General features: G+C 57.0%; 50 protein-coding genes and 1 riboswitch (2 of these 51 running past the window's edge). Of the genes, 31 read left to right on the plus strand and 19 right to left on the minus strand.

Translation table 11 applies throughout. The features are described 5' to 3' along the window. Positions 1-768 carry the 5' portion of a hypothetical protein gene (locus ACFO5Q_RS14720; protein ID WP_068143930.1) on the minus strand. 84 nt of this gene lie to the left of the window's left edge, so only the first 768 of its 852 coding nucleotides appear in the window; it begins with the start codon at positions 766-768; its stop codon lies beyond the left edge, outside the window. A gap of 309 nt (positions 769-1,077) precedes the next feature. Here ACFO5Q_RS14720 and ACFO5Q_RS14725 point away from each other — a divergent pair, with 309 nt between their 5' ends. Together ACFO5Q_RS14725 and ACFO5Q_RS14730 are read left to right on the plus strand one after the other, a co-directional pair. Next, positions 1,078-2,187, plus strand: a complete 1,110-nt coding sequence (locus ACFO5Q_RS14725) for a c-type cytochrome (protein WP_068143934.1) — start codon at positions 1,078-1,080, stop codon at positions 2,185-2,187. A 174-nt stretch (positions 2,188-2,361) separates the two neighbouring features. Next, positions 2,362-3,141 carry a sterol desaturase family protein gene (locus tag ACFO5Q_RS14730; RefSeq protein WP_082719679.1) on the plus strand — a complete coding sequence of 260 codons (780 nt, stop codon included), beginning with the start codon at positions 2,362-2,364 and terminating at the stop codon, positions 3,139-3,141. On the opposite strand, the gene ACFO5Q_RS14735 is transcribed toward ACFO5Q_RS14730, so the two are convergent. Continuing rightward, on the minus strand, positions 3,138-4,175 hold the full coding sequence (locus ACFO5Q_RS14735) for a GlxA family transcriptional regulator (RefSeq protein ID WP_068143936.1): 1,038 nt from the start codon (positions 4,173-4,175) through the stop codon (positions 3,138-3,140). The genes ACFO5Q_RS14730 and ACFO5Q_RS14735 overlap by 4 nt on opposite strands. 356 nt (positions 4,176-4,531) lie before the next feature. On the opposite strand from ACFO5Q_RS14735, the gene ACFO5Q_RS14740 reads away from it, so the two are divergent. Next, positions 4,532-4,951, plus strand: coding sequence for a heavy metal-responsive transcriptional regulator (locus ACFO5Q_RS14740; protein WP_068143937.1), 420 nt, complete (start codon positions 4,532-4,534; stop codon positions 4,949-4,951). 9 nt (positions 4,952-4,960) lie between these two features. On the opposite strand, the gene ACFO5Q_RS14745 is transcribed toward ACFO5Q_RS14740, so the two are convergent. Beyond that, positions 4,961-5,521 carry a hypothetical protein gene (locus ACFO5Q_RS14745; protein WP_068143939.1) on the minus strand — a complete coding sequence of 187 codons (561 nt, stop codon included), beginning with the start codon at positions 5,519-5,521 and terminating at the stop codon, positions 4,961-4,963. 89 nt (positions 5,522-5,610) lie between these two features. Here ACFO5Q_RS14745 and ACFO5Q_RS14750 point away from each other — a divergent pair, with 89 nt between their 5' ends. Further along, positions 5,611-6,084 carry a S26 family signal peptidase gene (locus tag ACFO5Q_RS14750; protein ID WP_068143940.1) on the plus strand — a complete coding sequence of 158 codons (474 nt, stop codon included), beginning with the start codon at positions 5,611-5,613 and terminating at the stop codon, positions 6,082-6,084. On the opposite strand, the gene ACFO5Q_RS14755 is transcribed toward ACFO5Q_RS14750, so the two are convergent. Further along, the gene (locus ACFO5Q_RS14755; protein WP_068143943.1) at positions 6,081-6,974 is read right to left on the minus strand and encodes a LytR/AlgR family response regulator transcription factor; all 894 of its coding nucleotides are present in this window, start codon (positions 6,972-6,974) and stop codon (positions 6,081-6,083) included. The two genes, ACFO5Q_RS14750 and ACFO5Q_RS14755, sit on opposite strands and share 4 nt — an antisense overlap. Positions 6,975-7,157: 183 nt before the next feature. On the opposite strand from ACFO5Q_RS14755, the gene ACFO5Q_RS14760 reads away from it, so the two are divergent. Then, positions 7,158-8,336: an acyltransferase family protein gene (locus ACFO5Q_RS14760; RefSeq protein WP_068143944.1), complete on the plus strand. Its 1,179-nt coding sequence runs from the start codon at positions 7,158-7,160 to the stop codon at positions 8,334-8,336. A 64-nt stretch (positions 8,337-8,400) separates the two neighbouring features. On the opposite strand, the gene ACFO5Q_RS14765 is transcribed toward ACFO5Q_RS14760, so the two are convergent. Continuing rightward, the gene (locus ACFO5Q_RS14765) at positions 8,401-8,682 is read right to left on the minus strand and encodes a hypothetical protein (protein WP_156431859.1); all 282 of its coding nucleotides are present in this window, start codon (positions 8,680-8,682) and stop codon (positions 8,401-8,403) included. A 180-nt stretch (positions 8,683-8,862) separates the two neighbouring features. On the opposite strand from ACFO5Q_RS14765, the gene ACFO5Q_RS14770 reads away from it, so the two are divergent. Next, positions 8,863-9,336, plus strand: coding sequence for an Lrp/AsnC family transcriptional regulator (locus tag ACFO5Q_RS14770; RefSeq protein WP_068143949.1), 474 nt, complete (start codon positions 8,863-8,865; stop codon positions 9,334-9,336). Here ACFO5Q_RS14770 and ACFO5Q_RS14775 read toward each other — a convergent pair. Next, a complete protein-coding gene (locus ACFO5Q_RS14775; RefSeq protein WP_068143950.1) occupies positions 9,333-9,959 on the minus strand; it encodes a TetR/AcrR family transcriptional regulator in 627 nt (208 codons plus the stop codon). The genes ACFO5Q_RS14770 and ACFO5Q_RS14775 overlap by 4 nt on opposite strands. A gap of 148 nt (positions 9,960-10,107) precedes the next feature. Here ACFO5Q_RS14775 and ACFO5Q_RS14780 point away from each other — a divergent pair, with 148 nt between their 5' ends. From ACFO5Q_RS14780 to ACFO5Q_RS14805, 6 genes are all read left to right on the plus strand, one after another. Next, positions 10,108-11,061, plus strand: a complete 954-nt coding sequence (locus ACFO5Q_RS14780) for a homocysteine S-methyltransferase family protein (RefSeq protein ID WP_068143952.1) — start codon at positions 10,108-10,110, stop codon at positions 11,059-11,061. Between the two features lie 66 nt (positions 11,062-11,127). Further along, positions 11,128-11,346, plus strand: a riboswitch (cobalamin riboswitch). A 136-nt stretch (positions 11,347-11,482) separates the two neighbouring features. Further along, on the plus strand, positions 11,483-12,370 hold the full coding sequence (locus tag ACFO5Q_RS14785) for an ABC transporter substrate-binding protein (RefSeq protein WP_068143953.1): 888 nt from the start codon (positions 11,483-11,485) through the stop codon (positions 12,368-12,370). Beyond that, positions 12,367-13,374: a FecCD family ABC transporter permease gene (locus ACFO5Q_RS14790; protein ID WP_068143955.1), complete on the plus strand. Its 1,008-nt coding sequence runs from the start codon at positions 12,367-12,369 to the stop codon at positions 13,372-13,374. The genes ACFO5Q_RS14785 and ACFO5Q_RS14790 overlap by 4 nt, the downstream gene beginning before the upstream one ends. Further along, on the plus strand, positions 13,371-14,150 hold the full coding sequence (locus tag ACFO5Q_RS14795; RefSeq protein WP_068143957.1) for an ABC transporter ATP-binding protein: 780 nt from the start codon (positions 13,371-13,373) through the stop codon (positions 14,148-14,150). Before ACFO5Q_RS14790 ends, ACFO5Q_RS14795 begins: the two co-directional genes overlap by 4 nt. 3 nt (positions 14,151-14,153) lie before the next feature. Further along, positions 14,154-15,611: a cobyric acid synthase gene (locus ACFO5Q_RS14800; protein ID WP_068143960.1), complete on the plus strand. Its 1,458-nt coding sequence runs from the start codon at positions 14,154-14,156 to the stop codon at positions 15,609-15,611. Between the two features lie 36 nt (positions 15,612-15,647). Then, positions 15,648-16,259: a trimeric intracellular cation channel family protein gene (locus ACFO5Q_RS14805; RefSeq protein WP_068143962.1), complete on the plus strand. Its 612-nt coding sequence runs from the start codon at positions 15,648-15,650 to the stop codon at positions 16,257-16,259. A gap of 6 nt (positions 16,260-16,265) precedes the next feature. Here ACFO5Q_RS14805 and ACFO5Q_RS14810 read toward each other — a convergent pair whose 3' ends face one another. Further along, a complete protein-coding gene (locus ACFO5Q_RS14810; RefSeq protein WP_068143964.1) occupies positions 16,266-17,342 on the minus strand; it encodes a DUF2855 family protein in 1,077 nt (358 codons plus the stop codon). Positions 17,343-17,482: 140 nt separating this feature from the next. On the opposite strand from ACFO5Q_RS14810, the gene ACFO5Q_RS14815 reads away from it, so the two are divergent. The 6 genes from ACFO5Q_RS14815 to ACFO5Q_RS14840 all read left to right on the plus strand — a co-directional run bounded on the left by ACFO5Q_RS14815 (position 17,483) and on the right by ACFO5Q_RS14840 (position 23,354). Then, a complete protein-coding gene (locus ACFO5Q_RS14815) occupies positions 17,483-18,307 on the plus strand; it encodes a mechanosensitive ion channel family protein (RefSeq protein WP_082719680.1) in 825 nt (274 codons plus the stop codon). Between the two features lie 183 nt (positions 18,308-18,490). Beyond that, positions 18,491-20,587 (plus strand): M13 family metallopeptidase, encoded by a 2,097-nt coding sequence (locus ACFO5Q_RS14820; protein ID WP_068143967.1) that lies wholly within the window; start codon positions 18,491-18,493, stop codon positions 20,585-20,587. A 127-nt stretch (positions 20,588-20,714) separates the two neighbouring features. After that, positions 20,715-21,044 carry a hypothetical protein gene (locus ACFO5Q_RS14825; protein ID WP_068143969.1) on the plus strand — a complete coding sequence of 110 codons (330 nt, stop codon included), beginning with the start codon at positions 20,715-20,717 and terminating at the stop codon, positions 21,042-21,044. 121 nt (positions 21,045-21,165) lie between these two features. Further along, a complete protein-coding gene (locus ACFO5Q_RS14830) occupies positions 21,166-21,492 on the plus strand; it encodes an SH3 domain-containing protein (protein WP_156431860.1) in 327 nt (108 codons plus the stop codon). A gap of 203 nt (positions 21,493-21,695) precedes the next feature. Further along, positions 21,696-22,835, plus strand: coding sequence for an MBL fold metallo-hydrolase (locus ACFO5Q_RS14835; RefSeq protein WP_068143973.1), 1,140 nt, complete (start codon positions 21,696-21,698; stop codon positions 22,833-22,835). Between the two features lie 48 nt (positions 22,836-22,883). Further along, positions 22,884-23,354, plus strand: a complete 471-nt coding sequence (locus ACFO5Q_RS14840) for a tetratricopeptide repeat protein (RefSeq protein ID WP_068143976.1) — start codon at positions 22,884-22,886, stop codon at positions 23,352-23,354. Here the strand turns inward: ACFO5Q_RS14840 and ACFO5Q_RS14845 are convergent. Next, positions 23,344-24,222, minus strand: a complete 879-nt coding sequence (locus ACFO5Q_RS14845; RefSeq protein ID WP_068143978.1) for a LysR substrate-binding domain-containing protein — start codon at positions 24,220-24,222, stop codon at positions 23,344-23,346. The two genes, ACFO5Q_RS14840 and ACFO5Q_RS14845, sit on opposite strands and share 11 nt — an antisense overlap. A 128-nt stretch (positions 24,223-24,350) precedes the next feature. Between ACFO5Q_RS14845 and ACFO5Q_RS14850 the strand changes: the two genes are divergently transcribed. Together ACFO5Q_RS14850 and ACFO5Q_RS14855 are read left to right on the plus strand one after the other, a co-directional pair. Further along, complete coding sequence (locus ACFO5Q_RS14850) at positions 24,351-25,526, plus strand: acyl-CoA dehydrogenase (RefSeq protein ID WP_068143980.1); 1,176 nt, start codon at positions 24,351-24,353, stop codon at positions 25,524-25,526. 27 nt (positions 25,527-25,553) lie between these two features. Beyond that, positions 25,554-26,771 carry a CaiB/BaiF CoA transferase family protein gene (locus ACFO5Q_RS14855; RefSeq protein ID WP_068143982.1) on the plus strand — a complete coding sequence of 406 codons (1,218 nt, stop codon included), beginning with the start codon at positions 25,554-25,556 and terminating at the stop codon, positions 26,769-26,771. Here the strand turns inward: ACFO5Q_RS14855 and ACFO5Q_RS14860 are convergent. After that, positions 26,768-27,742 carry a carbon-nitrogen hydrolase family protein gene (locus ACFO5Q_RS14860; RefSeq protein ID WP_068143984.1) on the minus strand — a complete coding sequence of 325 codons (975 nt, stop codon included), beginning with the start codon at positions 27,740-27,742 and terminating at the stop codon, positions 26,768-26,770. The genes ACFO5Q_RS14855 and ACFO5Q_RS14860 overlap by 4 nt on opposite strands. Positions 27,743-27,752: 10 nt before the next feature. Beyond that, positions 27,753-30,125, minus strand: a complete 2,373-nt coding sequence (locus tag ACFO5Q_RS14865) for a S8 family peptidase (protein WP_068143985.1) — start codon at positions 30,123-30,125, stop codon at positions 27,753-27,755. Positions 30,126-30,306: 181 nt separating this feature from the next. On the opposite strand from ACFO5Q_RS14865, the gene ACFO5Q_RS14870 reads away from it, so the two are divergent. Both ACFO5Q_RS14870 and ACFO5Q_RS14875 read left to right on the plus strand, forming a co-directional pair. Then, the gene (locus ACFO5Q_RS14870) at positions 30,307-30,765 is read left to right on the plus strand and encodes a YHS domain-containing (seleno)protein (protein WP_068143986.1); all 459 of its coding nucleotides are present in this window, start codon (positions 30,307-30,309) and stop codon (positions 30,763-30,765) included. Positions 30,766-30,767: 2 nt separating this feature from the next. Further along, entirely contained in the window at positions 30,768-31,262 is a 495-nt protein-coding gene (locus ACFO5Q_RS14875; protein ID WP_082719682.1) for a VOC family protein, read from the plus strand. 3 nt (positions 31,263-31,265) lie between these two features. Here the strand turns inward: ACFO5Q_RS14875 and ACFO5Q_RS14880 are convergent, their stop codons facing one another. Next, on the minus strand, positions 31,266-32,030 hold the full coding sequence (locus tag ACFO5Q_RS14880) for a potassium channel family protein (RefSeq protein ID WP_068143990.1): 765 nt from the start codon (positions 32,028-32,030) through the stop codon (positions 31,266-31,268). A gap of 196 nt (positions 32,031-32,226) precedes the next feature. On the opposite strand from ACFO5Q_RS14880, the gene ggt reads away from it, so the two are divergent. Next, complete coding sequence (ggt, locus tag ACFO5Q_RS14885) at positions 32,227-33,975, plus strand: gamma-glutamyltransferase (RefSeq protein WP_068143992.1); 1,749 nt, start codon at positions 32,227-32,229, stop codon at positions 33,973-33,975. A gap of 70 nt (positions 33,976-34,045) precedes the next feature. Here the strand turns inward: ggt and ACFO5Q_RS14890 are convergent, their stop codons facing one another. After that, on the minus strand, positions 34,046-37,174 hold the full coding sequence (locus ACFO5Q_RS14890; RefSeq protein ID WP_068143994.1) for an efflux RND transporter permease subunit: 3,129 nt from the start codon (positions 37,172-37,174) through the stop codon (positions 34,046-34,048). 12 nt (positions 37,175-37,186) lie between these two features. Next, complete coding sequence (locus tag ACFO5Q_RS14895; protein WP_231727089.1) at positions 37,187-38,374, minus strand: efflux RND transporter periplasmic adaptor subunit; 1,188 nt, start codon at positions 38,372-38,374, stop codon at positions 37,187-37,189. Between the two features lie 290 nt (positions 38,375-38,664). On the opposite strand from ACFO5Q_RS14895, the gene ACFO5Q_RS14900 reads away from it, so the two are divergent. The 4 genes from ACFO5Q_RS14900 (at position 38,665) to ACFO5Q_RS14915 (ending at position 44,658) form a co-directional block, all read left to right on the plus strand. Then, positions 38,665-39,342 carry an ABC transporter ATP-binding protein gene (locus ACFO5Q_RS14900; protein ID WP_231727091.1) on the plus strand — a complete coding sequence of 226 codons (678 nt, stop codon included), beginning with the start codon at positions 38,665-38,667 and terminating at the stop codon, positions 39,340-39,342. Beyond that, entirely contained in the window at positions 39,339-41,723 is a 2,385-nt protein-coding gene (locus tag ACFO5Q_RS14905) for an ABC transporter permease (protein ID WP_068143998.1), read from the plus strand. Before ACFO5Q_RS14900 ends, ACFO5Q_RS14905 begins: the two co-directional genes overlap by 4 nt. Positions 41,724-41,753: 30 nt before the next feature. Beyond that, complete coding sequence (locus ACFO5Q_RS14910; RefSeq protein WP_068143999.1) at positions 41,754-42,959, plus strand: efflux RND transporter periplasmic adaptor subunit; 1,206 nt, start codon at positions 41,754-41,756, stop codon at positions 42,957-42,959. Positions 42,960-43,134: 175 nt separating this feature from the next. After that, a complete protein-coding gene (locus tag ACFO5Q_RS14915; protein WP_156431861.1) occupies positions 43,135-44,658 on the plus strand; it encodes a PAS domain-containing sensor histidine kinase in 1,524 nt (507 codons plus the stop codon). Positions 44,659-44,733: 75 nt separating this feature from the next. On the opposite strand, the gene purD is transcribed toward ACFO5Q_RS14915, so the two are convergent. Further along, a complete protein-coding gene (gene purD / locus ACFO5Q_RS14920; RefSeq protein WP_068144001.1) occupies positions 44,734-46,014 on the minus strand; it encodes a phosphoribosylamine--glycine ligase in 1,281 nt (426 codons plus the stop codon). 125 nt (positions 46,015-46,139) lie between these two features. On the opposite strand from purD, the gene xseA reads away from it, so the two are divergent. Genes xseA through ACFO5Q_RS14935 form a run of 3 tightly spaced genes read left to right on the plus strand, consistent with a single transcriptional unit; the run spans position 46,140 to position 49,175 of the window. Further along, positions 46,140-47,612 carry an exodeoxyribonuclease VII large subunit gene (gene xseA, locus ACFO5Q_RS14925; protein ID WP_068144003.1) on the plus strand — a complete coding sequence of 491 codons (1,473 nt, stop codon included), beginning with the start codon at positions 46,140-46,142 and terminating at the stop codon, positions 47,610-47,612. 54 nt (positions 47,613-47,666) lie between these two features. Beyond that, on the plus strand, positions 47,667-48,488 hold the full coding sequence (locus tag ACFO5Q_RS14930) for a M23 family metallopeptidase (RefSeq protein WP_068144005.1): 822 nt from the start codon (positions 47,667-47,669) through the stop codon (positions 48,486-48,488). Positions 48,489-48,491: 3 nt separating this feature from the next. Further along, complete coding sequence (locus ACFO5Q_RS14935) at positions 48,492-49,175, plus strand: TorF family putative porin (protein WP_068144006.1); 684 nt, start codon at positions 48,492-48,494, stop codon at positions 49,173-49,175. A gap of 9 nt (positions 49,176-49,184) precedes the next feature. Here the strand turns inward: ACFO5Q_RS14935 and ACFO5Q_RS14940 are convergent, their stop codons facing one another. The 4 genes from ACFO5Q_RS14940 to ACFO5Q_RS14955 form a co-directional block, all read right to left on the minus strand. Then, positions 49,185-51,329, minus strand: a complete 2,145-nt coding sequence (locus ACFO5Q_RS14940; RefSeq protein WP_068144008.1) for an ATP-binding protein — start codon at positions 51,327-51,329, stop codon at positions 49,185-49,187. A 95-nt stretch (positions 51,330-51,424) separates the two neighbouring features. Then, positions 51,425-52,279 carry a 3'(2'),5'-bisphosphate nucleotidase CysQ gene (locus tag ACFO5Q_RS14945; RefSeq protein ID WP_068144011.1) on the minus strand — a complete coding sequence of 285 codons (855 nt, stop codon included), beginning with the start codon at positions 52,277-52,279 and terminating at the stop codon, positions 51,425-51,427. Positions 52,280-52,308: 29 nt separating this feature from the next. Then, entirely contained in the window at positions 52,309-53,652 is a 1,344-nt protein-coding gene (locus ACFO5Q_RS14950; RefSeq protein ID WP_068144013.1) for a TldD/PmbA family protein, read from the minus strand. 108 nt (positions 53,653-53,760) lie between these two features. After that, a complete protein-coding gene (locus ACFO5Q_RS14955; RefSeq protein ID WP_068144014.1) occupies positions 53,761-54,648 on the minus strand; it encodes a dienelactone hydrolase family protein in 888 nt (295 codons plus the stop codon). A gap of 191 nt (positions 54,649-54,839) precedes the next feature. On the opposite strand from ACFO5Q_RS14955, the gene ACFO5Q_RS14960 reads away from it, so the two are divergent. After that, a complete protein-coding gene (locus ACFO5Q_RS14960) occupies positions 54,840-56,543 on the plus strand; it encodes a U32 family peptidase (RefSeq protein ID WP_068144015.1) in 1,704 nt (567 codons plus the stop codon). A gap of 39 nt (positions 56,544-56,582) precedes the next feature. On the opposite strand, the gene ACFO5Q_RS14965 is transcribed toward ACFO5Q_RS14960, so the two are convergent. Beyond that, positions 56,583-57,671 carry the end of a toll/interleukin-1 receptor domain-containing protein gene (locus tag ACFO5Q_RS14965; protein ID WP_068144016.1) on the minus strand. The gene runs 1,125 nt beyond the window's last position, so the window shows 1,089 of its 2,214 coding nt (coding positions 1,126-2,214); its start codon lies off the right edge, out of view — the gene reads right to left on this strand; the stop codon is at positions 56,583-56,585.

Below are 57,671 nucleotides of genomic sequence, written 5' to 3' on the forward strand. Positions count from 1 at the left end.
AGCCATGGCGTGGGTGTTAAAGGCTGCCAAAAAGGCCCTGTTTTTGGGTGTGTCGTGGCAGGTGACGCGTGCCAGCGTATTGTTCAGCTCATACTCCGGGTTGAACGGGGGCAGGGGTTTCTGCATGGCCTCAAACACAAACTTGGCATCGGGCATTGCAGCTGTCATCAGGTCAACCCTGCCTGACAACAGCATCCTCGCTTTGTCACTTTCGTTGGCGACCGCGATGAAGTCCGCATTGGCGCCGCGAAGGAAAAAGGGCACCCGTGATCCCATGGCATAGGCGACGGATCGGTGATCGACGTCGTGAGCACTGGCCGGTGGGGCGGTTCCTGGCGGGGAGAAAACATAGACCTTTACGTTGAGTATTCCTCTGGTATCGATCAAGCCATCGGCGGAAGAAATTTCACCACCATCCATCAGGAGGTCGATGTTGCTGGGATAGAGGCAACTTTCAGTGTTCCGGTAAAACAAGGCCTTGGCACGCCTGTAGGGCAGGATGTCATACTGTACCGGTGTTTCCAAACCGTCCAGGAACAGCCTGATCAGCTCGTTGTAAAAACCCGACCCATCCTCCGACAGCGTCATTCCCCAGGCGGTCCCATAAATCTGAACACCGCCTTCCGCAACCTCAAAGGGCAGGGGCTTTATGTTCTGAGGCTGTTTGGTCGGGGCGATGATATTTCCGGATTGTCCCTTCAAGAATAGCATGACAGCGGCAGCACCCAGAAGGATGGCTATGGTCCATGTCAGTGATGTCTTTTTCATAGGAGCTCCGGTGCAACTGAAGCGTCAGTATATCAGAGGACAGCGTTCAGGGGGAAGCGCTAGTGTCCTTCGGGCAGGTGAGATACAGGGCGGAGTTATGGCCGTAGCCTTAATAGAGATGGGTAAGGCAGACTTGGGTTGGATTGCCAACTATTTGCCTCCGAATAGGCACAGGTTAGCGCAAGTGCCATTGACCGACGTTCAGCCCTTCTTCTATGTGGATGTATATTAGAATTGGCACAATTGCCCAATCGGCCCAGATAATTATGTCCAGATAACTTTAATGGCATTTTGAGAAGGAAGCGCTGGATGGCGTCTATTGCACGAATGATGGTAGTGAAATCTTTGGGGCTTGCCCTGTTGCTGTCCTTTTGGGACCCGTCATCTTACGCACAGGACCATGAAACGATCCCACCTCCGCGTAAGCTGACAACAGAGCTGAGCGAGCGGGCCGCTGCTAATTATCAACGATACTGCGCCCTTTGCCACGGGGCGAACCGCGAAGGCTATGCCAACGACCATGCGCCCTCCCTAAGAAGTGAAAGCCTGTTCCAGTCAGGCGTGCCGCACGCGGTCCTTAGGCCGCTTTCATATGGGCGCGAAGGCACCGCCATGGGCGGTTACCTTGATGAGGTTGGCGGTCCGCTGACGCTGGATGAAACATGGGATCTGACATATTGGCTTTTTTGGGAATCCGGCGTCGACCGCGTGAAGCTTTCAACCAACCCTGTGCACGGCGACATCCGGCGCGGCAAAGTGGTGTATCAAGAAAACTGTGCCAGCTGCCACGGTGTGAACGGCGAGGGCGTGAATGCCCCGGCGCTTGGGAACCAGTCTGCGCTGGCGCACAATACAGACGAGTTTATCCGATATGCCATCCGCTATGGCCGCAATGGCACCCCAATGCCTGCCTGGGGTGAAACCCTGTCCGACGCGGATATTGATAATGTCACCGCCTTTCTGCGCAGTCGTGCCAGCGGTTGGAGCATGCAGAAACCTGTGCTCAAGGCGATGCCCGCGCCAGATGAATATGTCATCAACCCGGATGGTGAAGACCCGGATTTTGACCTGACAGAGGGGCGGTATGTTTCCGCCACAGACCTGCTTGCAGCAATGCAGGGCAAGAAGCGCATGGTGCTTTTGGATACACGGGTTACGTCCGTGTGGCAGCGAGTGCATCTGGAAGGCTCCATCCCCATCCCCTATTATACCAACTTCGATGAGCTGGCCGACCAACTGCCGAAAGACGTGCAGATTGTGGCTTATTGTTCCTGCCCGCGGGCTGCCGCCGACCATGTGGTCAACAAGCTTAGGCGCCGTGGGTATGAAAACACAGCTGTGCTCTATGAGGGCATTTTCGGATGGATGAATATGGGCTATCCGGTGATGCGCGGAGATTTTGAAGTCGCGGCGGACTAGGGGCGGCACGGCGATTGCGTTAGCAACCAAGATCCTGTCTACCCGTACATTCCCTCAGGGGAGCTGAGTATTATTGGCATATTTGACCCGAAAGTGACATTTTGGACACTTCGCGGTTGAAGGTCTTTCCGGCATTGTCCCGCTGTTTCTAGTAAAGACAGCGAAAGGACAAATATGTTGGAACTAATAATTTTGGGCACCTTTGCCCTCCTGGCGGTGGTCGAGATGGTTCGGCCCCGTCAACACTATGCGGCGTCGCCTTTTTGGCGTACTCGTGGCGCCATCGGGTTCATACTGTATCTGGCCGTCGGTACATTTGCCCCTTTTCTTTGGGATGATGTGCTGGCAAGTCACCGGCTCTTCGACCTGACAACTCTGCCGGTCTGGCAGCAGGCGTTAATCGGTTTTCTGGTTGCGGAACTGGTTGGATACAGCTGGCACCGCAGCATGCACACCTCCAATTTCCTGTGGCGCGCTTTCCACCAGATGCACCATTCAGCAGAGCGGTTTGATATCTGGGGTGCCTTCTATTTCAGCCCGCAGGACATGGTGGGTTTCACATTCTTTGGCAGCCTGGCGCTGGTCGGCATTGTGGGTATCGGCGGTGAGGCAGGACTGGTCGTGAACCTCACGCTCCTGTTCCTGACAGCGTGGCAGCACATGAATATCAAGACGCCTCACTGGATGGGATATATCATCGTGCGGCCGGAATCTCATTCAGTGCATCATGCGCGTGGCGTGCACAAATATAATTATTGCGACGTGCCGCTGATCGACATGCTGTTCGGCACCTTCCGGAACCCGAAAGAGATCATTCCTGAGGCGGGTTTCTATGACGGCGCGTCGCTTGAGGTCCCGAAGATGATCGCGGGCTTCGATGTGTTATCCAGCTACGCGGGGCCGAGCCCGGCGAATACAGCACGCGCAAGCGAAGCGACAGCGGGGCGGGCCTAGGCCAACTGGGCCATAGGTTTCCCCAGATTACGGATGGCTTGGTATTTTTGCCGGTATTTTGCGGGTGAAACCCCGGCCATCCGTTTGAAAAGACGGCGGAAAAAAGCCGAATCCTCATACCCGACAGCCGCGCTGATCTCCTCCACGCTCTGAAGCGTGGTTTCCAACAGTTGCTTGGCTTCCTCTACTCTTACGGTCTGAACATAGGCCACAGGCTTCATGCCAGTGGCGCTGGTGAAGCGGCGTTTGAAAGTGCGTTCGGCCAAACCGGACTTTTCAATCATTCGGGTCACTGGTTGTGGTGCATGGTAATTGTCTGCAATCCAGGACTGGCATTCACTGATGACGGCATCATCATGCTCCCTTTTGGGTGCTGGCCCGGTGAAAGGCAATTGGCCGTCGGCCCTGTCGCCAAGCAGGTAGATTTTCGCTGTTTGGGATGCTGCTTCATAGCCGAAGAAGCGCTTGATCAGATAGAGGCACAGTTCCATCCAGGACGAGGAACCACCTGTTGTTATAATGCTCTCGTCGTCCATCGCGCAGGAGAAGATAAGGTCAGGCTTCAGCTTGACGTTTGGGTATGCTGTTTCGAACAGTGCTGCCCCGGCCCAGTGGGTTGTGGCCACACGGCCATCCAGAAGCCCTGCTTCCGCGAGAAGCGCCGCGCCAGTGCACACCGAACAGATGTTGGCGCCCCGGGCGTGTTGTTCGCCAATCCAGCGTGCGCTTGCTTGCCAGTGCTCGGTATCGCGGAAGTCATCGCCAAGCAGGAAGTCAGGCGCAATGATCACGCTGCCCGGGGGCAGGTCTTCCAGGCCTGCTTCCGGCATGATCGGTATTTTTCCAACACAGGTAAAAACGCCCTTGATAGGCGAGGCGATGCGGACATCGAAGCCGTCAATATGGGTATCCTCTCCTGTCAGGGCTGTCCACATGCTGCCTACGGAATCCAGAATTTCATACAGACAGTAGAGCACCGAGCCCGTGGTTTCGGGTAGCGCAACGATATCTATCCGCGGTTTCACAATAGTCATCTTTTCTTCCTACGTGGCATAAAGGGACCGAAAATGTCATTTGAGACACTTAATTGATTGGCGGCGATTTGGCAAGGTGTCAGGTATTGAGCGACAAGCAGCCCGGCCAGGCATTGCGGGCCGCTTGTCTTTCATGCCTTGCAGCCTCGCAAGCAAGGACGGATCAGTTGGGGGATGTCTTCCTGACTGGTGTCGGGTGATGCTCCTCCCACACTAACCCCACAATCCACCCCGGCTGGTCCGTCCTTTTCAAGGTAGAGTGCACCAGCCCAAGGTTGGGGAAAACAATAGGGCTTGACCTTGTAGTAAGCTTTAAGGTGTATGATTGATGCCGACTCAAGAAAAAGGAGTGCGGCATGGCAGGCATGACCATCGGGGAATTGGCTAAATCGACAGGCATCGGCGCAGAAACCATACGCTACTATGAACGCAGCGGTTTTTTACCGGCGCCGGACCGGATGCCGTCAGGCTATCGGGTGTATGGTGGTGACGCTCAAAAACGTGTGCGCTTCATCAAGGAAGCGCAGGCGCTCGGCTTTACGCTGAATGAGATCAAGGAGCTGTTTTCGCTTACTGACGACCCTGAAGCTGATTGCGCCAGTGTGAACGCCCGCGCCCGCGCCAAGCTTGAGGAGATCAATGAAAAGCTGAGGAAGCTGAAGCTGATGAAAAAGAGCCTGGAGCGGCTCTCTGACTATTGCCCGGCAGATGAGCATCCGCTTACGGAATGCAGCATCATCAACTATCTGTACGGCAAATCAGGCCTCGATGGCTAAATCGCGTCGTCAGCGGCCCAACTGGCGTTTGGCGGTGGCCCTAAGGGCAATGTAATTGTCCTGGTTTTCTTTTGCGATGCTGGCGCAGTAGGCTTGGGTGGTCATGTTCCCTCGTTCTTTCGTTTCCCGCCGCTCGGCAATGGATGTTGCAAATTCGAAGGCGTAGATGTCCTGGCCCAGGTCACTGATGAAGGTCCTGACGTCTTCTGGGCTCATATCGCCAAACTTGGACCATTCGGTCTCCTCATAGTGTGCAATGATGATTTCGCTGAGGTTCTTGAGCGCCAGCTCATTCAGGATCGGCATATTCACGTTCAGTTCGTGGCGCCTGCACATATGCACATAGGAACGGAACCGGGCGGGCCCCAAAGCGTTGTGATACAGCGGATGGTTGGTTTTGCGCACCGCAAGCCATTTATCCAGCGACCAGGTCCTGAGGGCCGCCAGGTCCTCGTTTTCGGCCTCAAAAAGTGGGTCTGGTATCGGGAAGCTTGGTGTGTCTTGCGCTGCCAGCCCCTGGCCGCAGGCCATCAGGAATAGGGCGCAGAGAACGAGCCTGAAATCAAACATGTCTTGTTTCCTTTGTTTGGCCCGATTTTGGCGGTTTTCTTCTTTGGTGCAACCGTTAAGATGCGGCGTGAGAGAGGAAAATTACCACGATGATAGCTGCGTTTATGACACTATGGCTTGCTGCGGCCCCGCCCGCGGACTGTGCTCCTGTTGAAAAAGAGATCCACGGCACGTCCCTTGAAGGGCAGTTGATGCCTGGCCAGAAAGTGATGGCGGTGCCACCTGGCTGCCGGGACATGCAGCGGATGGATTTTGTGATCTTCACTTCAAGCGAGAGTGTCAATCTGGTGATCAAGCAAATCTGGGGTATGCCTGGGGATATACTGTCGGTCGATGACAAAGGCTATGTGTATGTCAATGGCGAGCATGTGCTGACGCCGTTTGATAAGCCCTACCGGTTGAACCCCTATTTCAAGCGCAAGCTGAAGAAGTTTGAGGGCGAACTGCATGACTATCTTTTGATGGGGCATCCGGGCAGCCTTGATAGCGGCAGGGTCGGGCCCATTGCCTATAAGGACATTGTTGGAATCGTGGAAAAGGAAGAAGGCCGCGCGCGGCCTTAAGGATTGATTGCCGAAAGCTGGCTCCGGTACCGTCGGCTGGCCGGCACGATTGAGCCATCACGGAGGCTGATCTCGGCGTCGCCGTCTGACTTGGGCTTCACAGACGTGATGCTTTCGGCATTGACGGCATATGACCGATGCACACGAATGACATTCAGCCCCGCTTCGGAAAGCTGGCTTTCCAGCCGTGCCATGCTCAGGCGCACAAGATGCATGGTGCTGCCTGCATACAGTTCCACATAATTGCCGGCGGCCTTGGCATAGAGGAAATCTGACGGCTTTATCCAGATCAGCTCGCTGCCGCATTTGAAGGCGAGGCGCTTTTCCGGCGTGTGGCTGGTGCCTTCCTTCAGGGCTTGTTCGCGCCGGACCAGTGCCTGTACGAGATACATGAGCGACACGAACAGGATATAGGTCACGACATCCTTGCGGTATTCATAAAGGGCATCCCGCCAAACCACGTCGAGGAAGCTATAGTTTTTCCCAAGCAGGCCCCAGAAGATCAGTTTCCTGAGGAATACCATGCCTGCCACGTGAATAGCAGAAAAGGCAATGCTGAGCCCCAAGTGCGCGAGCACGGCTTTCTTCATGCCGTCTGCATCAAGCGGCAGCCGACGCACAAACCAGCTGACGACAGGAAACAGCAGAATGATGAAAACGGCGCTTGTAGCTTCGGTAATCCAGGGGATGTATGTGTCAAGCTCATCGCCGCGGCGGTCTGCGTCCGTCAGGATCGACAGGGCATTGACTGCCACAATCACCAGCGTGACCAGCGAGACCACGCCCCACAGGAAGCGTTCGTTCCAGCTGGGAAGGCAGTCATTGTAGAATTTCCGAAGCCCTTTCATGCCTGCCACTATATCGCCGCGGGCCATGTCGCGAAACTGCAAAGCAAAGCGTCTTGTCCCGAATATGCCGCCGCTCGTCCCAGGACGGCGGCTACTAGGCCCTTGAGCCGCATAAGAAAGCCGCCGCTCGTCCCACCGGTGCGGTGGTTCGCGTCAGGCCATCTGGCCGTTTCGGAGGTGTCATGATTTTCTGTGCGAACCCGAATAAAACGACGCGAGGAAAAAATGACAAACTCAATAAACACCCGGCGGCACGACCTGGACTGGCTCAGGGTTATCGCCTTCGGCCTGCTGATTTTTTATCATGTGGGCATGTATTATGTAACGTGGGGATGGCACGTAAAAAGCCCCTATGAAAGCGACTTCCTTGAGCCTGCCATGATGCTGCTCAACCCATGGCGTCTGTCGCTCCTGTTTGTGATTTCTGGTATTGCAGTTCGTTTCGCTGCGGACAAGGCAAGTGCGGGCAGCTTCGCCTGGTCGCGCCTGAAACGGCTGACAGTTCCATTCTTTTTCGGTGCTTTCGTGATCGTCGCGCCGCAGACCTATTTTGAATTGCTGCGCGTAGGCGCAATTGAGCCCGGATACTGGGATTTCTACACGGGGTATGTGGATCTTGACCAGCGCTGGCAGGTGTTCACGCCCACCTATAATCATCTTTGGTATGTGCTTTATGTGCTGATCTATACGCTCCTTGTCATTCCGCTGCTGCCCCTGATGCGGGGGCTGAAGGCGGGCGTGCGCCTGCAGCAGCTGATGCAGACACCGCTGGTTCTGGTCGTGCCTGCGCTTTTGTTTGTGCTGTACCGTTTCACAACTGACGTAACCTGGCCGGAAACGCACGATATTCGCGGTGATTGGGGTGCCCATATTCGCTACTTCAGCTATTTTGTCGTGGGTTTGTTGGTTGCCAAAAGTGACGCTTTCTGGACCGGGATTGCCCACCAATGGAAATTGTCGCTTGGGCTTGCTGTTGTCGGTGGCGCGACGCTTTCGCTTGTTTGGGCCAATTGGGATATGCTCGACGTTGATGGTGTCTTCATGCAGTTGGCGCGCGCGGCCCGTATTTTCTATATCTGGTGGGTCATTTGTGCACTCTTTGGTGCCGCACAGCGCTATCTGAACCACCCAAGTCAGACGCTCAGCTATCTCACGGAAGCGGTATTCCCATACTATATCCTGCACCAGACGGTCATCATCGTGATCGGTGTGGCGGTGGCTCCTTACCTGCTCGGCGCCGTGCCTGAGTTTCTTCTTGTCACGTTTGGGACCATCGGCGCATGCATGCTGCTCCATGAGTATGTCATCCGCCGTGTCGGGTTGCTGCGGCCGCTTTTTGGCCTGAAGCCGAAAGCGGCGAGCCCGGTTGGCAGGCCTGCAATGGTCAAGGCCCAGACGATCTGAGGGTTAACGAGAAGCGGCGCAGCCACTATGGCCGCGCCGCTACATAATCGGTGTATCCATGATGTTATGCCGCCAGTTTTTGTGCCCGCAGCACGAGGGTTTCAATTCGTGCGCTTTTCACAGTGATAATCTGACGTACCTTGTTCAGAAGCACGCCGGCTGAATGATCGTCCATGTCCGAGCAATCAAGCTCAATCCACTGGAAGCCTTCTTCCGTCATCCGGGCGGAAACGGTGTCGCAATCCTGACCGCGGATCGAGAAAAGCTCCAGCACGCGCGACAGGGTGTTCGGGTCATATTCCGCCATGACGGAAAAACGGGTTCGGGTATTTCCTCGCAATACCATGACTTGGGTCTCCACTAAAAAACGCCGCCCCCGCCCGACTAATCGGGCCCTTCTGGGGTGCGGCTTTGTGTCTAAGATGTGATTAATTTAGCCCAAGAGGTGCGAGAAAAGGTTCCTATTGTCGCAGGTTTAGCATATAAAGTGAGAAAATTTCTCATTTAATAATGGCAAATCGAAACTATGGCCGACAATATTGACGATCTTGACGCACGTATCCTGAATTTGCTGCAGGAAGACGCGCGAATCCCGCTGGTGGACCTGGCCGAAAAAGTCGCCTCAAGCCGCTCGGCCGTTTGGCGCCGTATCCAGAAAATGGAAGAGGCTGGCGTGATTGCCAGACACACCGTGATCCTGGATGCCGAAAAGGCGGGGCTTGGCGTCTTGGTGTTTGCGCAGGTGAAGATGCATGCCCACAGTCGGGATGTGTTGCCGGATTTCATGGAAAAGGTGCGCGGTTTTCCCGAGGTGATCGAATGCCACACGCTGATGGGGGATATCGATTTTATCCTGAAGGTACGGGTCAGGGACGTTCAGGCCTATGAAGAGTTCTTCTGGAACCACTTGTCGCAGATCGACGGCGTGCGCGAGATCAATAGTTCCATTGCCCTGACGGCCGTGAAAAACACCACCAAGCTGCAGGTGACGGCGAATTAATCGTTTGGTCTGAACACGCGTTCCAGATAGTCGCGGTATAGCGCAACCTGCTGCGGCAGGACCGATTTTTCGCCCAAAGAGCGCGACACAACGATGCCGCCTTCAATGAGCGTGGTCAGGAGGTCGGCCATCACATCCATATCCACCTCGCCTTTTGGCGGGTATTTTTCTGCAATCGCTTCCAGACGGTCCCGGAACAGGTCCCGCCATTCCAGAATGCCCTGTTTGTTCAGGTCATGGATTTCCTTGTTGAACAGCTGATACTGGTAGGTGCAGGAGGCGATCAGGCAGCCGGGGTGTGTTTTCGGCAGGTCACGCAGCATGTCTGTGAGGCCGTCGATCATATGCAGGAACTGCTCAAGCGGGTCGTCGGTGGCCGCGTCTGCGGCTTCAAACAGGTCCGCAAAGGCCTTGTTGTCACGCTCCAGATAGCGAAGATACATATGCTTCGCCAGCTCCGCCTTGTCCTTGAAATGATAAAAGAAGCCGCTTTTGGTGATACCAGCGGCTGCGATCAGTTCATCAATACTGGTGGCGGCGAAGCCTTTTTCCAGGACGGACTGTTCCGCAAGTTCAAGGATCAGGTCTCGTTTTGACTGTTTCTGTTCTGTCACAGGCCCCATTCCGTGTGTCAAAAAACATATAAATCAATGGCTTGGCTTTACTGTACCATAAGTACACTAGCCCGCCCATGACCAAATAAAGATAGTGGCCGCGAACGGGCGCCATGGTTGGACGCCTGAAAACTAAAAACAGACGCGAGGAAAAACCATGACCAATAGCAATCTGCCAAATGCTGGCGAGCTGATTTATCTGACAGACAGCGGGCTTGAAACCACGCTGATTTTCCATGAAGGATGGGATCTGCCGTATTTTGCGGCGTTTGACCTTCTGAAAACAGAAAAGGGCCAAAAGGCGCTTCAGGCTTATTACATGCGCCACGGTGAAATCGCGATCGACCAGGGGCGCGGCTTTTTGATGGAAGGCCCAACCTGGCGCGCGAGCGCTGACTGGGGCGACAAGCTGGACTATTCAGCTGACGCACTGGCTGCCGCCAATCGTGCTTCGATCGATCTGATGAATGACGTGCGCAGGACATTGCAGGCACACGCGGATATCCCTGTGTTGGTCAGCGGCTGCATCGGGCCGCGCGGTGACGGCTATGTGGCCGGCGAGGTGATGTCGGCTGAGGAGGCGCGTACCTACCACCAAGCTCAAGCCGATGCGTTCATGGAGGCCGGGGCGGATATCATCGGTGCCATCACCATGACCAATATTCCGGAAGCAACAGGCGTGGCCCTTGCCGCAAAAGAGGCCGGGATGCCGGTTGCCATCTCCTTCACCGTTGAAACCGACGGTCGGCTGCCAAGCGGTGATGCCCTCAAGGCTGCCATTGCGGCAGTGGATGCGGCAACAGGTGCCTATCCGGCCTATTATATGATCAACTGCGCCCACCCGGAGCATTTTGGCCATGTGCTGGAAGCGGATGCCGCCTGGATGAAGCGCATCGGCGGCCTTCGGGCCAATGCATCGCGCTGCAGTCATGCAGAACTTGATGAAGCCGAAGAGCTGGACGACGGCAACCCCGAAGAATTGGGCCAGCAATATCGGGCGCTTCTTGAAATCTTCCCGCAGATCAAAGTGCTGGGCGGATGCTGTGGCACCGATCACCGTCATATCGCCAGCATCGCGAAGGCGTGTGCGTCTCTTTCAAAGGCAGCATAAAGGCGCGCGCGGCATTCTTGATGTCGCCCCCGGGCAACAAGCGCCTTGCCCGGGGGCGTGCCATGCAGTATAGCGGGAACAGGTGGTGCTGGCCCGGCGTCTGAGGCGTTGGGCAGCTAAGAGGGAACACGGAGGTTGACCTGTCAACCATATGCCGTGGCTGTACCCGCAACTGTGATTGGGGACGCGTTTCAATAAGGCCCACTGGACCGTTGTAAGGTCTGGGAAGGGTGAAACCGCGGATGATCCAAAAGCCAGGAGACCTGCCACCGCGTCGCCCATCTGTCAGCCGGGCTAGCTGATCAGAGCGGTTCTCCCGCAATGGCGACAATCCCGCTGAAACGCGCGGAGATTGTCCCTGTCTTGATAAGGCAAGCTCCCCTTCAGTGGTTTTGTGCAACCAAAGACAACGGGAGCGGGCATGCCGTTTGCCCTGCATTTGAAAAACTGGTTGATCGCAGCATGCTTCGCGCTGTTGCTTCCAACGCGCGTCTCTGCGGGGCCGACTGTGGCGGGGCTGGACTTCTGCGCCGACCAATATGTCCTGGCCTTTGCGAACCGGTCTGACATTGTCGCCGTGTCCCGTGATGCGCAGGGTCCCAGTTCCTATTACCGAAATCGCGCAGTCGGTCTGCCTGTCCTTCAGGGCGGTGCGGAAGAATTGCTGATGCTGAGGCCAGATGTTCTGGTGCGCAGCTGGAGCGGAAGTGCCGCCATGGACCAGCGTTTTGACCGGGTCGGCATTACGGCCTATCAGCCACCTTATGCGCTCAGTTTTGAGGCCAATCTGAAGAATTTCGCCGATGTGGCGGCCCTTCTTGGGCATGAGGCCGAGGGCGAGGCCTTCATGGCGGACTATATGGCCCGCTACCGGGCGCTGCAGCAGGCAGCGCCGATCCCCCTGAAGGCTGTCTACATGACGCCCAGCGGCTTCACTGCAGGTCGCGGTAGTTCGGTGGATGATGTGATCCGCCTGGCAGGGCTCGACCCTATTGCAGAGGATCTCGGCCTCAATGGGTGGGGTCCTCTGCCGCTAGAGCAGTTGGTGATAACGCCGCCTGATGTTGTGATCGGCAGTTTCTTTGAAGAAGGGGCTGTGCATGTCTCGAACTGGAGCGGTGGGCGCCACACAGTGTTCCGCGACCTTGTAGCCGATGTCCCCTCCATCATGGTGCCCAGTGGGATGATGTCCTGTGGGGGCGCCTTCATGGTGGATGCCGCTGAATATATTCGTGCGGAAATCAGGCGTATGGGCCTTGTGCCCACAACAGTGGCGACCGCCTCCAAAGCGCTGGAGGGCCGCCGATGATCAGGGCACTTGGGCAGAATGGAACGCCGCTCAATGTGGCGCTCGTGGCGATTATCCTGATCGTCGCGTTGATGTCAGGAATGTTCGGGCAAGTTGATCTGGATTTGGTGCAAGTGGGGACGGCCGTGTTCGGGCCAGCCGATAGCCCTGAGGCCATCATCGTGCGCGAACTCAGGCTGCCGCGGGTGCTTCTGGCGATCCTGGCCGGTGCATCGCTCGGCTATTCGGGGGCGGCGCTTCAAGGCCTGCTCAGGAACCCGTTGGCGGACCCGGGCGTGATTGGCGTGTCGGCAAGCGCGAGTCTCGGTGCCGTGATTGCGATCTATATGGGGCTCGCGGCCCTGACGCCGGTCGCTATTCCTGTGATGGCCATGGTGGGGGCTTTTGCTTCTACCGCCATCCTGATGCTGCTGGCATCAAGGGACGCCAGCGTGCTGACGCTGATCCTCGCGGGCATCGGGATTTCGAGCCTCGCGACGGCGGCGATCGCGCTTGTTATGAATTTTACATCCAACCCGGTGACCGTGCAGGAAATGGTGATGTGGATGCTGGGCTCGCTTGAGAACCGCACCTTTGATGACCTGACGCTGGCGGGGCCTTTCATCGTGGCCGGTTGGATTGTGATGATGGGCGTGGGGCAGGGCCTGAATGCCCTTAGCCTTGGTGAAGACGCGGCACACACGTTGGGGATTGACTTGAAGCGTTTGCGCTGGCGCGTTGTGCTTGGGACTGCGCTCTCGGTTGGGGCGACGGTATCTGTATGTGGTGCGGTCGGGTTTGTCGGGCTTGTGGTGCCGCATATGGTGCGGGCAGTAATCGGCTATGAGCCGCGCCGCTTGTTGTTGCCCAGTGCCCTGCTGGGTGCAATCCTGATGATGCTGGCTGATATCCTCACACGCCTGCCTATTGGCCACGGCCAATTGCGCCTGGGGGTGGTGATGGCCATTATCGGTGCGCCTGTGTTCCTCTATATCGTGTTCAAGACGCGGGAGAGCATGCGATGAACGGGCTGCATGTCTCGGGCCTCTCCGTCACACTGGGCGGCAACCGTATCCTCAGCGACGTGTCTTTCGATGTTGAGCCCGGCCATGTGGTTGGGCTGATCGGCGCCAATGGGGCGGGAAAAAGCACGGCGCTCAAGGCGGTGCTGGGCATCGTGGCGCCTGAGGCGGGCGACATCCGAGTTGGCGAACAGGATGTGGTGGACCTCAGTCCTCGCGAACGCGCCAAGAAGCTTTCCTATGTGCCACAGGGCGCTCCGGTCCACTGGCCGCTAACGGCGGAACGCCTGGTGGGGCTTGGTCGCACACCACACCTGACACCCTGGCAGGATGTGACGGACGCTGATCAGGCCATGATTCGGTGTGTGATGCAGGAGACCGATTGCTGGCACCTGCGCGACCGCCTTGTGACGACTTTGTCTGGCGGGGAACGCTCGCGTGTGCTTTTGGCGCGCACCATGGCGGTGGGTGCCCCCTTCATGCTGGCGGATGAACCAACATCATCGCTTGATCCGCTACATCAGCTGCAGGTGATGGATATCATGCGTGGCCAGGCTGCTTGTGGCGCCGGTGTGCTGGTGGTGCTGCATGATCTTAGCTTCGCCCTGCGTTACTGCGACCGCCTGGTGCTCTTGCACCAAGGCGGCGTTCTGGCGTCTGGTAGCCCCGCTGAAGTGCTGACCGACGCGAACCTCGAGACCGCTTTCCAGGTGAAGGTCGCCCGATGGACCGAGGGCGGGGAGCAGTTTTTGGCGCCCCACGCCGCAAACGGGGGATAGGCCGTGGCCCGCTCGCTCATGCTGCAGGGCACGGGCTCTGACGTTGGCAAGTCCGTGTTGGTGGCGGGGCTGTGCCGCGCCTTCCACAATCGTGGACTGAAAGTCCGGCCCTTCAAGCCGCAGAATATGTCGAACAATGCCGCCGTCGCCAAAGAGGGTGGCGAGATCGGCCGCGCCCAGTGGCTGCAGGCCCGCGCCGCGCGCGTTCCTCCAAGCGTTCATATGAACCCGGTTCTTCTGAAGCCCGAAAGCGATACAGGTGCGCAGATTGTGCTGCAGGGTCAGGTTTACGGCAGGGCTGAGGCTCATACCTATCAGGAATGCAAGCAGGACCTGTTCGCGCGCGTGATTGAGAGCTATGAGCGCCTGAAGGCGGAAGCCGATCTTGTGCTGGTGGAAGGTGCCGGGAGCCCGGCGGAAGTGAACCTGCGGGCCACGGATATTGCCAATATGGGCTTCGCACTGCCGACCCAAACCCCCGTGGCGCTGGTGGGGGACATTAACCGGGGTGGTGTTATCGCCGCCGTTGTGGGCACGTATGCCCTGCTGCCGCCTGAGGAACGCGCCCTGATCAAGGGTGTGATCATCAACCAGTTCCGGGGCGATGTACGCCTGTTTGATGGCGGCCTCAAAACGATCACGGAAGTTACAGGCTGGCAGGACTTTGGCGTTGTGCCTTTCCTGCGCTGCGTGCGCGACCTTCCGGCGGAGGATGCTGTGGTGCTTGAGGGGGCGAGTGAAAAACGCAAGGGCCATCTGCGCATCGTCGTGCCCATGCTGCCGCGTATTGCCAATTTTGATGATCTGGACCCCTTGCGAGCGGAGCCGGGTGTGGAGGTGATTTTCATACGTCCAGGCACACCGTTGCCGCGTGACGGGGACCTAATTGTGTTGCCTGGAACCAAAGCGACCATCGCTGACCTCAGGTTTCTCAAGGCCGAAGGCTGGGATCTGGACATCAAGGCCCATGTGCGAACCGGTGGACGCGTGCTGGGCATTTGCGGCGGCTATCAGATGCTGGGCATTAGGGTGTCTGACCCGAACGGCGTGGAAGGTGCAACCGGTGAAGAAGAGGGACTTGGCCTGTTGAATGTTGAGACCATCCTGCAGAAGAACAAGGAAGTGCGTGAGGTGATGGCACACGCGCCGGTGCTTGGTGTGGACCTTGTCGGATACGAAATCCATACAGGCGATACCATTAGCATGGGCTCTGGTAGCCCCTTCATTCTTTCTGGAGGGGCAAGCTTAGGTGTTATGTCTAAAGATGGTCGTGTGATGGGAACATATGTGCACGGTCTTTTTGAGAAAGCAGCCTTTAGGCAGGCCTTTCTCAGTCGCTGTGGGAAAGCAGGGGAAACATTACAGGATCATAGCCAAAGGGTAGACCAAACGCTGGATGATCTGGCTGAAGCCCTTGAAAAGCACCTTGATCTTGATGCCCTTTATGCGGCAAGCAGATAAACAGGCGAGCAGCCAAGGCTACCAAGGGACAGGGCCATGGAAAATTTACTGACCATCTTCGATATCGCGGGCATCTTCGTGTTCGCTGTTTCCGGTGCACTGGCGGCGGTCAGAAACGGTATGGACCTGTTCGGGATTATTGTGCTTGCGCTGATGCCAGCTGTTGGCGGCGGAACCCTTCGCGACCTGATGCTGGACCAGCCAGTTTTCTGGATCGAAGGCACGCAGACCATCTGGATCGCACTTGGCGCAGCTTTCCTGACTTTTCTGGGGGCACGCTACCTGGATGGCAAGCGCTTGAAGTGGCTTGCCTGGGCGGATGCGATCGGTCTGTCGCTCTTTTGCGTGGTGGGTGCGGAAAAAGCACTAGACGTCTCAGGCAGCATGCTTGTGGCAACCATGATGGGTGTTGTGACCGGCGTTGCGGGCGGTATCATCCGTGATGTCATCTGCAACGAAATCCCGTTCGTGATGAAAAGAGGCGAGATTTACGCCACGGCCGCCTTCTTTGGTGCCGGGGCTTTCTGCTTGCTGGTCTATGTCGGTGTTGCGGGACCCATCGCGTTATGGCTTGCCATGCTTGGGGCTTTCCTGATGCGCGCCGGCGGCATCGTTAAGGGCTGGACGCTGCCGCAGGCACTGCACTAGTGCGACCTAGAAGCTCAGTATCTGCCCGGCCTTTGGGTCTACGCGGCCATCGACCATGTCTGAATAGATGCTCAGCATCAGGCTGGGGCCTTTGTGGCGCTCAATCTCAATCCAGCTGGCGGCAGGTTTGATGAAGCTGAGCCAGGCTTCAGCCGTATTTTTCTGGAATCCTTCAGGGCCCCAGTCTGCCAGCCGTTTCTGGCCCTGGGACGGGGCAAAAAACATGGTTGGCTTGGCACCGGGCAGGTTCGAATTGTCGCCCATCTCATCCCAGTGGGACGCGCCAACCGCACAGCTATAGACCAGATTGTCGCCGAAATGCGTATGCACATCGGTCCGCACCTGGCCGCTACCGGCCATATCAATATAGATGGTCTTCTTTGACGCATCCAGGCTGGCTACGTCGCCGTATGCCACGGCCTTGTCGTAACAGCCAAGGCTTTCAACGAAGCCAATGTTGCCGGGGGACGTGAGCCCGATCACATGGGTGCCGTCCCGTTTGGCCAATTGGAAGGCTGCGCCGAATGCCGTTTTTGAGGAGGCGCTTGAAAGCACAACCTGCGTGGCACCGAAAAAATCATTGTCTGCCATGAAATCATCGATCAGAAAGCTGGTCATGAACAGGGGGCGGAAGATCATCTGCAGGTCTTCCATGCTTTCTACATAGCCCGGATCAGTGGCGGCATTGACATACTGGTTATAGACGATTGCGAGCTCTGCCCTGTGCGGGCTGCCGTCCAGGAAACCGCCGGGGGTGACTTTTGCGGGCCTCACTACCAGATGCGTGGACATCGGGTAGTATCCGTAGAAGCGTTCGCCTACTTTCACGCCAGGATGGTTGCTGGCTTCCACATCTGCAAAGCCCCAAACCGGGATACGGCCCCAGCCATTTTCGGCCGGGAAAAATTGCCAGTATTTCATCACGTCACCGAAGGCAGCGTATGTCACATTGTTAGCTGTGAAGGCGAACCGGTCCAGCTTCAGCAGCACTTCGCCATCCTTCAAATCAGGCAGGTCGTGGCTTCTGAACTCGGTCTTGTGGAGGTCCGCTTTGGCGACCAGAAAATCGGTGCACTGTGTCATGTGATGCTCTTTTGCCCATGGTTTTTATTTTGTCCGTTAGACATGACCTAGGGTGAAGCTTTTTGCATTCAACTGCTCTTGTCGCTGCCGCGCCAAAAAGGCATACTGCGTTCAATTGGGGATCCTGGAGGACGGATACTATGGAATTTTTCAATACTGACGAGCTTGATACCGACAAGCTGGTGGCGCAGGCCACGGACATGGGCCTTACGATTATCGCTGCCATCCTGGTACTGATTATCGGTCTTTGGCTGGCCGGCGTGGTGGAGCGGCGCCTGAACGCCATGTTCAAGCGAAGTGACAAGATTGATGCAACTGTTTCGACCTTCCTGGCGAGCCTTGCGAAATATGTTGTGATTATATTCACGGGTATCGCGCTTCTGGACCAATTTGGTATCGAAACCACATCGCTTGTGGCCGTGCTTGGTGCTGCGGGTCTTGCGATCGGTCTCGCGCTGCAGGGCACGCTTTCGAACCTGGCGGCGGGTGTGATGCTGCTGATTTTCCGGCCTTTCAAAGTGGGGCAATTTGTGGAGGTGGGCGGTCATGCTGGCACGGTAAAGGGTATTTCCCTGTTCCTGACCAAGCTGGATACCGGTGACAATGTGCGCATCACCATCCCCAACAATTCGGTATGGGGCAGCTCCATCCGCAACTTCAACCATCATGATACGCGCCGCCTTCAAATCGTTTACGGCATCGGCTATGGCGACGATATAGACAAGGCGATGGCTATTATCAAAAGCTGTATCGAGGCAGACGAGCGCTGCATGAAAGACCCAGAGCCGGTGATCGCAGTGACGTCTCTTGGCGAGAGCTCCGTGGATATCATGGTGCGGGTGTGGTGTGCGTCTGGGGACTATTGGGCGCTGAACTGGCATCTTCTGAAAACCGTCAAGGAGCGGTTCGACGCTGATGGTGTCTCGATCCCCTATCCTTGTCGCACCATCTATCAGGGCGAATAAGGCGCAAGACTACATCTTTCGTTTAAAAAAATCGTTCAGGGCAGCCTGTGGTCAGTCAAAACCATTTCATTGGTTGACTGCGCCCGGGCTGCCCTGTTTTATGTCGCGGGTGGGCCCTGCGGCTGGGTGGTGCAGGGCCTTAGGAAAATAAGAATATCTCGTTACAGCTCCTGGAGGGGATCAATGATTAAAGCAGTACTCAAGTCGTCCGTTGCGGCGACGGCTCTGTTGCTTGCGGCGTGCGGCAACAGCGAACAATCGAATGACGCACCGGCGAACGAGCAGGTCGTTGCTAAAGCAGACGTGACGCCTGAACTAGGCAGCTTCGGTGTTGACCTGACCGCACAGAAAACCAGCGTCAAGCCGGGCGACAACTTCTTCGAATATATGAACGGGACCTGGCTCGACACGTTTGAGTTGCCGGCTGACCGCACCAACTATGGCGCCTTCACTGTGTTGGCCGAACGGTCCCGCGACCGGACCAAAGCCATCATCGACGAAGTGACCGCGGGTGATTTCCCGCAAGGGTCCGTCGAACAGAAGATCGGCGACTATTACAACAGCTACATGGATGTGGAAGCGATCAATGCGCGTGGCATTGAGCCCCTGCGTCCGCTGTTGGATGAAATCGCGGCTGTCGAAGACGTGACGGGACTGACCCGCATGTTCGGTCGTGAAGGCATGGACAGCATGATTTCGCCAGTATCCGGCGGCCTTGGCATCGATCGCGAAAACCCGGACTATTATATCCTGAACCTCGGCCTTGGCGGCCTTGGCCTGCCGGACCGCGACTATTATCTGGACGACAGTGAACGCTTCCAGGGCATCCGTGACGCCTATAAAGCCCACATCGCAGAGATGCTCGGCTTCGCGGGCGTAAGTGCGGAAGACGCAGCTGCACAGGCAGAAACCATTCTGGCACTTGAGACCAGGCTGGCTGAGAAACAGTGGGAACGTGCAGACCGCCGCGACCGCACCAAGAACTTCAACCCGACCACCATGGAAGAGCTGAAGGCGAACTACACAGGGTTCGATTGGGACGCTTTCTTCGCGGCAGGCGGCATTGAAGGCCTGGCGAAAGTGAACGTAAGCGGCCCGCAGCCGCTGAAGGATGCTATCGCGCTGGTGAACGAGATCCCGGTGGCTGATTGGAAGGCCTACCTGACCTATCATACCATTTCGAACCACGCGGCGATCCTGTCCGAGGAAATTGATACGGCTAACTTCAACTTCTTTGGCAAGACACTGCGCGGCCAACAGGAACAGCAGGACCGATGGAAGCGTGCAACGGCACGTGTCGGCGCCCTGAATGCCCTGGGTGAGGCTATTGGTCAGGTATATGTGAAGCGTCATTTCCCACCTGAAGCGAAGGCCGAGATGGTCAAGCTGGTGGAGAACCTGCGCACGGCCATGGGCCAGCGGATCGACGGCCTTGACTGGATGGGTGAAGAAACCAAGAAGGAAGCGCATGCCAAGCTTGCCTCCTTCAATCCGAAGATCGGTTACCCGAACAAATGGAAAGACCTGTCGAAGATCGACATCAAGGAAGGTGACCTGTTCGCCAACGCCAAAGCGATCGACGCCTTCAATTATGAAGATCTGCTGGGCCGCTTCAAGCGCAAGACCGACAAGGACGAGTGGTTTATGACGCCACAAACGGTCAACGCCTACTATAACCCGCAGTTCAACGAGATCGTATTCCCGGCGGCAATCCTGCAGCCTCCGTTCTTTGATCTGGGTGCAGACCCGGCTGTCAACTATGGCGGCATTGGTGCAGTGATCGGCCACGAAATGGGTCACGGCTTCGATGACCAAGGGTCCAAATCTGACGCCACAGGCGTGCAGCGCAACTGGTGGACCGACGAGGATCGCGCGGCGTTTGAGAAGCTGACGTCCGTGCTTGGCGCGCAGTATGACCAGTATGAGCCGGTACCTGGCAACCATGTGGACGGCACTTTCACCATGGGTGAAAATATTGGTGACCTTGGTGGCCTGCGCATGGCTTACACGGCCTACAAGCTGTCTTTGGGCGGCAAGGAAGCGCCAGTGATTGACGGCCTGACCGGCGACCAGCGCTTCTTCATGGCCTGGGCGCAGGTTTGGAAGCGCAAGTATGCAGAAGAAGAACTTCTGAACCGCCTGAAGTCTGACCCGCACAGCCCGTCTGAATACCGGACCAACGGCATCGTGCGTAACATGGATGAATGGTACGAAGCCTTCGACGTGAAGGAAGGCGATGCGCTTTACCTGCCGCCGGAAGAGCGCGTGCAAATCTGGTAATCCAGTATCACGAGAAGATTGGGAAGGGCCGGTTTTCCGGCCCTTTTCTTTTGGGCTGTTCCGGGTTTTCACAAACGGCTGATTTCGGCGTCTTTTTTGCGAGACTGATCAAGAGCAGGAGGGAGATATGTCAGGAAAATCACCAGTCACCATCACCGTTGTTACAGAGAACAATACAGGCGGGAATATTTCTGAAGTGAAAGTTACCGTGGGCGGAGAAGTGATCGACAATCTGACCGGCCTCGGCAAAGGCGCAAGTTCGCTGCCAAACCAATATAGCGGCCCTTCCGGCGATTTGGCCTGGACAGTGTCTTTCAGGGATGATGACGGAAACAAGAAAGCTGGCTCTGTCGATAGCGGCGCAACCAAGGCTGACCACAGCGCAAAGGTCATCCTGAATGCAGACGATTTCAATGTTAGTAAGCCAAGCGGTGATGCCACAGGCGACTATGACTAACGCTTTCCAAGCAATGACAGAATGATTGAAGGGCCGGTTTTTCCGGTCCTTTTTCTTGTTCACAAAATCCAAATTGACGCGTCTGCCCGTTAGCGAGCATTTCGGTTAGACGGAGGGCGTCGTGCGACGGCACAGAATGGTCAATATGATCCTGGTAGCGGCCAACAGGACAGGCGGCCCAATAGAACAGGTCAAGATTGCGATTGGAAGCAAGATGCTGGTGTGTCTGCCGAAGCTGGCGGCGGGGGAGATGTCCTTGCCAACGGAGTATAATGGGCCGACCGGGTCTCATGTCTGGCGCGTATGGCTGGTGGATGAAAACGGCAAACGCCGACGGGGCAAGGCCATTTGCCCGGTCACTCGCAAGGATGACAACAGGTGTGCTGTTGTTACCCTGCATCTGGGCGATTTTGTTGTTACCAAACGGCGTTGCCGCGCTGTTTCTTAAACAGTGCTGTTTTTTGAAGCTGAGTGAAAATTTTTGCTTCACAAACATAAATGCCGGGCGTCAGGCGTAATGGGGTATGTTTGTGCAGTATTCGGTTCAGTCGCGCTGTATGCACTTTTTGTCGCATTTTTCTGGTGCCCTCGGGCCTGCTTCCCATATGACTGCGGTTGAATTCAATGTCCAATCGTGGGGGAGGGGCACAGATGACCGATGCTGTTTTGGCGGTTGTTGCTGCAGTATTTCTTTTATCAGTTTCCGCTTTTTCAACAAACGCTGAGCCGAGGGAGCAACCGGAGGTGCGCATGCTGCCTGGCGGCACCTATATTTTATATGGTGGCGCTGACTTGGGGTCCTCCGTTGGAGTGGTTGAAACGCAGGACGGCCTTGTCTTGATCGACACGATGGAAGCCGGTGCCGCAGACCAGCTCGGGCAGGCCCTGCGTCGGCTTTCAAAGAAGCCTGTAAGTCATATATTCAACACGCACGGACACCGGGATCATTCAGGTGGTAATGACGTCTTCCTTCGCCAGGGCGCTCGCCTCATGGACTATCAGGTGCTGATGGCAAGCCGCGATGAGGTGAGTGGATTGGGTGATGCGCTTACGCTTGCACTGGGCGGTGTGCGGATTGAGATTCATGCAATCGCCGCCCACACGTCAGGCGATATCGTTGTTTTTTTGCCGGATCAGAATGTTATCTTCATGGGGGATACATTCACAACAAACTGGCATCCCACCTTTTATGCGGGTGGTGAAACAGGGCAGCTTGCGGTGATCGACAAGGTGCTTCAGCTCGCAGATGAACACACGGTGATTGTGCCGGGGCACGGCCGGGCGGGGAACCGTGACAGCCTGCTTTTGTATCGGTCTGCCTTCCGTCGCTGGATGGAGAAAATACGGGCTCTTTCGCACAAGGGCGCAAGCGTGCATGACATGCAGGCGGACCCCGAGTTGCGGCAAATCTCAGTGCGTTTCCTGCAGGATGGCAGTACCCAAGCGTTGCCTGAATGCGCATACCAGCGCTTCGTTGAGCGTACAATCTCAACCGAGCTGATGCCGACTGACCGGGAAGTTCTTGCGCATCTGGAGGACTATATCGGGGCGTACCGATATGAAGACGGCATTATCCTGCGGATCGAACGCGCTGATGGCGGCGTGCGCGTGACCGAAGGCGGAGCCCTGTCTGGTCTCGCTGTCCCACTATCAAAAACCCGGTTTCATTTTCGCGGGCGACTGGAGGGCGAAGGACACCTGACTTTCCAGATTGACGCCGAAGGCAAGGTTTCAGGTGTCACCTATATGGACGACGCAGAGAGCTGGTCGGCGGTCCGAATCCACAACTAGTGGGGCGCCTGCTTGTCTGGTATCCTTCCCTAAACAATTGGGGATGTTATGACGCGCTCTGCTGTGTGCCGGTTGGCGATGGTTTCAATGTTTCTGCTGCTTTCCGGATGCGCGGGAAGTGGCTTTTTCTGTAAAGCGGACCATGATGATCCGAAAGTCGCCAGCTTGATGCGCGATAGCTGCGCGGGCAACCGTGGTGCCAGCATGCAGTTGGGGTTGTGGTTCGAAGGGCATGATGACTATGAGATGGCGGTGCGCTATTACCGCGTGGCAGCCACGCCGGATATTGGCCAGACCTTTATCTGGGTACCGCCGGCGGGTGATGTTGGCGGGTATGTCATGCCCATCAGCACAGGGCCGGGGACACCCGGTAACGCCGAAGCGCAATATCGGCTGGGGCTGATGTACCGTGACGGCAGGGGCGTGAAGCAGAGTGTTGCGAAAGCGCGCAGCTATTTCCAGCAGGCCGCTGAACAGGGCCACGCTGACGCGAAGGCGATCCTCGCGGCTAACGGCTAGCTTCGCCTAAAAGCCAATCGGTGAAGGTTTTTACCTTCTTCAAGCTGCCTCGCCCTTCGGTATAGGCCAAATAGTATGCATTCCGGCTTTTCACTGGCCCGCCAAACGGGGCAATCAGGCGGCCTGTCGCCAGATCATCCGCCACATACATCAGCGGCAACACGGCCACCCCCAGGCCGGACCGCGCGGCCTCGATCATCATGGTGAAATTCTCGAACTGGGCGCCGCCGCGCGCGCCGCTGTCCGCCAGGCCCGTGCCCTCCAGCCATTCGGTCCAGGCGGTGGGGCGGGTGGTCATCAAAAGCCGGTCATAGTCATTGATGTTGGCGTCTTCCTTGCCTTTCATCAGGGCAGGGGCGACGACAGCGATGATCTCCTCACTCACCACCTTGTGGCTGGTCATGCCTGGCCAATTGCCGTCGCCATACTGCACGGCGACATCCGCGTTCGCGGCCTTGAAGTCATCTGGCGTCAGGCCCGTGACGATGTTGAGCTGGATGTCAGGGTAGGCGGCTGTGAAGTCGCCCAGCTTCGGGATCAGCCAGCGTGAGCCGAATGTGGGCAGAAGCCCCAAGGTCAGCACGCGGTCATCTGCGCCCCAGGTGATAAGTTTCAATGTCTCATTCTCTAGCCCGGCCAGGAGGGGAGCGACCGCAGCGGCATACTGTTTGCCCGCTTCCGTGGGCACAAGGCGTTTGCGCTCGCGCCTGAAAAGGCTTTGGCGTACGAATTCCTCCAGGTTGCCGATCTGGCGGCTGACCGCGCTTTGCGTCAGGTTCAGGGCCTCGGCGGCGCGGGTGACCTGGCCGGTTTTCATGACCTGCTCAAAGCATTCAAGGGCGATCAGGCTGGGAATTCTGCGTTTCATGGCTCAGATTCATGATTATTTGTAATGATAATAGTCCGAAATGTTACTTTATGAGGCCAGAAATTACTATATACATTCACTAAATTCATTAAGTGCCCGCCCGCGCGGGCGTAGTTGAGGGAAGAATAATGTCAAAGCCAGCATTCAATTGGGAAGATCCGCTGCTCCTGGATGAGCAACTCACCGAAGACGAGCGCATGATGCGCGATGCCGCGCGTGCGTACTGCCAGGACAAGTTGATGTCCCGCATCCTTGAAGCCAACCGCCACGAGCATTTTGACCGCGAGATCATGAGCGAGCTAGGCGAGATGGGCCTTCTGGGCGCAACCCTGCCTGAAGAATATGGCGGCGCTGGCGTATCCCATGTGGCTTATGGCCTGATTGCGCGCGAGGTTGAGCGCGTGGACAGCGGCTACCGCTCTGCCATGTCTGTGCAGTCGTCGCTGGTGATGCATCCGATCTATGCTTACGGCAGCGAAGAGCAGCGCAAGAAATACCTGCCGAAGCTCGCAAGCGGTGAGATGGTTGGCTGCTTTGGCCTGACCGAGCCAGACCATGGTTCTGATCCGGGCGGCATGAAATCCCGTGCGGAAAAAGTGGACGGCGGCTTCAAGCTGACCGGCAACAAAATGTGGATCACTAACAGCCCGATCGCGGACATCGCCGTTGTGTGGGCGAAGCTGGATGGCAAGATCCGCGGCTTCATCCTTGAGCGCGGCATGGAAGGCTTCTCCACGCCGAAGATCGAAGGCAAGATGAGCCTGCGCGCATCCATCACTGGCGAGATCGTGATGGACAATGTGTTCGTGCCGGAAGAAAACCTGCTGCCGAATGCAAGTGGCCTGTCTGGCCCGTTCGGGTGCCTGAACAAAGCGCGCTTCGGCATCGCCTGGGGTGCGCTTGGTGCCGCTGAGTTTTGCTGGCACGCTGCCCGCCAATATACGCTGGACCGTTCCCAGTTCGGTCGCCCGCTTGCACAGAACCAGCTGGTCCAGCAGAAGCTCGCGAATATGATGACTGAAATCACGCTTGGCCTGCAAGCCTGCCTGCGCGTTGGTCGACTGCTGGATGAAGGCAAGTCCGCGCCAGAGAATATCTCGCTCATCAAGCGCAACAGCTGCGGCAAGGCGCTGGATATCGCCCGCATGGCGCGCGACATGCACGGCGGCAACGGCATCTCTGACGAGTTCCACGTGATCCGCCACATGGTTAACCTGGAAACAGTGAATACTTACGAAGGCACGTATGACATTCACACGTTGATCCTGGGTCGCGCACAAACCGGCCTCCAGGCCTTTATGTAAGCAAGTCCGAGTTCGGAGTAAGCGATTATGGCAGGCCCTTTAACCGGCATCCGTGTTCTTGATCTCAGCCGCATCCTGGCCGGGCCCTGGGCAACCCAGTGTCTGGCCGATCTGGGCGCGGAGGTGATCAAAGTGGAGCGCCCCGATGTGGGCGATGACACGCGCACCTGGGGCCCGCCATTCTTCGAGGACGGCGACAAGCCGGTCTCGGCCTATTTTATGTGCGCCAACCGGGGTAAGAAGTCTGTCACTATCGATTTCACCAAGCCCGAAGGGCAGGCGTTGATCAAAAAACTGGCTGAAAAATCCGATATCTTGGTTGAGAATTTCAAGGTTGGCGGGCTGGCGAAATATGGTCTGGATTACGATAGCCTCAAGGCAGTCAACCCCGGCTTGATCTATTGCTCGATCACTGGCTTCGGCCAAACTGGCCCCTACAAGGACCGGCCGGGCTATGACGCGCTTATCCAGGCGCTCGGCGGCCTTATGAGCATCACGGGCGAACCTGACGGCATGCCCGGTGGCGGACCACAAAAGGTCGGCGTGGCGGTGACGGACCTGTTTACCGGGCTCTATAGCACCATCGGCATCCTGGGCGCGCTGCACCATAAGGCGCGGACAGGCGAAGGCCAGCATATCGATATGGCATTGATGGACACGCAGGTGGCTGTGCTGGCGAACCAAAGCATGAATTATCTGGTCTCAGGCAAGGAGCCCAAGCGGCTTGGGACCGCGCATCCGTCGATTGTGCCGTATCAGGTGTTCGCTTCCGCCGACGGCCATATGATGCTTGCGGTGGGCAACGACGGCCAGTTCGCACGCTTTTGTGAAGCAGCTGGCATGCCCGAGGTGGCGGCAGACCCACGCTTCAAATCGAATCCCGGACGGGTTGAGAACCGGGAGGTGCTGATCCCGATGGTGGCGGAAGCCATTGCCCGCAAAACGACAGACGAATGGATCGCGCTTCTTGAAGCCCACAATGTGCCGGGCGGCCCGATCAACACCATGGAACGCGTGTTTGATGACCCGCAGGTGGAAGCTCGCGGCATCACGCTTGCGCTCAAGGCTGAAGACGGCTCTGTCATGCCGTCCGTGGCTAATCCCATACATTATTCCGGAACCGAAATAAGCTATGACAAGGCCCCGCCAGCCCTGGGTGCGGATACAGATGCGGTGTTGGCTGATGTGCTTGGCATCACGCCTGAAAGCCTCAAACTTGTGAAAGCCACAAAGGTCCTGGGCTAGTCTTCGCCGAATGTAACACCCGGCATCGCCCGGGTGTTGACCTTCAGCTCAAATACATCAGGGCGGCTATAGTGGCCGTCTGTATCCAGTGCCTGGCATTCCTCAAGCTGCTTTGCCATATCAACTTCCCCCATCACAAGGCCGGTGCGACCATAAACCGGATCCGCGATATAGCTGCCATCAGCGGCAATGATCGCGCTGCCGCCGGTGTGGATTTGTGTGTCATCGTCTCCCGGCATGGAGGCCAGCAAAGATTCGGCTTCAGGGGCGTTTACGGCCAGCGAGTGAAACCCCGCCATCACATCTGCCTTGGTGATCACGGCACCCGCGGCGGCCACGGCGCAGCGGCCCTCAAACGCATAGTGGCGGCTGGCCACATGGTTCATTTCCTTCACCATGGGCCACTGGGCAATATGGATGGCCTCGCCTTTCGCATGCATGGCAGCGCGTGCAAGCGGCATCCAGTGTTCCCAGCATATCAGCCCGCCAAGGGTGCCCCACGGCGTGTCGACGGTGGCGAGCGTGGAACCATCTCCCCATCCCCACACCAGCTTTTCGGTATAGGTGGGCATCAGCTTGCGGTGCGGCACTGGGTTTCCTGCGCCCGGCATGAAATAGAGCGTGCTGTTATAAAGCGTGTTGCCGATCCGCTCATGCGCCCCCATGACCATGTAGGTACCTAAGCGGTCGCAGCTTTCCTGCAGGCGTGCCAGATGGTCGTCGCCAAGCTGGACGCTGTTTTCCGCCAGCAGGCGAAACAGGGTCTTGGCGCCCGGGTCATCCCAGAGGCCTGCGCCAGGCGCAAAATCAAGCCACACTGGGTAGCCGGGCAGCCAGGTTTCCGGGAACACGATGATGTTGGCGCTGGCCTTCGCGGCCTCTTCCATATGTGTGATGGCTTTTTCCACACTGGCGGAAAGGTTCAGGAAAACAGGGGCTTCCTGCACGATGGCGATGGTTGGGTTGGTCACAATGTTTTCCTTAGAATGATTTGGACAGGCCAATAAGAAGGAGGGTGTCGCTAACGTCCGCGACGTGGCCTGCATTAAAGCGCTGACCCGCGTTGGCCTCAAGGAACCAGCCGCCCAATTGCGTGCGGTAGGCCAGTTCAAGCGCCAGTTCGCGTGATGAGGGTGTCAGCGATAGCTGCCGTTCCTTGAATAGCACATTGCCATCAATGTCCAGCCTGTCGCCGACAGTGAGGTGCGCGTTCGCACTTTCAACCCTGAGGGGCTGATGCAGGGTCAGGCTCAGCTGGTCGGTGTCTGTCATAACATCCATGGCTGTCAGCCGCGCCGTGAAGCTGGTGCCCAAAATGGTGCCAACATCGTCAAAAAGGCTACCGGTATGTGCACTGGTTCTGGTCATCGTCGCGGTGCCGCTCACGCTGGCGCTGATGCGGTCCGAGACAAACCATGTGCCGCTTGCGCCAAGCCAGGTGGTGTCTGCGCCGCCTGCAAGTGCCAGGCTGCCTGCTGACCGACTGCCGAGCACGCTGCTGTCCTCATGCGATAGCCCGGCTTCAAGCGCCCAGCTCGCGCTGGTGGTGAAATGTTCGAACCGTGCGCCCACGGACTGTGTGCGGCTATCGTCTCTGAAGGCCTTGACCGGATGACGGTCCGTGCCGCTATCCTGATCGAGCGACAAGCCAACCCATACCATGCTGTTCTTGCCCACCGGCTGGCCGACTGCCATGTAGCTGCCACCGCCACCAGGTAAGGGGCTGCTGTTTGCATCGGTAACCGACAGGGTTTGTCCCGTGCGGTAATCCACCGGCTGACGCCGGAGCGCGTCAGTAAGGCTGCGACCTGTGCCGATGACCCAGGTCGTGTTGCCCAGCGTGCCTGTAAATTCAAAGCTGGCGTCGATGGTGGGATCGAAGCTCTGTTCGGCCTGACCTGTCAGGGCAAAGGTGGGCGCAAAGTCCCTGTCGCGTGCCAGTGAATAATTCAGCGCCATGCCGCCAAGGCCCAGGCTGCTGGCCTGCTGGTCACGCCGCAGGTTCAGTGCGCCCTCCAGTAGACGCTTGTTGGTACTGGCCTGCACGAGGCCTGACGCGTCCATCTGGAAATCGCGGCCGTAGCTATCAAGGATCATGATGTCTTTAAGCCCGGCATGCAGCCCAGCTGCGTCACCGAAAGCACTGCCCAGCAGGATGGCGGCGTCGGCGACAGGTTGCGCACCTGCCTTGACAGCAACCTTGGCTTGCCCCACAGGCTGAAGTGCCGCATCCAGGTTCAAAAGCCCTTGGCCGTATATATTGTCGACCCCGGCTTCACCCAGGTCGGTGGCTGTCTCAAACAGAATGTCCGCAACTTCACGGCCAGTCAGACTGGGCCAGCGATCAAGGATGAGGGCCGCGGCACCTGTGATGTGTGGCGCGGAAAAACTTGTACCGCTTAGAAAATAGAGCCCGGGGCCATTGGCTTCCGTATTCCATGGTGCAACGATCTTTTCGCCTGGCGCAACCAGATAGTGAAAGCGGGCAATGCCGTCACCTGCACGGTCAGAGAAGTCTGAAATTTCGAGGTTTTCATCCACTGAACCCGCAAGGATCAGCGCGCCCTTGCCATTGTTCAGGATGCCCCTTTCCACAAGCCGGTCAATGGCGTTGAGGTTTGATAGTGACGGCTCTGGATCATAGTTGTTGCCAGCGGAACTGACAATCAGCGCACCCGCTTCGATGGCGGTGGTTTCAAATTCAAGGGTATAGCGCTCATCCACGTCCGGTAGGTTGCTCACCACGTCATCTTCATCGAAACCAAGCGATTTGTTGATCACTCTCGCGCCATTTTCATAGGCGTAAAGATAAGGGTTGGAAACGGTATAGAGAATGCCGTTCGACCTCTCCTGATAGCTGCGAACGCCCGAGAAAAAGTCCACCGCGATCACTTCGGCGTCATAGGCCACGCCGTGGGTGTCAGCATCGTTCTTGATACCGGCCGCCACTACAGCCACGGCTTGGCCATGCGGTTGAGTGGATGCGGGCTTGTCAAACTGGGCTTCGTAGATTGCGCGTAGGTCTGGGTCTATGCCGCGGCTGGCACTGTGGAAGTTCACCTCATTTGAGGCGAAATTGAAATTGAAATCCACCAGCCCGATGGTGACACCGTCGCCGGTGTAGCCCTTGGCATAGGCGCTGGCTGCGTTGATGGCCTCAAGTCCCCAGGATCGATCATATTCCTCAGTTTTAAAGTCTTCGGGGTTTCCGTCCAGCGGGGGCTGTTCGGGTGGCTCTACAATCGTCGGAATGACGGGAACCAGCCTTGGCGAGCTGGACCCTCCACACGCTGCCAAGGTTGTGGATAAGGCTATAAGCCCGACCAGATTGAGCCAACTGATGCGACGCAGCATACGGTTCCCCTTTAACCCGCTTCCTACCCTGTAACTTTAGATGAATAAAAGCCTTGCACAAGCCAGCTGAACAAAATTTGAATGAACTCCAATGCCTACTACACGAATAGTTGACGCTGTCTTGAAGTGCGCCTCCGCATCTCCGCTGATAGACAAACAAAAGCACAGACAGGAGCATACCATGAAGCGCATTATACCATTATTGGCCGCGATCATATTCGTTACAGCCCGTCCCGCTTGGGCCGGGGAGGACCCCATCTATACCGGCATTTTTAATAACCGGGCCGCGGGCGGCTATGATGTGGTGTCCTATTTTACGGACGGCACGGCGGAAAAAGGCAGCAAGAAATATCAGACAGACTATATGGGCGCAGAATGGCGGTTCACATCAGAAGACCATCTCAATGCGTTCCTGGCTGAGCCCACAAAGTATGCGCCGCAGTATGGTGGATACTGCGCCTGGGCCATGGCACGTGGGTACACAGCGAAAGGGGACCCCGAGCAGTGGCGGATCGTGGATGGGAAGCTCTACCTGAACTATGACGCGTCAGTGAAGGCCAAATGGGAAGCCGACATACCGGGATTTATAACGAAAGCTGATGTGAACTATCCCAAGCTCGTGGACCTGGAGGAGAATTGAGAATGCGGATTTCGCACTATCTGGCCGGTATCTGGCTCCTGGTGGCAGGCGCTGCCCCAATTGTGGTCGCCGAGGCGCCGACCCTGGGGGTCAATCATATCGGGCTTGCGGTGTCAAAACTTGATGCGTCGGCATCCTTTTTCGTCGATACGCTCGGTTGGCGCCGGGCCGGTGGCGACCCTGACTATCCAGCGATATTCGTCACCGACGGCAAGGCGTTTGTTACATTATGGCAGGTGGAAAATCCGTTGGAAGCCGTGCCATTCAACCGCATGAAAAATGTCGGCCTGCATCATATGGCCATGACCATGGAAAGCCTGGAAGCGCTTCATGCCCTGCATGCGAAGCTTTTGCAGACAGAGGGTGTCACCATAGAGTTCGCTCCGGAATTCATGGGGCAGGGGCCCACCACGCATATGATGATCCGCGATCCTTCGGGCCTGCGGCTGGAGTTTGTTGTACCCGCCAGCCGGATGCCCAAGGCGGAAGGCGAGTAAACGTCAGGTCCATTCACCTTCGGTTGGGATCTTGATTGTCGTGCCGCAATGTTTACAGTGCACGGCGTCCGGGTCATGCCGGTTCAGACCGCAGGTTTCGCAAGCATATTGCACCTTTGTAGGCCTGAAGATTGTTTGTACCAGGCGCAGGAACAAAGCCACGCCAAACACCATGATGATCACAGACACCATGCGGCCCAGTGTATCGTCCATGGTGATGTCGCCAAAGCCTGTGGTCGTCAGGGTCGCAACTGTATAGTAAAGCGCGTCCAGATAGTTGTTGATGGACGCGTTCCGCCCCGCTTCTAGCACATACACAACGGCAGTGATGACAAACACGAAAATGGCAAGGTTGACGCTTGAAAGGATAACCTGCTCATTCTGCCGGAACCAGGAGGATTCCTGCCGTATGGTCTTCAGCATATGGTAGCTGCGCATCAGGCGGAGCATGCGCACCACGCGCAGGAAGCCAAGGTTGTCGATGAAGAGCGGGGCAATCAGCGAAAAGATCACGATCAGGTCTGCGAGCGAACTGAAGCTGACAAGGAAGCGCAGCTTACGGCGCGCGATATAAAGCCGGGCGGAAAACTCCACAAGCAGGAATAGGGCGATACTGTAGTCGATGATATACGTGGCGAGGCCACGCTCCAGCAGCGATGACAGGATGAAAAAGGCGATTGTCAGCAGATCCAATGCCAACAAGGCCAGTCGAAAGCGGTGAGCCCGTTGATCTGCCCCGAAATATAGATGTGCCAGTTTTTCTTTCACCCTGGTTCCTCCCTTGGACGAGCTTGTGCGGGCTGTTCGCGCTAGCAGAAACCTGCCCCATCAGAGCGAACCCTGCAAGTGTCTTGGCGCTGTCCTAGTGCTGCGATTGACGGGCTGCGGCATTGAACGATACACTCCCAACACATCTGGGAAGTTCGTCAAATATACGGGACAGCCGTATCAGAGGGAGTTTTGTATGCGTATGCTGCGTATTTTTGTGGCCCTGGTAGCCGCGTTTGGGGTGATGGCTAGTGCCACTTGGGCCGACACAAGTGCCCCTATCATTGTTTATGACACCCAGTTTCACCCAACCATAGCCCGGAACGGGATGGTGGTGAGCCAGGAGACTTTTGCTTCTGAAGCAGGCAGAGAAATCCTTGAAAAGGGCGGTAATGTGGTGGATGCGGCGGTGGCCACGGGGTTTGCCTTGGCCGTTACCCACCCACAGGCCGGTAACCTGGGTGGCGGCGGCTTCATGATGATCTACCTTCGGGCGGAAGACCGGGTGATAGCGCTGGATTACCGCGAGATGGCGCCCGCGGCGGCCCACAGGGATATGTTCCTCGATGAAAACGGCGATGTAGATGACAATCTCGTACAATACACGATGAAGGCCAGTGGTGTCCCAGGGACAGTGATGGGCCTGACGACAGCCCTTGAGAAATACGGCACCATGTCCCTCGCGGATGTGATGGCCCCGGCTATCAGACTTGCGGAAGAGGGCTTCCCGATGACATGGGCTTTGAATGAGTCGCTCGGGCGCTATGCAAAGCGCCTGAAGGCAGACCCGGAAAGCGCCAAAAACTATTTTAAGCCGGATGGCTCCCTTTATGAAGCTGGGGAGATTTTCCGCCAGCCTGATCTGGCAGAAACGCTGAAAATTATCGCAGCCAAGGGTGCTGCCGGGTTTTATGAAGGCCCGGTTGCCGACAAGCTCATCTCGGCAATGGAGGCGCAGGGCGGCATCATGACCCATGAAGACCTGAAGAAATATCGCGTGGTCGAGCGTACGCCACTCACGAGCAGTTACCGCGGGTATCAGATTGTTTCCATGCCGCCGCCATCGTCTGGCGGAGTGCATGTGATACAAATGCTGAATGTTCTGGAAGGCTGGGACATGAAATCGCTTGGCCATAATAGTGCGGCCTATATTCACCGGCTGACGGAAAGCATGAAATATGCCTATGCGGATCGTTCAAAATATCTGGGAGACCCGGACTATTTCGATGTGCCGGTCAAGACGCTAACCAGCAAAGAATACGCAGCTGATATCAGGGGCAAGATCAATCTCGATCGCGCAACACCCTCGACAGAAATCGCACCCGCGCAAAACCTTCCGGAAGAAAGCAACGATACCACGCATTTCTCGGTGATGGACAAGGCAGGCAACATGGTTTCCAACACCTACACGCTGAACTACACCTACGGCAACGGTCATTCGGTGCCAGGTGCGGGGTTCCTGCTGAACAACGAGATGGATGATTTTTCTGCTAAGCCGGGTATGCCGAACGGCTATGGCTTGCTGGGTGGGGAAGCCAATTCCATCGAGCCGGGCAAGCGCCCCTTGAGTTCCATGACACCGACTTTCCTTTTCAAGGATGGAGAGCCGGTTATGGCGACCGGCAGCCCAGGCGGGTCTACTATTATCACAGTTGTTTTGCAGACAATCCTGAATGTGATGGAGTTTGACATGAATGTGCAGGCCGCAGTCAACATGCCGCGCATTCACCACCAGTGGTATCCTGACCGTTTGTTCCTGGAACCGGGTCATTCGGTTGATACTCGCCGCATGCTGGGGCAGATGGGGCATAAGGTGAAGACGGGGGCCAATGAAGCTTGGGATACCGTTCTTGGCTCTGCCCAGTCCCTCGCCCGTTCGGTGGATGGCCTGATCCTGGGGGCCGCTGATCCGCGCAGACCGGGCTCCTTTGCCGCTGGGTACTAGCGGCAGCTTCACAAAGAGAAAGGCCACCGGACATCCGGTGGCCTTTCTTTGTTTCGCCATGCTGTGCAGCCTATTCGGCCTGTGCAGGTGCTTCTTTCTTGGGTTTGCCCTGGAAAATGCGTTTTATCGCCGCCCATAGGCGCCGGAACATGGCACCGATGTCCAGCCCGATAGCGAACAGGGCCGGTACCATCAGAAGCGTCACAAAGAAGGCAATCAGGACGCCGCCTGCCAGTGCAACAACCACCGGCTTCAGGAAGGCCGCCTGGATCGACTGCTCCAGCATCATTGGTACCAGACCAACGAAAGTAGTGACAGACGTCAGCAGGATTGGGCGGAAGCGAGCAACGCCTGCTTCCACGATCGCCTCAATTGGCTTCATGCCTCGTTCGCGTAGCTTGTTGCAATAGTCCATCAAGACAAGGTTGTCGTTGATCACAACCCCTGCAGCGGCCGCAATACCGAAGTAGCTGAAGATGCCCAGTGTCATGTCCGTTGCAAGGTGGCCCAGGAATGCGCCCACAATCGCATATGGGATCGCGATCATGATCGCAAAGGGTTGCCAGTAGCTTTTGAAGGCTACCGCCAGCATCATATACATGATGAAGAAAGCCATGCCGTACAGTTTGGCGATCTCGATCAGGAATTTCTGCTGTCCTTGCGCCTGGCCAATTGGCTCACGGTTCACGCCGGGATACTTCTTCTCCCAAGACGGGAAGAAATTTTTCTCAAGGTCCTTCATGATGTCATCACGAACGCTTGTCTTGAGATCGGCACTGACACGGGCCGCACGGCTCATGTTCCAGCGGTTGATCGCGGTAATGCCTGGGGCATATTCGAGATCTGCAATTGCCAGCAGCGGCACCTCTTTACCATCAGACGTCCGAACACGGAAATCTTTCAGGCTTTCAATGGTGCGACGGCTTTCCCGTGGATAGCGAACCATGACTTTTACGTCCTGGCCCTCACGTGGGATGCGCTGTGCTTCAACGCCATAGTATGCCTGGCGAACCTGTGTCGATACATCCGCAAGTGTCAGGCCAAGCTTTTCGGCGCCGGGCTTGAGTTCAAGGCGGATTTCCTCAGACGCACCGGAAAGGTTGTTCCGCACATCATAGAGGGCATCATAAGTGCGCAGCTGTGATTCAAGATCGTCAACCGCATCGCGCAGGATGTCGAGGTCAGGGTGACGAACCGACAGCTCAAAGCCCGGGCTGTTGTTGCCGTCCTGGTATTCCACGGAAACAGACTTGGCATCAGGTACATCGCCCATCAGTTCGCGAAGGCGGATAGCAGCCTCTTTTGTCGTCATCTCCCGTTTTTCTGGTGGAGCCAGCTTCACAATCGCCAGAACGCTGTCACGGCGAGACCGGGTATACCAGTTCTCAATAAGGTGGCCTTCCCCATCGCTCAGCTGTTCAACCTCTTCCACCAGAGCCTTTTCGGCGTTCTGAAGCTGTTCGAGGATTTCCAGTGCCCGATTATAGGACGCCCCTTCCGGCATGGTCACATTGACCCTGATTTCGTCGCTATCGAATTCCGGATCCCAGCCTTGCTTGATATAGCCTAGGCTGTTGAGCGCGAAGCCGACGATCAGGACAAAGATGAAGATAGAGAACGTCAGATACCGGCGATTTACAGCCCACTCGCCGATGCCGCGATAATGGCGTTGGGCGAAGTTGGTGATGCCACCGGAAATCTTCTTTTGGAAGCGGCTGAAACGACCCAGATTGGTGCGGGGTTTCAGGTGCGACAGGTGAGCCGGCAGGATCAAGAGCGATTCAACCAGCGAGAAGGTCAGCGCCGTTACCACAACCCAGGTAATGTGCCGCGTGAATTCAGCGGTGTTGCCACCGACGGCAACCCAGGGCAGGAAAGCGATGATGGTGGTCAAAACGGCGAAAATCACCGGTTTGGCCACAAGCTGTGTGCCGAATACAGAAGCGGTTATGCCGCCTCCGGTTTTCTGGCTTTCAGAGTGAATGCTTTCACCTACGACGATCGCATCATCAACCACAATCCCCAACACCAGAAGGAAGGCAAAGGTGGACAGCATGTTGATGGAAACACCAAGCGCTGGCAGGAACACGAATGCACCCGCATAAGCGGTGGCGATACCGATGGATACCCAGAAGGCCACAATGGGCCGCAGAGTGAGCATCAGCACGATCAGAACGAGGATGAGACCCCAGAAGGCAGAACCGCCGATGGTTTCCATCCGCCCCTGGAAGGCTTCGTTATTGTCGGTCCAGAGTGTCAGTTTCGCACCCGTGGGCAGGCTTTCTGTACGCTCCTTGATCCATTTATTCACGGACTGTGACGCCGTCACGATGTCCATGGTTTCTGTGGTCATTACCTGCAGAAGCACAGCAGGCTCACCGTTCAGGGTTGCCAGGATTTCATTATCCTCGAACCCGTCAATAACGGTTGCCACGTCGCCAACGCGAATGGTGCCACCGTCATTGGTTTGGCGAACAATGATGGAAGCGAAGTCATGCTTGTTGTCAGCCATGTTCCGCGTCGTAATATTGAACTCACCGGCACTGGTGCGAACCGTGCCGCTTGAAGAATTCAACGAGTTATTGCGGATTGCGTTGGCAACTTGGGCAAAGCTCAGGTTGTAGCGGCGAAGCTGCTCTTCGCTCACCTCGATTGAGACTTCTTCGTTGCGAACGCCAAACAGTTCAACAAGGTTCACGGCATCAAGCTGAGCCGCTTCACGGCGTAGCTTTTCAGCCAGCCGTTTCAGTTCACGTTCCCCAAGGTCACCGTGTACTGCAATGCGGATATATTCGTCCCTGTTGACCCACTGCTGAACCCGAGGAGGTTCAATGTCACGTGGGAAACTGGAAATGGAATCGACCCGGATCTTCACGTCGTTCATGAACTGGGTGAAGTCGACATTCTCTTCCGCAAGGATGTAGATGCCGCCGAAACCTTCCTGGGACGTTGACCGCACCCACTGGATGTTATCCAGGTCGCGAACCGATTCCTCGACCCGCGCGACAATCTGTTCCTCAATCTCAACGGGGCTGGCGCCAGGCCAGGCCACTTCGATTTGCAGACCAGGAAAACGGACGGTCGGGAACATTTCCCGTTCCATGGAGAAGTAGCCAACGATACCGGCCAAGAAGATACCGATCATCAGCAGGTTGGCAGCAACGGAATTGCGTGCCCACCATTCAATAAGCTTATTCATGCTGGCCCCCTCTTAACGCGACGCGTTATCTAGGTTCTGTGCGCTACGCTCGATGGCCTGTACAGCCATACCTTCATACGCGGCGCGGACAGGCGACGTGACAACTTTATCGCCAGGCGCCACGCCTGCCGACACAAAGACACGATCCACAGATGTCGACAGGACTTCGACAGTCTTGATTTCAAGCTTGTTGTCTTTGATCACATAGACCTTGTCTTCGCTCCTGAGAGCGTCGCGAGGCATCACCAGAGCATTCTGTGGCACAACCCCTTTGATCTCGGCATTGACAAACAGGCCGACAGCCATTGGCATGCCTTTTTCGTCTACTGAAAGGCCATAAGGGTCCAATACTTCGGCGACCGCATACATCAGTCGGGTTTGTTGATCCACCGAGGCATGGGTGCGCACAATGCGGCCCGTCCAAGTGTGAGCTTCACCGCCCATTGTCGCGCTGAAAGTCACAGCGGGCGCGTTGTCAGCGGTTGCGACGAAGCCAAGTGGCAGGTCAAGCTCAGTCAGTTGGCTATCGGTCAGCGGCAGGCGAACTTCCACTTTATCTGTTGCGAACACGCGGCCCAGTTCAGTGCCGACATTCACGAATTGGCCAACACCGACCTTGCGTTCCAGAACGCGGCCCGCAAAAGGCACCTTGATCTGGGTGCGGTCCAAATTCAGTTTGGCTTTTTCAAGGTCAGCTTCAGCTGCACGCAATTTCGCCTGGGCTTCGGCAACCTGTGGCTGGTTCAGGGCGAGGGGCGTTGGCTCGCCATCCTTAACCCAATCCTGCCACTGCTTTTTCTTGATGCGCGCATCTGCGAGCTCTTGCTCAAGCCTTACGCGGGCTTCAGCAACCCGGGCTTCCGCGCTGGTTACTGCCAGGCGGTAATCTGAGTCATCAATCTGGATCAGTGTGTCGCCTGCATGAAACCCGGCGCCTTCAGCAAACGACTCTGAAATCGAAATGATGCGCCCCGACACTTGTGGTGTCAGGTCTACCTCTGTTTTCGGGCGAACCTCGCCCTGTGTGCGCACAGACAAGGCAACGCGCTCTGCACGTACTTCGTCAACGTGCAGCGAAACGGGTCGCGGCGCTTCTTGTTTCTTTTCCGGGGCATCTTTGGCTGCAGCAAGTACCATAACAGAACCAATGGCAGCCGCCAGCACCATTCCAGGTGCGGCAATCTTAAGAATCTTCCTCACGTCATCCTCGCGTTTTTTCTGTGTGACTTGCGTCACTTGTCGTTATTGTGTGGCTTATGCCACTTATATATCGTGGCTTATGCCACTTGTTCTATGGTTTCCCATATATACTAATAAGATATAGTTTGTCACGGCATTAATTTTAAGGGGAAAGCGGAAAAAGGGGCGAACTTTGTGCGACTTTTCGTCGTCTTTAGCAGGTGAATGCCATGCTTTAAGTCTGCTATGGTATGGAAGATTCAGAATGGGGCCAGATGCTGAATTCCGGGACATGCTTTGAAGTTACAGGCTTGACCAAGATTTATGGGGAAGGCTCGGCCCAGGTGCGCGCGCTCAGGGGTGTGGACCTGACAATCGAGATGGGCGAAGTGATCGTTCTTCTTGGGCCATCCGGCAGCGGCAAATCCACCCTTTTGAACATCCTTGGCGGGCTTGACACGCCAACGGACGGACACGTTCTCTATAAGGGCAATGATTTGACCACCATGACCGACCGGGAACTCACCAGCTATCGGCGTGACAATATCGGGTTCGTTTTCCAGAACTACAATCTGATGCCCGGGCTAACGGCCGAGGAAAACGTGGAACTGGTGACCGAAATCGCGGCCCATCCGCTGAAGGCCGCAGACGCGCTTCATCTGGTTGGCCTTGGCGAGCGGCTCAAGCATTTCCCCAGCGAGCTTTCGGGCGGCGAGCAGCAGCGTGTGGCCATTGCGCGCGCCATCGCAAAGCGCCCTAGTGTGCTGTTCTGCGATGAACCAACCGGGGCACTTGATTCGACAACAAGCCTGAAAGTGCTGAATGCGCTGAACCGTGTCGTGGAGGAACTTGGCACCACCATGCTGATGGTGACCCACCACCAGGGCATTGCGCCGCTGGCGCACCGGGTGCTGCATTTCAAGGATGGCAGCATCGACCGCGAAGTGGTTAACGAGACGCGCGCCAAGCCGGAGGATATCCATCTATGATCCGCAGCCGTCTCATCACGCTTTTCAAGCCACTGAACCGCAAGCTCCTGCGCGACATCAATCTGATGTGGGGCCAGGTGCTGGCCGTCAGCCTTGTGCTGGGGTGCGGGGTGGCCATCTATGTGATGATGAATGGCACGTTGGCATCACTCAAGGATACGCTGACGGCATACTATAGCCGCTACGCCATGGCTGACGTTTGGGCGCCCGCGCGTCGCGCGCCCCTGCAGGAGCTGGAGCATCTGAAGAACATCCCTGGCGTGCGGCTTGCCGAAGGCCGCATCGCTGTGGGCGGGATATTGGATATGCCGCTTGAGGCGGAGCCTGTGCGTGCAAAAATCGTGTCCCTGCCGGATGGCCGGATGCCGCGTATCAACTCGCTTTACCTCAAGGCTGGAAGCCTGCCCGAGCATAGTTCCGAGCAGGTGGTGATAGCGGACGACTTCGCCGAAGCTCACAATCTGCGTGTGGGTGATCAGATCGCGGCGACGCTCTATGGTGTCAGGCGAACGCTCAAGATTTCCGGCATTGCGCTGGCGCCTGAGTTTATCTACTCGATCGCGCCTGGCGAAATGATCCCCAATGCCCGGCGCTATGCCATCATGTGGATGGGGTATGAGGCACTGGGGCATGCCTACAATATGGATGGCGCCTTCAATGAAGCTGTCTTTCTGTTGGATCGCAGCGCCAGCGTGCCTGAAGTGCTGGCAAAAATCGACGTTGTTTTGGACCGCTATGGCGGTATCGGCGCCTACCACCGTGACGATCAGCTGTCGGACGAATTCCTGCAAAGCGAGTTTACCCAGCTTGATACGCTTGGCGGCTTGTTGCCGCCGATCTTCCTGGGGGTGGCCGCTTTTTTGCTGAATATGGTGGTGACCCGGATCGTGGAGCAGGAGCGCGAACAGATCGGCCTGATGAAGGCTTTCGGTTACCGCCCGGCGGCGATTGTCTGGCACTATTTGCGTTTTGCTGGAATCATCGTGCTTCTTGGCGTGCTCGGGGGCTGGTTTGCGGGATACCGCATGGGGGGCGGCATGGCCAGCATCTATCAGGACTTTTACAAGTTCCCGATTTTGATCTTCGATCCCGGTGTGGGGATTTATCTGCGGGCGGCTGTGTTCGCTGTCGTTGCTGGCGTGCTTGGTGTGCTGCTGGCTGTCAGGAAGACCATTTCGCTCAGGCCTGCGGTTGCCATGGCGCCGCCGCCCCCGACCGACTACAGCAAGCTTGGCTCGTTCGCCTCAAGGGCGCGCTGGATGGACCAGGGGATGCGCATGATTGTGCGTCACATCGCGCGCTGGCCCGGCCGTTCGTCCCTGACCTGCCTTGGGGTGGCCATGGGCATGGCTATCATGATCGGTGCGCAAAGTGGCCAGGATGCGGTTAACCTCATGATCGCGACACAGTTCGAACTTGTCAGCCGGCAGGATCTTACGGTTGCTTTCACCGAAAAACAGGACCCGGTGGTTATCAATGACCTGATGGCGCTAGACGGCGTGATCGCAGCGGAACCTTTCCTGTCCGCGCCTTCAACTATCAAATATGGCCACCGTTATCGCCACCAGGGGGTGATGGGGGTGGTGCAGAACGCTGATCTGAATGTGTTGATCAATGAGAATGACCAGGCTGTCAATCCCGCCCCCCGTGGGGTGACCTTATCCGACAGCCTGGCAACAGCGCTTGCTGCAAAACCAGGTGATATGGTGACGATTGATTTCAAGGATGGGCTGAGGAAATCAGAACGTCTGCCGGTGATGAAGGTGGTGCCCACCTATCTGGGCACACCCGCCTATATGGATATCGATGACCTGTCGGCGCTGTTGCGGGAAGGCGACCGCGTGTCAGGAGCTTATCTGATGGTGGATGCGCGCGAGCAGAACAGAATCTACAGCCTGCTGAAGGATATGCCCACAGTGGCGGCAGTGTCGACGAACCAGTCGTCGCGGAAGTCCATGGCTGACACGATGGATGAAACCATGGGCACCATGACCTTCTTCAACTCGCTCTTTGCTAGCCTGATCGCCATCGGCGTGGTTTTTTCAGGTGCGCGCATATCCTTTTATGAGCGCCAGCGAGAGATTGCGAGCTTGCGCGTCCTTGGTTTCACGGTTGGCGAAGTGAATGCCGTCCTTCTGGGTGAACTGGCGGTGCTGACCTTCCTGGCGCTGCCGATCGGTGCCTTCCTGGGGTATCAGCTTGCGCTCTTTATCCATTCGAGCATGAGCAGCGAGCTGTTCCGCGTTCCGACAACAGTTTCCAACTGGTCGTTTGCATATGCGACGACCGTGATTATTCTGGCAGCGGTCGTATCTGCCGCCGTGATTGCAAGACAAGTGGCCAAGCTGAATTTGGTTATGGCCCTGAAAACGCGCGAATAATGATAAAGCGTGAACGGAGAGGAAAATAAAATGGCTGCACCGCGTGCGCGCACAATCATGTTTACCGCCATGGGGGCACTTGTCCTGGCGTTTCTGATATTCGCTTTCCGGCCTGAACCCTTGCATGTGGAAGCGGGAGCCGCGTCACGTGGGCCAATGCAGATTTCAATCACGGATGATGGCCGCACGCGGGTGAAGGAACTTTATGTGGTTTCGGCACCGATTGCCGGGCGGGTGCTGCGGCTTGAGCCGGAAGTGGGTGACCGTGTGGTTGCCGGTGAAACGCTTCTGGCGACTATGCTGCCCTCAGGCCCTGCCTTCCTTGACGAACGCCGCCAGAAAGAGGCGGAAGCCGCAGTGGAAGCCGCGCGCGCGGCGCTTGAACTTGCGCAGGCCAGCGTCAGCAAGGCAGAGGCCGAGGTGGATTACGCGCAAGCTGAAATCAAACGCACAGAAACGCTGGTGGCCAGCAATACGGCTAGCCCGGCAGCTCTTGACCGCGCGCAGCTCGCGTTCCGAACGGCGGCTGCCCAGCTTGATACTGCCAAATCCAGCGTCCGTATGCGCCGGGCCGATGTCGCGGTGGCGGAAGCCGCGCTCATTGGGCCGGACCAGGCAGACGGCGCGGGTGGCGGTGTGGTGCAGATCAATGCGCCGATTAGCGGAGCTGTTCTGGCGCTAAGCCATGAAAGCGAAGGTGTTGTCGCTGTCGGAACCCCGCTTCTGGAACTTGGCGACCCGCAAGACATTGAAATCGTGGCAGACTTTCTGTCGCATCAGGCAGTACAAGTTAAGCCCGGTGCGCACGTGATGGTGGAAGGCTGGGGTGGTGAGCCACTGTCGGGCCATGTGCGTCTGGTGGAGCCCAAAGGATTCACAAAGTTTTCGGCGCTCGGCATTGAAGAGCAGCGGGTGAACATAATCATCGATTTTGACGATGCGTCACGGGAACAACTGGGCCAGCTCGGGCATGGGTTCCGTGTCGAGCCACGCATCATTTTGTGGGAAGGGGAGAATGTCCTCCAGGTGCCCACAAGCGCCCTGTTTCGCAAGGGCGAAAGCTGGGCGGTTTTCCGTATCATCGACGATACGGCAGTGCTGACCGAAGTTGAAGTTGGTCGCATGAACGACCGCGAGGCTGAAATAATGGGTGGACTAACTGACGGGGAAACCGTGGTCCTGCATCCTGCGGATGTCCTCGAAGACGGCATGTCGGTAACTATTCATGTTCAATAACAGATGGTTACTGGGCATTCTGTTCAATGATAAAGCCTGTCAGGCAAATGAACTTAAGTAACCATTGTCATTGCAATTTTCTGCCCTGAATCTATGATTTCTGGTGAACCAGTTGTGAGGATTCAGGGTGACGACCAGTTTTCAGAACAAAAAGGGCCAGCCGAAGGAGGCGCACTTGGACACAGACCAGGGCGTAACGTCGTCTGACGACCTCTCCGCAGTAATGGATTTGCTGACGGAAGGCGTGATCGTACGCCGCGAAGCAGAGGTCCTTTTTGTCAATGAGGCCTTGCGAAGGCTAATGGGCTTCGAAGGCCCGAAAGAAGACATGCTGAAAGAGCCGATGGAACATTGGCTTCACCCCGAAGACTATAAGCGGATCGAAGACTATTACGCCCAGCGCATTGGGGGCGGTGATGCGCCTGATAGCTATGAAGCCCGGATACTGAGGGCGGATGGTGAGGTTCGCTGGTGTTCCTTTCGCGCAGCCCAGATCATATGGGAAGGAAAACCGGCGGTCACAGCATCGCTGACCGATATCACCGACAAGCGTGAAACCGAACAGGCCTACGCCCAATCTGAACGCAAGTTCCGCAACATCTTCAACCTGACGCCCGAGGTGATGATCATATCAAGCCTCGTGGACGGGAAGATACTGGATGTGAACCCGGCATTCCTGAATGTTTTTGGGCGTCGGCGCGATGATGTGATCGGCAAGACATCGGCTGAGCTGGATATCTGGGCAGATACTACGTTCCTTGGCCGCTTTGTCGAGGAACTGAAGATGAATGCTTCGATGACTGACGTGCCCACCACAGTAAAAACGCGTGGCAACCTGATCCGTCATTTCCGACTGTTTGCGCAAAAGATCGAGCGCGACGAAGAGCCGATGCTGTTGATGATTGGTCGGGATGTCACTGAAGATCTGACGCAGGCACAGGAGCTTCAGCGCAGCAAGGATTCAGCCGAACTCGCGAACCGCGCCAAGTCTGAGTTTCTCGCGAACATGAGCCATGAGCTGAGAACGCCCCTGAACGCGATCCTTGGGTTTGCGGAGATCATCAAGGAAGAGATGATCGGCCCTTTGGGGACACCGCGATACGCTGAATATGCCAAGGATATTCACGAAAGCGGCACGCACCTTTTGTCAATCATCAACGACATCCTTGACCTGTCGAAGGTGGAAGCTGGACGCCTTGAAGCCTACCTGACCTGGGTTGACCCGCTTGAAAACCTTGAGATGTGCATCAACCTGGTGCAGCAGCGCGCCCGCGAGGCGGAACTGAAGCTGAGCTATGAATTTGACGATGACATTCTTCTGGAGGCTGATGATCGGCTGATCAAGCAGATCGCCCTCAACCTTCTGTCGAATGCGATCAAATTCACAGAACCTGGCGGCAGTGTGGTGATGAAACTTGAGAAAACGGCCCCCGGTGGTCTGTGCCTCAGTGTTGAAGATACGGGCATCGGCATGACGGGGGAGGAGATCAAGATCGCAAAACGCCCGTTCGGCCAGGTGGACAGCAGCCTCAGCCGCCGTCACGAAGGGTCGGGTCTTGGCTTGCCGCTGATCTCTGCTTTTGCAGAAAAGCTTAGCGCCACCATGACGATTGACAGCCAGCCCGGTGTCGGCACGCGCGTCAGTATTGTCTTCCCGCCTTTCAAAGTGCGCTCGAAAGGCAAAGACAAAGACGATTAAGGCGCTTTTGCGTGGCAATGCAGCAATTTAAAAAGCCGGCTTCTGAGGCCGGCTTTTGTGTGTTTTGGATAGGGGCTACTGGGCCTTTTCGCGCTCAACCGCCCGCCAGCCGATGTCGCGGCGACAGAAGCCACCGGGCCAGTTCACGGTGTCGACAGCTTCATAGGCTGTTTTCTGCGCTTCGGTCACAGTTGCGCCAAGGGCTGTCACATTCAGCACACGGCCACCGTTTGCCACCAGGATACCTTCTTCAAGCTTGGTGCCCGCATGGAACACGGTGGCGCCGGTTTTCCGTTCGGCTGCCTTGATGCCGCTGATCTCATCGCCCTTTTGGTAGCTGCCGGGATAGCCCTTGGTGGCCATCACCACGGTCAGCGCTACATCATCGCGCCATTCTACTGTACAGTCGTCCAATTCGCCCTTGGCGCTTGCCAGCAGCAGCGGAACGAAATCACTTTTCATCCGGGACATCAGCACCTGGCACTCAGGGTCGCCGAAGCGTACGTTATATTCGATCAGTTTCGGGCCCTCTGCTGTAATCATGAGCCCTGCGAAAAACACACCCCGGAAGGGATGGCCCATGTCGGCCATGGCCTTGACGGTGGGGTTGATGATCTCATTCATCACACGGTCGCACATATCGTCTGTCATAACCGGTGCCGGGCTGTAGGCGCCCATGCCGCCGGTGTTGGGGCCTGTATCGCCTTCGCCCACGGCCTTGTGATCCTGGGCGGTTGCCAGCGCCAGCGTGTTTTGCCCGTCGCACAGCACGAAGAAGCTGGCTTCCTCGCCGGTCAGGAATTCTTCTACCACCACTTCGGCACCGGCATCACCAAAAGCGCCGCCGAAAATATCGTCGATAGCAGCAAAGGCTTCTTCAACTGTTTGCGCCAGGATGACGCCCTTACCCGCCGCAAGGCCATCTGCCTTCACGACAATCGGGGCACCCTGTTTTTCAACATAGGCCTTCGCGTCTGCAGCCGATTTGAACCGGCCATAGGCGGCGGTAGGGATGTCATATTTGGCGCACACGTCCTTGGTGAAGCCTTTGGAGCCTTCAAGCTGCGCGGCCCCTGCGGTGGGGCCGAATGCCAGGATGTCGGCCTCCGTCAGTGCATCCACAAGGCCTGCGACCAGTGGGTCCTCGGGGCCGACCACGACAAAATCAATCGCCATCTCGCGGCAGAAACTGATCACAGCGTCAAAGTCTTTGGCGTCCAGCGGTACGCAGGCAGCTACATCGGCGATGCCGCCGTTACCGGGCGCACAATAGAGCGTATCCACCAACGGGCTCTGGGCAATTTTCCAGCAAAGGGCATGTTCGCGGCCACCTGAGCCGATGACGAGAATGTTCATTTTTTATCCAGTCATATGATGGTTGCTTGAAGGCTGCCCCCTTGTATCATAGGTTCCTGAGCACTCAAGCCTGAACTGGGGCAAATCCATCAGGTGCGGCAAAAAAGTAAGGGAGCATCGCGGCAATGTCGAATGACGACACGCCAGCTGGCGCGCCATCAGGCGCACGCAACGTCTTTGAATATAGCGTCTCGGAACTTTCGGGCGCCTTGAAGCGTTCGGTTGAGGACCAGTTCGGCTATGTGCGCGTGCGCGCTGAGCTTTCAGGCGTCAAGCGCCCGGCTTCAGGGCATCTCTATTTCGCGCTGAAGGATGATAAAGCCGTGCTGGATGGTGTCTGCTGGCGTGGTGTGGCTGGGCGCTTTGCCTTCAAGCCGGAAGACGGACTTGAAGTCATCTGTACCGGCAAGCTGACAACATACCCGGCGCGCTCCAAATACCAGATGGTGGTGGAGCATATGGAGCCCGCAGGCGCGGGTGCGCTGATGGCGCTTCTGGAAGAACGCAAGAAGAAGCTAGCGGCTGAGGGCCTGTTCGATCCAGCGCGAAAGAAGCCGATTCCCTACCTGCCGCAGGTGATTGGTGTGGTCACGTCACCTACGGGCGCAGTCATCCGCGATATCCTGCACCGCCTGAATGACCGTTTCCCACGCCATGTGCTGGTCTGGCCTGTGTTGGTGCAGGGCGAAGGTGCCGCGGACCAGGTGGCCAATGCGATCAAAGGGTTCAATGCTATCGACGGTTCGCGCGACATCCCACGGCCGGACCTTCTGATCGTGGCGCGCGGTGGTGGCTCGATCGAGGACCTGTGGTCCTTCAACGAAGAAGCCGTGGTACGTGCCGCGGCAGAGAGTGATATTCCGCTGATATCCGCCGTGGGGCACGAAACTGACACCACGCTGATTGACTATGCGTCTGACCTGCGCGCGCCAACGCCGACAGGGGCGGCAGAGAAGGCCGTGCCGGTGCGTGAAGACCTGCGCTTCACGGTGGCAGACCTTGGGCGCCGCCTTGCAGGACTAAGGGTAACCATGCTGCGGGACCGGGAAGAACGCCTGCGCGGCCTTGCCCGTGGTCTGCCAAGCCCGCGTGATATCCTGGGGCTGGCGCAGCAGCGCTTCGATGATCTGTCGGACCGTTTGCCGCGCGGTCTTGTGGCGGCTGTGCAGCAAAAATCCATTCAGCTCAATCGTCTTGTGGGCGGCTTGAGCGTGGGGCGCTTGAAGCAGCTTGTGACCTTCAGGGGTAAGGAACTGGAAAGCACATCAAAACGGTTGACGCCAGCCTATGCCCGGAAGCTGGAAGATCTGGGATCGCGCCTTGCAGCCAGTGGCCGGATGCTGGACAGCCTGAGCTATGAGCGGGTGCTTGAGCGCGGCTACGCACTGGTGGAGGACGCAAGTGGGACACCGGTTTCGAAAGCGGCAAGCCTTGCTGCAGGGGATCAGGTGACCGTGCGCTTCGCGGATGGCACCAGCGACATGCAGGTTCTTGGTGGCGACGCGCCCAAGCCGGTTCAAAAGCCGAAGCCTGCGCCAAAGAAAAAGCCTAAAGCAAAAACGCCGGGCGGCGATGACCGACAGGGCTCGCTACTTTAAAAATCGGCGGCAAATGCCCAACTTTTGCCGTCTTCACAAGAGAAACAGGGTCTCATGATCAAGATTGTCCAAATATGTGTTGCCGTCCTTCTGTTCACCGTGCTGTCGCCGCTCGTGCACGCGGTTGAGCTGCAGGGGCAGCTGGTGCAGGGCGGCCTTGTTTGGGGGCAGCTTTCCCCAGGCAGTGAAATGAGCCTTAACGGCGAGCCCGTGAAGGTTGGCCAGGAAGGTCATTTTGTTTTCGGCTTTGGTCGGGATGAGGGGCCAACGGCATCGCTTGTGATCCTGCACCGCGACGGCAAGCGCGAGGAACGTACGCTCAGGATCGAGAAACGCGAATTCGATATCGAACGCGTTGACGGCCTGCCGCCCAAAACGGTTACGCCGCCGCCTGAATGGCGCGAACGCCGTAAGGTAGAAACCGGGAAGGTGCGTGAGGCCCGCAGCTTCCTGGCGGACAATATGCATTGGTCGCGGGGGTTCATCCGGCCCGCTGAAGGTCGGCTCTCCGGCTTCTACGGCAGTCAGCGCATCTTGAACGGCAAGCCCAGAAGCCCCCATTACGGTCTGGATATCGCGGGGCCCACTGGCACGCCGGTCCATGCCCCGGCGGGAGGTGTTGTGCGGCTCGCAGTGCCTGATTTTCTTCTGGAAGGCGGTATCGTGATCATCGACCACGGGTTTGGCGTTACCTCCACCCTGTTTCATATGAACAGCGTGGATGTTAAAGAGGGCGCCTGGATACACCAGGGTGACCTGATCGGCACCATCGGAGCCACCGGACGCGCGAGTGGCCCCCATGTGGACTGGCGGGTGAACTGGAAAAATGTGCGGCTTGATCCGCAACTACTGATTAGTGACAGCATCGAGGACTAAAAAATGAAAAAGACAATCAGCTGCCTTGGATTATTGCTGGCGGCCTCAACCGCAGCCACCGCGCAAGACGATGAAAGTCTTGCGATTGACGGCTATGTCGGCGTTCTGAGCGACTATCGCGATAGGGGGCTGAGCCTTTCTGACAAGGACCCTGTCCTTGTGGCCTCCGTGGGCGCCTTTCATGATAGCGGTTTTTACGGCGGCGTTGTGGGTGGCATCCTTGGGGACGGCTTTGCCGGCGAAACCAAGGCCGAGTTTTATGCCGGTTACCAGATGGACACCGGTACATACATCTATGATTTCTCGGCAGAGCTCGACAGCTTTCACGGTGATGGCAACAGTCGTTTCTTCCCCGAGTTCAAGGCAACCATGGCGCGGGACTTTGGCCTGGCCTTCATTCGCGGCGGTGTAGCTTACGCGCCGGATGGCCGCTGGAGCGACCCAGACCGCGACAGCTTTTATGTCTACTCGGACCTTGAAGTGCCGATCCCATCCGTGCCGGAACTGACGCTTATCGGGCGACTTGGCTATGACATGCGGCAGGACCGGTCGAATGTATGGGACTGGGGGCTTGGGGTCAGTGCGTTCATCGACAATGTCGAGCTCAGCATCATGTATGAAGACAGCGGCCGTGAGCATGACCTGGGCGAAGGGGCCTTGGTTTTTGGTGCGCGCTTCTATTTCTAGTCTGAGCAGTTAGCTGGCGGCTTTGGAGCGCATGCTTGCGAGCGTGCGCGACGCCGGGAAGCGCATGGTCACCGTTGTGCCCACACCTTTTTCCGACGCGATGTCCAGTTCCCCGCCGTGCAGTTCCATCAGGCTTTTCACCAGTGGCAAGCCAAGGCCTGTGCCTTCGTGGCTGCGTGTCATGGTTGATCCGGCTTGCCCAAAGGGCGTCAGGGCGATCACCACTTCGTCCGGGCTCATGCCGATGCCGTTGTCTTCAACCGCAACATAGAGGCAGTTGTCCTTGTCAACTCCCGCCCGCATGTTGATATGGCCATTCGCATTGGTGAATTTGGTAGCATTCCCAACTACGTTCAGAAGGACCTGCTTAAAGAGCCGCCTGTCCCCGTGCAGGATCGGTAGGTCTGCAGGAACATGAGTTTCCAGAGTGATGTTTTTGGCTGTAACCCTTGGCGTCATCAGTTTGGAGATATCGTCAAGTAATGCGCTGATATCGACCGGCTGTTCCTTCAGGACAAGTCGGCCCGATTCCACTTTCGACAGATCGAGGATATCGTTGATGATATCGAGAAGAAGCTTGCCGCTTTCATTGATATGGTCGACATATTCTTCATATTGCGGCGCGCCCAGCTTGCCGAAGACCTCATGTTCCATCATCTCTGAAAAGCCGAGGATCGCGTTCAGGGGCGTTCTGAGCTCATGGCTCATGTTCGCCAGGAATTCTGATTTGGCCTGGTTGGCCGCTTCTGCCTGAAGCATGCTGCGCTTCAATGCCCGGTTGTGGCGCTGCTGCATTACCAGAACGGTCACCGCCGCAATGGCCACCAAAAGCGCGAGTGCGATGGCAAGCCGGGTGTAGGCTTCTTCGGCGTCCGCGAGTGCTGCTTCGGCTTTTTGTTTCGCCAGCATGGTCTCCAGGCTGGACCGCAAATCTGTGATGCTGCTCTGGAACTGATTGAACTGGGAGTTCAGAAGTTCCCGGCGCGCTTTGTTCAGGAGCTCAAAACCTTCTTCATATCTGCCTTCCGCCTGAAGAATATAGGCGCTGGTGAGCATGTCCTGCCCGCTGGGGCCATCCTGGCTGTAGTCGGGGTGCTCCTTGTAGAAGTCCTGTACCATCTTCTGGTAGGATTTGGCGGTTTCTGCGTCTCCCAGTCGGGCGTAGCTGACAGCCAGCAGGTCATAGAAAGAGGTATCGAAGCCGGAATCGCTTGAATAATTGTTCAGCGCTTCCTTTGCCAGCGTTATGCTTTCTTCGTAGTTTTCCTCGTCATAGGCAATCCAGGCAAGGCCGAACAATACATAATAGTGTCCGGAGTCCCGACCGGTTTGCTCAATGACTTTCTCAAGGCCCCGATAATACTGCTTCGCAAGCTGGTTTTCTTTCAGGTTATTCAGTGTAGAGGCGATATTGAAAAGCGCGCTTTCGCGGTCAAAGGCAATGCCTTCTTTCTCGGAAATCTCCAGCGCGTTGCTATAGTTTTCGATAATGGCGTCAATTTCATCTACGCCCGAATATGTATAGGCCAGCACCAGATAGGCCAGCATGCGCATGCGGTTGCCGCGCGGTGTGTCGGGCAGCGTTTGTGCAGCCTGCGACATGGTGGAAAGCCCCTCCAGGAAGTTGCCCAGCTCGGGGCCTAGGATTGCCAGCGTTGCATCGGCGAAAAAGACGCCAAGGTCATCGCCCTCTTGCTCTGCAAAGGCCCGGGTTTCAAGAATCTTGTCGCGTGCCTGATACAGCTCGCCTATTAGTGAAAGGTAAGTGGCGTGAGCCAGGTCGCCATAAATCTTGAGCTCCGTATCCTTCAGTTCGGCAGCCAGCGCCTGAGTCTCCCGCGCCGCTTCTTCAAGTCCATCAGGTTCCGCGATGTCCATATAGTGGAAGACCAGCTCTTTCAGGACCTCAGCGCGGTCATAGGGGGCGAGGTCCTTTTCAAGGCGGTTTTTCAGAAGCGCAAGGTGCAGGTGGGCATCGGATGACCGCGCGGCCACGATTTTAGGAAGCAAAGTTTCAGCACGGGCGCGGGCCTCGTCGCTCAGTTTGCTGGTTGCCAGGGATGGCACAGCCAGAATAACGATGGCCGTAAAGATCGCTGCAAGCCAAAAGCTGAAGCGTGTACCAAGCCAGGATCTAAAGAAGAATTCTGTCATCCAGCACCAAATTCCAGCGAGCCCCAAACCACCATACCTACCTGCATACACAAAAAAAGGAAATTGAAGGTTAACGTGGCCGAAAGATTCAGAGATCAGGCGGCGACATGGCGCCAGGCGGCAAGGGCCGGTTCCACACGTTCCATGATGGCGCCCCTCAGGCCCGGGGTGCTGGCCACGATATGGTCATGCAGTGGCTTTTTTCGGTTGAACAACAGGCCTTTGCCTGTACCGGTTGTCAGTTGTCCGCCTGCTTCCGACAGGATCAGGTCTGCGGCCGCCACGTCCCAGTCGTTCTTGGGCCTGAGTGTCACGCAGCAGTCAAACTGCCCGTCCGCGATCTGGCAAATCCTGAGAGCGATGGAGTTGGCCTGTTCTGTGTGCATGGACTTCGGCCATGGCTCCGGCCATATTTTTTCCGACTTGAAGGCGCATGGGTCGCCCATCATACGGGCTTTTGTCAGGTCTGATTGGCCGCTCACACCAATGTTCATGCCGTTCTTCGTGGCGCCGCGCCCTTCCTCGGCAAAATAGAAGGCGTCTTTCACCGGCGCATAAAAGGCTGCCAGAATAGGCTTCTGGTCCTGCACCAGGGCAACGGATATGCCCCAGTCGTCACCGTTCCTGAGAAACGCGCGGGTGCCGTCTATTGGGTCAACAACCCACAGGCGGCCACACCTGAGCCGCTCCGGGTGGTCTTCGGTTTCTTCCGACAACCAGCCATAGCCCGTGCGGTTCTGCATCAATGTGGTGCGCAAAAACTCATCAACAGCCATATCGGCTTCGGATACCGGGTTGTTGGGTGATTTGTCCCAGGCGTGACAATCGCGCGAGAAATAGGATAGGGCGATCCGGCCTGCCTCTTCGGTCACAGAGCGGATAAGCTTTGCATCGTCCGTGCGGTCCCACGGACAGGTATCTTCGTCAAAAAGTTCGCTACTTGTGCTCACACTCTGTCTCGGCTTGGCCTCAGCCTGGTTTATCCTGCCCCCGCGACGGTCATTCCTTCAACCCGAAGGGTCGGCGCGTTGATGCCGTAACGGAATGACAAGTCTGATGCTGGCACAAGATGCCTGAACATTTCCTTAAGGTTCCCGGCAATGGTGAATTCGCTGACAGGCTCCGCGAGCTCGCCATTCCTGATGCGGAAGCCCGCGGCTCCCCGGCTGTAGTCTCCGGTCACGCCGTTCACGCCCATGCCGATCAGTTCGGTCACATAGACGCCATCCTTGATGTCTGCGATCAGGTCCGACGGGCTCACCTCACCGGGCGCCATATAAAGGTTGCTGTGCGAAATGCCGGGTGCCGAAGACGTGCCGCGGCTCGCGTGCCCCGTGACCTCAAGCCCTAGCTGGCGTGCGGTGGCGGAATTCAGCATCCATGTCTGCAGGATGCCGTCTTCCACGATGGCACATTCGCCGACACTTACACCTTCGCCATCAAACATGCGCGACGAAAGCCCGCGTACCTTCAGGGGATCATCGATTATGGTGATGCCAGTGGCGAAAATCTGTTCGCCCATCTTGTCCTGCAGGAAGCTGCTTTTGCGCGCGATGGCACTGCCGTTCACGGCGCCGGAAAGGTGGTTGACGAAGGATTTGGAGATGCGCGGGTCGAAGACAAGCGGCATGCGGCCGCTGGCCATCTTCTGCGCGCCCAGGCGTTTCACTGCACGCTGGCCGGCTTCTGTGCCTACCCAAGCGGCGCTCTGAAGGTCGCTGAAATGCCGTGCGCTTGTGAATTCATAATCGCGCTCCATGCCCGTGCCTTCCCCTGCGACGGCGGAGGAGGAAATGGAAAAGCTTGACCCCTGATAGTGGCCGGAAAAGCCATGGCTGGTGACAAGCGAAATGGCCCAACTGCTTGTGCCCGCGCTTGCGCCTGAACTGTTGGTGACACCTTCGACCGCACGGGTCGCGTCTTCCGCTTCGCGGGCCAGGTCTGTCAGCTGTTCGGCGGAAACGTCTGTGGCGTCATAGAGATCCAGCTCCGCCAGGGGGCCGGTGTGCAGCCTGTCCTCGGGTGCCAGGCCGCAATATTCGTCGTCCGGCACGGCTTTGGCCATGGTCACCGTGCGTTCCACCAGTGCCTTCAGGCTGGCCGGGCGCCGGTCACTTGTGGACACCATTGCCTGCTTCTTGCCAATCATGACCCGAAGGCCGATGTCTTCGCCTTCCGACCCGTCCACATCCTCCAGTTTGCCCTCGCGCCAGGACACGCTTTTCGACCGGGCATCGACCGCGACGGCATCGGCGGCATCGGCACCCGATTTCATCGCGCTTGAGACAAGGTCCTGAAGCAGGTTGAGGGTTGTATCGGTCATGAAAAATCCTTGGGAAATAAGATCAAAAACATGGCCGACACTAAGCCATAGAACGCGCTGGCGTTCAATGTTGTTTTGGGCTGTTTTAGGTTGATGCGGGCGAAAAGCCTACACTAGGTGCTCTGCGAAAAACGCCAGCGTGCGTGCCCAGGCAAGCTCGGCGGCCTCTGCGTCATAACGGGGCGTGGTATCATTATGGAAACCATGGTTCGCGCCTTCATACATATGCATAGTGTAGGCCTTATTGTTTGCCTTAAGCGCCGCTTCATAATCCGGCCAGCCCGCGTTCACGCGTTTGTCCAGTTCGCCAAGGTGAATAAGGAGCGGGGCGTTAATGTTTGGCACGGCCTCGGCGCTCACGCCGCCGCCATAAAAGGGCACGGCCGCCTTCAAGCTGGGCACTTCCGCGGCAAGCCGGTTTGACACACTGCCGCCGAAGCAGAAGCCCACACAGCCGACATTGCCGGTGGTGTTGGGGTGTTTCTCAAGGAAGCTGACCGCGGCCTTGAAATCCTCGACCATCTCGTCGCGGTCGCGCTGGCGCTGCATCATGCGGCCATCGTCGTCATTACCCGGATAGCCGCCAAGCGGATAGAGCGCGTCAGGCGCCAAGGCCACATATCCCGCAACCGCCAGCCGCCGCGCCACATCGCGGATATAAGGGTTCAGGCCGCGGTTTTCATGGATCACCACCACGCCGGGACGGGGGTTGGTGTCGCAGGCGTCAATGGGGCGCACCAGATAGCCCATCATGGTGCCCGCCCCGTTCGGGGACGGGTAGAGAATGTCTTCGCCCACAATGCGCATGTCGTCTGGCTTCACCTGTTCGGCCAGCGCATAATTCGGGAGCAGGCTGTTCGCGAGAGCCGTGACCGTGAGGCCGCCGACGGCGAAGCGGCCCAGCCGGTTCATGAAGGTGCGGCGGTCGATAAAGCCGTGGGCATATTTGTCATAAAGATCCAGCACTCCCTGCTGTGGTGTTATCTGGTCGCTCATTGTTCTGTCCTCCCATCCCTGTCTCGAGGGGTAGCATATCATACAATCCCTGATATGCGGTACGGTGTCGCGCATGGGTCTGGATCAGCCAAAAAGCTGGAAAATCTGCGGAAAATGGCGTATGACGCGCCCCAACCGGCTCCTTGGGGTGCCAGAAAGCTAACGTGCGAGCGATGAAGAAGAGTGACCAAATGAAACTGAAAACAGCTACAGGACGCCGGTCTGAACTGTTGATGCCTGCGGGCAACCTGGAAAAGCTGAAGGCTGCTGTTCTCTATGGCGCTGATGCGGTTTATCTGGGCACGCCGGATATGAGCCTGCGCACCAAATCCGCTTTCTCGCTCGAAGACGTGGTTGAAGGTGTGAAGTTCGCGCACGAACACGGCAAACGGGTTTACCTCACGCTCAACCTCTTCTCCCATAACAAGGACATCACCAAGCTGCCGCAATATCTGGAGACGGTACGCAAAGTGGCGCCTGACGGCCTGATCGTGGCAGACCCCGGCGTGTTCATGTTTGTAAAGGAACAGGCGCCTGAGCTTGAACTGCATATCTCAACGCAGGCGAATGTGTGTTCCTGGCAGTCGGTCAAATTCTGGGAAGACCTGGGCGCGGGGCTTGTGGTTCTGGGGCGTGAAGTGTCGTTCGAGGAACTGAAGGAAATTCGTGAAAAATGCCCCGGCATCAAGCTTGAAGCCTTTGTTCACGGCAGCATGTGCATGACTTATTCGGGGCGTTGCATGCTCTCTAACTTCATGGCGGAACGCGGCGCCAACCAGGGTGCATGCGCCAATTCCTGCCGCTGGAAATACAAGGTGCATATGCGCCTGAAGGACGGCACAGTAAAGGAACTGCCGCTCACTGAAGAAAACCTGGAGCTGTTTGAATTCCTCATTGAGGAGGAGTACCGACCGGGGGACCTGCTGCCGATTGAGGAAGACCAGCGCGGCACCTATATTCTGAACAGTAAAGACCTGTGCATCATGCCGAAGCTGAATGACCTGCTTTCCATCGGCGTCGACAGCCTGAAGGTCGAAGGGCGCGGCAAAAGCCCCTACTATGTGGCCATGGTGGCGCGGGCTTACCGCATGGCGATTGATGCCTGGTACGAAGACCCTGAAGGCTGGTCCGCTGACCCATTCATGAAAGAGCTGACCACCGTGCCATCGCGCGGCTACACGCTGGCGTTCCACGACGGGCGGCTCACGAACTATGCGCATGGGTTCGAAGATACCTACACGCTTGCGGACCATGAATATGCGGGTCTTGTGGAAGACGTGACCGACGATGCCTTTATCGTACGGGTCAAGAACAAGCTGGTTGCGGGTGATGTGGTGGAGTTTGTGCCGCCAAGTGCGCGAGAGCCCATGCTCCTTAGGGTCTATGAGTATGAAAATGCCGAAAACGGCAAGATCACCACAGAGGTGCACGCGGGCAACACGCCGCTTATCCGCCTGCCGTTTAATCTGTTCGATCAGGAGACAGTGGAAAGCTTGCAGGCGGATTTCCCACCCATGACGATCCTTCGGAAAGAAAAGGCGTTGACGGACGATCAGTGGGCGCGCTTGAAGCTGGACGCCGAGGCGAGAGCGCTTGAGCAGGGCCGGGGCAATGCAGCGGTGTATGAGCAAAAGCGTGGGGCGCTGCAGGATGCGCTGGATGAGCGCCGGTCGGAACTGCGCCTCCGCACACCGCGGCGCGGTACTGAAGGCTGTTGCGGCAAGGGCTGTAATGGCTGTCTGGTGTTCTGGCACGACGACAAATACGCCAAGGCTCGCGAGATTCTGGCGAAGAAAAAGCAGGGTGAGATGCTGGCCCGCAAGCTGACGGACGAAGATATCGCCGCGCTTGAGGCGGAGCAGGCCGCAGATGAAGCCCAATTGGCTGCAGGCTGACCCAAGGACGGGCAGAGTTAGGAGAGCCCGCTGGGGGCGTTATTCGCGCCTGTCCAGTTGCGGGTTGTTAACCACATATTTGGGGCTGCCGACCTGGAAAAGGATAGGCTCATCATACCCCATGGCCTCCAGCTCTGCTTGAATCCCGCGTGCCATGTCGCGCATGTTGGCGCCTTCATAGCATTGGGCCAGCATCGCCTTGGTCGGGGGCGATAAGCTTGCGGGGCTGTTTTCGGCACGGGAGGCAAAAGCAAGCCAGGTTTCCTGAGCCTTTTCAGGGCCGCCTAAATCCTGCTGTAGCCACCCCGAAAGGAAGGACACTTTCGCTTCCAGTTCAAGGGACTGCGGCATCCGGTGGAAATGATCAGCTTCCGCGTTCAGGCTTTCACGCACTTTCGCCAACAGGTTATTGGCTTTTTCAGGCCTTCTTTCTGCCAATGCCAGCTGCGCTTCAAGATAGTGCCCTTTATAAGAGGCCAGTCGCCGCTTGCTTCTTGAATTGTCCCGGTTCAGTGCTTCCGCCAGTTGCTTTTGTCCAACAGCCAGGGGGGCGACCGCCTTGTAATGTTGCCCAGTCTGAATATAGAAAGCCGCCAAATTGATATAGGCTTCACCGGAGTCAGCAAGCCACATGGTGTTTGCAGGATCTGTGGTTGTGAGCAGGTCAAAGCCTGATGCACCCGCTTCCATCAGATGCTGGCTCTCCACGGTCTTGCCCTGCTGCAGCAGCAGTTTTGCGATATATTGTTTGGTCATCAGGCCGCGCCTCTTGAACCGGAGGTTTTTCGGTTCGCGCTCTATGAGCATGTCGAATATGGCCTGCCGTTCTCTGAAGGCCTTCAGGGCAGCATCATACGCGCCCCGAAGCATGTGAATTTTGCCGAGATAATGATAGCTGCTGGCAAGGTCAACATAGGCGCGGTTGCTGTGGGGCGCTGCCTCGGCCAGTTCTTTTCTTGTGGCCAGGCTTTGTTCTGCTAATGGGAGTGCTTCTTCAATGTTGCCAAGCGGGCCAGCCAACAGGTCGGCCAAAACGCCCTGGGAATCGGCCACTTGTTCGCGGGCGTTGGCGCGCCTCTCGGCCTCCGTGTCAGGGCCGTTCGGATGAGCCGGTATGATGTCCTGCTG

The sequence above is a fragment of the Kordiimonas lipolytica genome (assembly GCF_042651265.1).
Classification (GTDB): Bacteria; Pseudomonadota; Alphaproteobacteria; order Sphingomonadales; family Kordiimonadaceae; genus Kordiimonas; species Kordiimonas lipolytica.

Coding starts and splice junctions, on each gene's coding strand:
- purD (WP_068144001.1), bottom strand. CDS start 46,014: ATGAACATTCTCGTCATCGGCTCAGGTGGCCGCGAACATGCCCTTTGC.
- ACFO5Q_RS14775 (WP_068143950.1), bottom strand. CDS start 9,959: ATGGGGCCTGTGACAGAACAGAAACAGTCAAAACGAGACCTGATCCTT.
- ACFO5Q_RS14955 (WP_068144014.1), bottom strand. CDS start 54,648: ATGAGCGACCAGATAACACCACAGCAGGGAGTGCTGGATCTTTATGAC.
- ACFO5Q_RS14905 (WP_068143998.1), top strand. CDS start 39,339: ATGATCCGCAGCCGTCTCATCACGCTTTTCAAGCCACTGAACCGCAAG.
- ACFO5Q_RS14760 (WP_068143944.1), top strand. CDS start 7,158: ATGACAAACTCAATAAACACCCGGCGGCACGACCTGGACTGGCTCAGG.
- ACFO5Q_RS14940 (WP_068144008.1), bottom strand. CDS start 51,329: ATGACAGAATTCTTCTTTAGATCCTGGCTTGGTACACGCTTCAGCTTT.
- ACFO5Q_RS14805 (WP_068143962.1), top strand. CDS start 15,648: ATGGAAAATTTACTGACCATCTTCGATATCGCGGGCATCTTCGTGTTC.
- ACFO5Q_RS14910 (WP_068143999.1), top strand. CDS start 41,754: ATGGCTGCACCGCGTGCGCGCACAATCATGTTTACCGCCATGGGGGCA.
- ACFO5Q_RS14815 (WP_082719680.1), top strand. CDS start 17,483: ATGGAATTTTTCAATACTGACGAGCTTGATACCGACAAGCTGGTGGCG.
- ACFO5Q_RS14875 (WP_082719682.1), top strand. CDS start 30,768: ATGCGGATTTCGCACTATCTGGCCGGTATCTGGCTCCTGGTGGCAGGC.
- ACFO5Q_RS14855 (WP_068143982.1), top strand. CDS start 25,554: ATGGCAGGCCCTTTAACCGGCATCCGTGTTCTTGATCTCAGCCGCATC.
- ACFO5Q_RS14790 (WP_068143955.1), top strand. CDS start 12,367: ATGATCAGGGCACTTGGGCAGAATGGAACGCCGCTCAATGTGGCGCTC.
- ACFO5Q_RS14765 (WP_156431859.1), bottom strand. CDS start 8,682: ATGGTATTGCGAGGAAATACCCGAACCCGTTTTTCCGTCATGGCGGAA.
- ACFO5Q_RS14825 (WP_068143969.1), top strand. CDS start 20,715: ATGTCAGGAAAATCACCAGTCACCATCACCGTTGTTACAGAGAACAAT.
- xseA (WP_068144003.1), top strand. CDS start 46,140: ATGTCGAATGACGACACGCCAGCTGGCGCGCCATCAGGCGCACGCAAC.
- ACFO5Q_RS14750 (WP_068143940.1), top strand. CDS start 5,611: ATGATAGCTGCGTTTATGACACTATGGCTTGCTGCGGCCCCGCCCGCG.
- ACFO5Q_RS14795 (WP_068143957.1), top strand. CDS start 13,371: ATGAACGGGCTGCATGTCTCGGGCCTCTCCGTCACACTGGGCGGCAAC.
- ACFO5Q_RS14820 (WP_068143967.1), top strand. CDS start 18,491: ATGATTAAAGCAGTACTCAAGTCGTCCGTTGCGGCGACGGCTCTGTTG.
- ACFO5Q_RS14725 (WP_068143934.1), top strand. CDS start 1,078: ATGGCGTCTATTGCACGAATGATGGTAGTGAAATCTTTGGGGCTTGCC.
- ACFO5Q_RS14745 (WP_068143939.1), bottom strand. CDS start 5,521: ATGTTTGATTTCAGGCTCGTTCTCTGCGCCCTATTCCTGATGGCCTGC.
- ACFO5Q_RS14930 (WP_068144005.1), top strand. CDS start 47,667: ATGATCAAGATTGTCCAAATATGTGTTGCCGTCCTTCTGTTCACCGTG.
- ACFO5Q_RS14950 (WP_068144013.1), bottom strand. CDS start 53,652: ATGACCGATACAACCCTCAACCTGCTTCAGGACCTTGTCTCAAGCGCG.
- ACFO5Q_RS14850 (WP_068143980.1), top strand. CDS start 24,351: ATGTCAAAGCCAGCATTCAATTGGGAAGATCCGCTGCTCCTGGATGAG.
- ACFO5Q_RS14810 (WP_068143964.1), bottom strand. CDS start 17,342: ATGACACAGTGCACCGATTTTCTGGTCGCCAAAGCGGACCTCCACAAG.
- ACFO5Q_RS14735 (WP_068143936.1), bottom strand. CDS start 4,175: ATGACTATTGTGAAACCGCGGATAGATATCGTTGCGCTACCCGAAACC.
- ACFO5Q_RS14840 (WP_068143976.1), top strand. CDS start 22,884: ATGACGCGCTCTGCTGTGTGCCGGTTGGCGATGGTTTCAATGTTTCTG.
- ACFO5Q_RS14730 (WP_082719679.1), top strand. CDS start 2,362: ATGTTGGAACTAATAATTTTGGGCACCTTTGCCCTCCTGGCGGTGGTC.
- ggt (WP_068143992.1), top strand. CDS start 32,227: ATGCGTATGCTGCGTATTTTTGTGGCCCTGGTAGCCGCGTTTGGGGTG.
- ACFO5Q_RS14890 (WP_068143994.1), bottom strand. CDS start 37,174: ATGAATAAGCTTATTGAATGGTGGGCACGCAATTCCGTTGCTGCCAAC.
- ACFO5Q_RS14835 (WP_068143973.1), top strand. CDS start 21,696: ATGACCGATGCTGTTTTGGCGGTTGTTGCTGCAGTATTTCTTTTATCA.
- ACFO5Q_RS14870 (WP_068143986.1), top strand. CDS start 30,307: ATGAAGCGCATTATACCATTATTGGCCGCGATCATATTCGTTACAGCC.
- ACFO5Q_RS14740 (WP_068143937.1), top strand. CDS start 4,532: ATGGCAGGCATGACCATCGGGGAATTGGCTAAATCGACAGGCATCGGC.
- ACFO5Q_RS14780 (WP_068143952.1), top strand. CDS start 10,108: ATGACCAATAGCAATCTGCCAAATGCTGGCGAGCTGATTTATCTGACA.
- ACFO5Q_RS14960 (WP_068144015.1), top strand. CDS start 54,840: ATGAAACTGAAAACAGCTACAGGACGCCGGTCTGAACTGTTGATGCCT.
- ACFO5Q_RS14845 (WP_068143978.1), bottom strand. CDS start 24,222: ATGAAACGCAGAATTCCCAGCCTGATCGCCCTTGAATGCTTTGAGCAG.
- ACFO5Q_RS14865 (WP_068143985.1), bottom strand. CDS start 30,125: ATGCTGCGTCGCATCAGTTGGCTCAATCTGGTCGGGCTTATAGCCTTA.
- ACFO5Q_RS14770 (WP_068143949.1), top strand. CDS start 8,863: ATGGCCGACAATATTGACGATCTTGACGCACGTATCCTGAATTTGCTG.
- ACFO5Q_RS14785 (WP_068143953.1), top strand. CDS start 11,483: ATGCCGTTTGCCCTGCATTTGAAAAACTGGTTGATCGCAGCATGCTTC.
- ACFO5Q_RS14935 (WP_068144006.1), top strand. CDS start 48,492: ATGAAAAAGACAATCAGCTGCCTTGGATTATTGCTGGCGGCCTCAACC.